This window comes from Actinopolymorpha alba DSM 45243, from assembly GCF_000373925.1.
Taxonomy (GTDB): Bacteria; Actinomycetota; Actinomycetes; order Propionibacteriales; family Actinopolymorphaceae; genus Actinopolymorpha; species Actinopolymorpha alba.
This window is the reverse complement of record NZ_KB892773.1, coordinates 1-57,671: the sequence shown is the minus strand read 5'-3', so window position 1 is coordinate 57,671 and position 57,671 is coordinate 1. Positions and strand designations below refer to the sequence as shown.

Annotated in this window: 45 protein-coding genes, 1 tRNA gene and 1 riboswitch (1 of these 47 running past the window's edge); of the genes, 20 read left to right on the top strand and 26 right to left on the bottom strand. The window is 67.9% G+C overall.

The window, feature by feature from the left end; translation table 11 throughout:
- The 4 genes from B141_RS42635 to hisC all read right to left on the bottom strand — a co-directional run.
- On the bottom strand, nucleotides 1-391 hold the beginning of the coding sequence (locus B141_RS42635; protein ID WP_020577975.1) for a quaternary amine ABC transporter ATP-binding protein. The gene continues 932 nt to the left of window position 1, outside the view; the window shows 391 of its 1,323 coding nt (coding positions 1-391); its start codon is at nucleotides 389-391; its stop codon lies off the left edge, out of view.
- A gap of 495 nt (nucleotides 392-886) precedes the next feature.
- On the bottom strand, nucleotides 887-2,782 hold the full coding sequence (locus B141_RS0125235) for an ABC transporter ATP-binding protein (RefSeq protein WP_020577974.1): 1,896 nt from the start codon (nucleotides 2,780-2,782) through the stop codon (nucleotides 887-889).
- Nucleotides 2,779-4,608, bottom strand: coding sequence for an ABC transporter ATP-binding protein (locus tag B141_RS42630; protein ID WP_169512971.1), 1,830 nt, complete (start codon nucleotides 4,606-4,608; stop codon nucleotides 2,779-2,781). Before B141_RS42630 ends, B141_RS0125235 begins: the two co-directional genes overlap by 4 nt.
- A gap of 257 nt (nucleotides 4,609-4,865) precedes the next feature.
- Nucleotides 4,866-5,963 (bottom strand): histidinol-phosphate transaminase, encoded by a 1,098-nt coding sequence (gene hisC / locus B141_RS0125225; protein WP_020577972.1) that lies wholly within the window; start codon nucleotides 5,961-5,963, stop codon nucleotides 4,866-4,868.
- A 198-nt stretch (nucleotides 5,964-6,161) separates the two neighbouring features.
- On the opposite strand from hisC, the gene B141_RS42625 reads away from it, so the two are divergent.
- From B141_RS42625 to B141_RS0125205, 4 genes are all read left to right on the top strand, one after another.
- Nucleotides 6,162-6,869: a DUF3159 domain-containing protein gene (locus B141_RS42625; RefSeq protein ID WP_020577971.1), complete on the top strand. Its 708-nt coding sequence runs from the start codon at nucleotides 6,162-6,164 to the stop codon at nucleotides 6,867-6,869.
- Between the two features lie 273 nt (nucleotides 6,870-7,142).
- A complete protein-coding gene (locus tag B141_RS0125215) occupies nucleotides 7,143-7,886 on the top strand; it encodes a PadR family transcriptional regulator (RefSeq protein WP_020577970.1) in 744 nt (247 codons plus the stop codon).
- Nucleotides 7,887-8,132: 246 nt separating this feature from the next.
- Complete coding sequence (locus B141_RS0125210) at nucleotides 8,133-8,876, top strand: SDR family NAD(P)-dependent oxidoreductase (protein WP_020577969.1); 744 nt, start codon at nucleotides 8,133-8,135, stop codon at nucleotides 8,874-8,876.
- Nucleotides 8,877-8,889: 13 nt separating this feature from the next.
- Nucleotides 8,890-9,789, top strand: a complete 900-nt coding sequence (locus tag B141_RS0125205; protein WP_020577968.1) for an NAD(+)/NADH kinase — start codon at nucleotides 8,890-8,892, stop codon at nucleotides 9,787-9,789.
- Between the two features lie 145 nt (nucleotides 9,790-9,934).
- On the opposite strand, the gene B141_RS0125200 is transcribed toward B141_RS0125205, so the two are convergent.
- Nucleotides 9,935-10,780, bottom strand: coding sequence for an NAD(P)H-binding protein (locus B141_RS0125200; RefSeq protein ID WP_020577967.1), 846 nt, complete (start codon nucleotides 10,778-10,780; stop codon nucleotides 9,935-9,937).
- A gap of 127 nt (nucleotides 10,781-10,907) precedes the next feature.
- Between B141_RS0125200 and B141_RS0125195 the strand changes: the two genes are divergently transcribed.
- The 4 genes from B141_RS0125195 (at nucleotide 10,908) to B141_RS0125180 (ending at nucleotide 14,022) form a co-directional block, all read left to right on the top strand.
- Nucleotides 10,908-11,507, top strand: a complete 600-nt coding sequence (locus B141_RS0125195; RefSeq protein ID WP_202805906.1) for a TetR/AcrR family transcriptional regulator — start codon at nucleotides 10,908-10,910, stop codon at nucleotides 11,505-11,507.
- A gap of 201 nt (nucleotides 11,508-11,708) precedes the next feature.
- Nucleotides 11,709-12,002 carry a luciferase domain-containing protein gene (locus B141_RS42620; protein WP_020577965.1) on the top strand — a complete coding sequence of 98 codons (294 nt, stop codon included), beginning with the start codon at nucleotides 11,709-11,711 and terminating at the stop codon, nucleotides 12,000-12,002.
- A 97-nt stretch (nucleotides 12,003-12,099) separates the two neighbouring features.
- Nucleotides 12,100-12,654 (top strand): low molecular weight protein-tyrosine-phosphatase, encoded by a 555-nt coding sequence (locus B141_RS0125185; RefSeq protein ID WP_020577964.1) that lies wholly within the window; start codon nucleotides 12,100-12,102, stop codon nucleotides 12,652-12,654.
- A gap of 462 nt (nucleotides 12,655-13,116) precedes the next feature.
- A complete protein-coding gene (locus B141_RS0125180; RefSeq protein ID WP_020577963.1) occupies nucleotides 13,117-14,022 on the top strand; it encodes a fructosamine kinase family protein in 906 nt (301 codons plus the stop codon).
- Nucleotides 14,023-14,081: 59 nt separating this feature from the next.
- On the opposite strand, the gene B141_RS0125175 is transcribed toward B141_RS0125180, so the two are convergent.
- The 4 genes from B141_RS0125175 to B141_RS42615 form a co-directional block, all read right to left on the bottom strand.
- Nucleotides 14,082-16,325 (bottom strand): alkaline phosphatase family protein, encoded by a 2,244-nt coding sequence (locus B141_RS0125175; protein ID WP_020577962.1) that lies wholly within the window; start codon nucleotides 16,323-16,325, stop codon nucleotides 14,082-14,084.
- A 5-nt stretch (nucleotides 16,326-16,330) separates the two neighbouring features.
- Nucleotides 16,331-17,596, bottom strand: coding sequence for a nickel pincer cofactor biosynthesis protein LarC (gene larC, locus B141_RS0125170; RefSeq protein WP_020577961.1), 1,266 nt, complete (start codon nucleotides 17,594-17,596; stop codon nucleotides 16,331-16,333).
- On the bottom strand, nucleotides 17,593-18,390 hold the full coding sequence (larB, locus tag B141_RS0125165; protein WP_020577960.1) for a nickel pincer cofactor biosynthesis protein LarB: 798 nt from the start codon (nucleotides 18,388-18,390) through the stop codon (nucleotides 17,593-17,595). Before larB ends, larC begins: the two co-directional genes overlap by 4 nt.
- 115 nt (nucleotides 18,391-18,505) lie before the next feature.
- Nucleotides 18,506-19,600, bottom strand: a complete 1,095-nt coding sequence (locus B141_RS42615; RefSeq protein WP_020577959.1) for a molybdopterin-guanine dinucleotide biosynthesis protein MobB — start codon at nucleotides 19,598-19,600, stop codon at nucleotides 18,506-18,508.
- A 357-nt stretch (nucleotides 19,601-19,957) separates the two neighbouring features.
- Between B141_RS42615 and B141_RS42610 the strand changes: the two genes are divergently transcribed.
- Nucleotides 19,958-20,941 carry a serine/threonine-protein kinase gene (locus tag B141_RS42610; RefSeq protein WP_020577958.1) on the top strand — a complete coding sequence of 328 codons (984 nt, stop codon included), beginning with the start codon at nucleotides 19,958-19,960 and terminating at the stop codon, nucleotides 20,939-20,941.
- A gap of 36 nt (nucleotides 20,942-20,977) precedes the next feature.
- Here B141_RS42610 and B141_RS0125150 read toward each other — a convergent pair whose 3' ends face one another.
- The 4 genes from B141_RS0125150 to B141_RS0125135 form a co-directional block, all read right to left on the bottom strand.
- Nucleotides 20,978-21,400, bottom strand: coding sequence for a YciI family protein (locus tag B141_RS0125150; RefSeq protein WP_020577957.1), 423 nt, complete (start codon nucleotides 21,398-21,400; stop codon nucleotides 20,978-20,980).
- 125 nt (nucleotides 21,401-21,525) lie between these two features.
- Nucleotides 21,526-22,362, bottom strand: coding sequence for a hypothetical protein (locus tag B141_RS46075; RefSeq protein WP_157181267.1), 837 nt, complete (start codon nucleotides 22,360-22,362; stop codon nucleotides 21,526-21,528).
- Nucleotides 22,363-22,419: 57 nt separating this feature from the next.
- Entirely contained in the window at nucleotides 22,420-23,265 is an 846-nt protein-coding gene (locus B141_RS0125140) for a hypothetical protein (RefSeq protein ID WP_020577955.1), read from the bottom strand.
- The gene (locus B141_RS0125135) at nucleotides 23,255-23,815 is read right to left on the bottom strand and encodes an RNA polymerase sigma factor (RefSeq protein WP_020577954.1); all 561 of its coding nucleotides are present in this window, start codon (nucleotides 23,813-23,815) and stop codon (nucleotides 23,255-23,257) included. Before B141_RS0125135 ends, B141_RS0125140 begins: the two co-directional genes overlap by 11 nt.
- A gap of 322 nt (nucleotides 23,816-24,137) precedes the next feature.
- Between B141_RS0125135 and B141_RS46070 the strand changes: the two genes are divergently transcribed.
- Nucleotides 24,138-25,526 carry a lactonase family protein gene (locus B141_RS46070; protein WP_020577953.1) on the top strand — a complete coding sequence of 463 codons (1,389 nt, stop codon included), beginning with the start codon at nucleotides 24,138-24,140 and terminating at the stop codon, nucleotides 25,524-25,526.
- A gap of 419 nt (nucleotides 25,527-25,945) precedes the next feature.
- Here B141_RS46070 and B141_RS49615 read toward each other — a convergent pair whose 3' ends face one another.
- The 3 genes from B141_RS49615 to B141_RS0125120 form a co-directional block, all read right to left on the bottom strand.
- Nucleotides 25,946-26,338: a hypothetical protein gene (locus tag B141_RS49615; protein WP_157181266.1), complete on the bottom strand. Its 393-nt coding sequence runs from the start codon at nucleotides 26,336-26,338 to the stop codon at nucleotides 25,946-25,948.
- Between the two features lie 279 nt (nucleotides 26,339-26,617).
- A complete protein-coding gene (locus B141_RS0125125; protein WP_020577952.1) occupies nucleotides 26,618-30,289 on the bottom strand; it encodes a DNRLRE domain-containing protein in 3,672 nt (1,223 codons plus the stop codon).
- A 95-nt stretch (nucleotides 30,290-30,384) separates the two neighbouring features.
- Entirely contained in the window at nucleotides 30,385-32,103 is a 1,719-nt protein-coding gene (locus B141_RS0125120) for an FAD-dependent oxidoreductase (protein WP_084678503.1), read from the bottom strand.
- A 483-nt stretch (nucleotides 32,104-32,586) separates the two neighbouring features.
- Between B141_RS0125120 and B141_RS0125110 the strand changes: the two genes are divergently transcribed.
- Entirely contained in the window at nucleotides 32,587-35,319 is a 2,733-nt protein-coding gene (locus B141_RS0125110) for a family 20 glycosylhydrolase (RefSeq protein ID WP_020577949.1), read from the top strand.
- Between the two features lie 54 nt (nucleotides 35,320-35,373).
- Complete coding sequence (locus tag B141_RS42590) at nucleotides 35,374-35,796, top strand: hypothetical protein (RefSeq protein ID WP_020577948.1); 423 nt, start codon at nucleotides 35,374-35,376, stop codon at nucleotides 35,794-35,796.
- A gap of 21 nt (nucleotides 35,797-35,817) precedes the next feature.
- Here B141_RS42590 and B141_RS0125100 read toward each other — a convergent pair whose 3' ends face one another.
- Complete coding sequence (locus B141_RS0125100) at nucleotides 35,818-37,008, bottom strand: hypothetical protein (protein ID WP_020577947.1); 1,191 nt, start codon at nucleotides 37,006-37,008, stop codon at nucleotides 35,818-35,820.
- A 163-nt stretch (nucleotides 37,009-37,171) separates the two neighbouring features.
- Between B141_RS0125100 and B141_RS0125095 the strand changes: the two genes are divergently transcribed.
- The 3 genes from B141_RS0125095 to B141_RS0125085 all read left to right on the top strand — a co-directional run bounded on the left by B141_RS0125095 (nucleotide 37,172) and on the right by B141_RS0125085 (nucleotide 38,836).
- Nucleotides 37,172-37,474: a hypothetical protein gene (locus B141_RS0125095; RefSeq protein ID WP_020577946.1), complete on the top strand. Its 303-nt coding sequence runs from the start codon at nucleotides 37,172-37,174 to the stop codon at nucleotides 37,472-37,474.
- Nucleotides 37,467-38,336: a hypothetical protein gene (locus tag B141_RS0125090; protein ID WP_020577945.1), complete on the top strand. Its 870-nt coding sequence runs from the start codon at nucleotides 37,467-37,469 to the stop codon at nucleotides 38,334-38,336. Before B141_RS0125095 ends, B141_RS0125090 begins: the two co-directional genes overlap by 8 nt.
- A gap of 95 nt (nucleotides 38,337-38,431) precedes the next feature.
- On the top strand, nucleotides 38,432-38,836 hold the full coding sequence (locus B141_RS0125085) for a YbaB/EbfC family nucleoid-associated protein (RefSeq protein ID WP_237742799.1): 405 nt from the start codon (nucleotides 38,432-38,434) through the stop codon (nucleotides 38,834-38,836).
- A gap of 46 nt (nucleotides 38,837-38,882) precedes the next feature.
- Here B141_RS0125085 and B141_RS0125080 read toward each other — a convergent pair whose 3' ends face one another.
- Together B141_RS0125080 and pip are read right to left on the bottom strand one after the other, a co-directional pair.
- A complete protein-coding gene (locus B141_RS0125080; protein WP_202805905.1) occupies nucleotides 38,883-42,050 on the bottom strand; it encodes a DEAD/DEAH box helicase in 3,168 nt (1,055 codons plus the stop codon).
- Nucleotides 42,051-42,375: 325 nt separating this feature from the next.
- Nucleotides 42,376-43,338 (bottom strand): prolyl aminopeptidase, encoded by a 963-nt coding sequence (pip, locus tag B141_RS0125075; protein WP_020577942.1) that lies wholly within the window; start codon nucleotides 43,336-43,338, stop codon nucleotides 42,376-42,378.
- Between the two features lie 83 nt (nucleotides 43,339-43,421).
- Here pip and B141_RS0125070 point away from each other — a divergent pair, with 83 nt between their 5' ends.
- Both B141_RS0125070 and B141_RS0125065 read left to right on the top strand, forming a co-directional pair.
- On the top strand, nucleotides 43,422-43,946 hold the full coding sequence (locus B141_RS0125070) for a MarR family winged helix-turn-helix transcriptional regulator (protein ID WP_020577941.1): 525 nt from the start codon (nucleotides 43,422-43,424) through the stop codon (nucleotides 43,944-43,946).
- A gap of 178 nt (nucleotides 43,947-44,124) precedes the next feature.
- Nucleotides 44,125-44,290: riboswitch (cyclic di-AMP (ydaO/yuaA leader) on the top strand.
- 12 nt (nucleotides 44,291-44,302) lie between these two features.
- Nucleotides 44,303-45,451, top strand: a complete 1,149-nt coding sequence (locus B141_RS0125065; protein WP_020577940.1) for a C40 family peptidase — start codon at nucleotides 44,303-44,305, stop codon at nucleotides 45,449-45,451.
- 90 nt (nucleotides 45,452-45,541) lie between these two features.
- On the opposite strand, the gene B141_RS0125060 is transcribed toward B141_RS0125065, so the two are convergent.
- Nucleotides 45,542-48,529, bottom strand: coding sequence for a glycoside hydrolase domain-containing protein (locus B141_RS0125060; RefSeq protein ID WP_169512970.1), 2,988 nt, complete (start codon nucleotides 48,527-48,529; stop codon nucleotides 45,542-45,544).
- 193 nt (nucleotides 48,530-48,722) lie between these two features.
- Here B141_RS0125060 and B141_RS0125055 point away from each other — a divergent pair, with 193 nt between their 5' ends.
- Nucleotides 48,723-49,964 carry an ROK family protein gene (locus B141_RS0125055; protein WP_020577938.1) on the top strand — a complete coding sequence of 414 codons (1,242 nt, stop codon included), beginning with the start codon at nucleotides 48,723-48,725 and terminating at the stop codon, nucleotides 49,962-49,964.
- Nucleotides 49,965-49,990: 26 nt separating this feature from the next.
- On the opposite strand, the gene B141_RS0125050 is transcribed toward B141_RS0125055, so the two are convergent.
- The 5 genes from B141_RS0125050 to B141_RS0125025 form a co-directional block, all read right to left on the bottom strand.
- Nucleotides 49,991-50,965 (bottom strand): aldo/keto reductase, encoded by a 975-nt coding sequence (locus tag B141_RS0125050; protein ID WP_026257559.1) that lies wholly within the window; start codon nucleotides 50,963-50,965, stop codon nucleotides 49,991-49,993.
- A gap of 57 nt (nucleotides 50,966-51,022) precedes the next feature.
- A complete protein-coding gene (locus B141_RS0125045; protein ID WP_020577936.1) occupies nucleotides 51,023-51,961 on the bottom strand; it encodes an aminoglycoside phosphotransferase family protein in 939 nt (312 codons plus the stop codon).
- A gap of 65 nt (nucleotides 51,962-52,026) precedes the next feature.
- Nucleotides 52,027-52,284, bottom strand: coding sequence for an acyl-CoA-binding protein (locus B141_RS0125040; RefSeq protein ID WP_020577935.1), 258 nt, complete (start codon nucleotides 52,282-52,284; stop codon nucleotides 52,027-52,029).
- A gap of 197 nt (nucleotides 52,285-52,481) precedes the next feature.
- Nucleotides 52,482-53,084 (bottom strand): TRM11 family SAM-dependent methyltransferase, encoded by a 603-nt coding sequence (locus B141_RS42585; protein WP_020577933.1) that lies wholly within the window; start codon nucleotides 53,082-53,084, stop codon nucleotides 52,482-52,484.
- A gap of 24 nt (nucleotides 53,085-53,108) precedes the next feature.
- Nucleotides 53,109-54,116, bottom strand: coding sequence for a Gfo/Idh/MocA family protein (locus B141_RS0125025; protein ID WP_157181264.1), 1,008 nt, complete (start codon nucleotides 54,114-54,116; stop codon nucleotides 53,109-53,111).
- 279 nt (nucleotides 54,117-54,395) lie between these two features.
- Here B141_RS0125025 and B141_RS0125020 point away from each other — a divergent pair.
- Both B141_RS0125020 and B141_RS42580 read left to right on the top strand, forming a co-directional pair.
- Nucleotides 54,396-54,467: transfer RNA gene (locus B141_RS0125020), tRNA-Arg, on the top strand.
- A gap of 138 nt (nucleotides 54,468-54,605) precedes the next feature.
- Nucleotides 54,606-56,834: a hypothetical protein gene (locus B141_RS42580; RefSeq protein ID WP_020577931.1), complete on the top strand. Its 2,229-nt coding sequence runs from the start codon at nucleotides 54,606-54,608 to the stop codon at nucleotides 56,832-56,834.
- Between the two features lie 33 nt (nucleotides 56,835-56,867).
- On the opposite strand, the gene B141_RS0125010 is transcribed toward B141_RS42580, so the two are convergent.
- A partial coding sequence (locus B141_RS0125010) for an HNH endonuclease signature motif containing protein (RefSeq protein WP_020577930.1) occupies nucleotides 56,868-57,671 on the bottom strand: 804 nt, incomplete at its 5' end.

Below are 57,671 nucleotides of genomic sequence, written 5' to 3'. Positions count from 1 at the left end.
CCTCGAGCCCGTAGGCGGCGTTCTCCAGGACCGTGCGATGCGGCAGCAACGCGAAGTGCTGGAAGACCATGCTGATCCGCTGCTGCCGGAGGGCCCGCAGCTTCTTGGCTGGTAGGCCGCTGAGTTCGGTGTCGCCGATGTACACCTGGCCGGATGTGGGTTCGAGCAGGCCGTTGAGCATCCGGATCAGCGTCGACTTCCCTGACCCCGAAAGGCCCATGACGACGAAGATCTCGCCTTCCTCGACGTCGAACGACGCGTCGATCACCGCCGGAGTGACACCGAGCCTCCGGACCTCCTTGGTGTCCTTTCCCTGCGCCAGCAGGTCGACGGCGTCATCGGAACGACGCCCGAACACCTTGTAGAGCTTCTCGGCACGTACGGCGGGCACGGCTCCCTCATCGTCGGTTGTCGCGCGCCACAGCACGGCGTTACAGCGCCGGCACGGCGGAGCACTCGGGGCTGTCAACCGTGGGTTGGCGCGTCAGCACCACGCCACACAGCAACGGCCGGACACGACAGGCCCCTTCCCGATCCGGCGACGGATCGACACGCGACAACCGCGCACATGCCTGGTCCAGCAAACCCCTCGATGGGCTTGGTCGATTCAAGACCGTACCTGGCCCTGTTAACAAAAAGCCAACCGGACATCCTAAAAGTGCAGATTCGCCGCGAATGCCGTCACAATGAGTCGCCGCCGCAGCGACTCAGAGCCATAGCCTTCTGGGGCGAGGTGTGAGCAATGCCACGCGGCGCCGGCCGTCCCAGACACAAAAGGAGCGGAGACTTTCCCGGGTTTCGGCCCGGAAAAGTCTCCACTCCTGCGGGGCTCAAACCGCCCGCCGCTGCGTGCGCTGGTTGCGCGCCAGCCCGTCAGCCGCCCACCTCAGGCGAGGCTGTCGAGCCAGGCCTGGTGCAGATGCGCGAACCTCCCCGTGCCCGCGATCAGCTCCGCCGGCGGACCGTCCTCGACAATCCTCCCGGCCTCCATCACCAGCACCCGGTCGGCGATCTCCACCGTCGACAGCCGGTGCGCGATGATCAACGCGGTCCGGTCCGCGAGGATCGTCCGCAGGGCGCGCTGCACGAGCCGCTCACTCGGAACGTCGAGGCTGGACGTCGCCTCGTCGAGGATGAGCACCGCCGGGTCGGCAAGGAACGCCCGCGCGAACGCCACCAGCTGGCGCTGACCGGCCGACAGGCGACCACCCCGCTTGGCGACCTGCGTGTCATAGGCATCCGGCAGGGACTCGATGAACTCGTCCGCCCCGATCGCCCGGGCCGCCGCGACGATCTCCTTCATCGACGCGTCGGGACGCCCGAACCGGATGTTGTCGGCCACCGTCCCGGTGAACAGGAAGTTCTCCTGCGTGACCATCACGACGGCCCGGCGCAGCGTGGCCTCGTCGAGGTCGCGCAGGTCGACCCCGTCGAGGGTCACCCTGCCCTTCACCGGGTCGTAGAACCGCGACAGCAACTTCGCCAGCGTGGTCTTGCCGGCACCGGTCGCACCCACCAGCGCCAGCGTCTGGCCCGCTGGCACCTTCAGGTCGAGGTGAGGCAGCACCGGCCGCTCATCCACGTACCCGAACTCCACGCCGTCGAAGTGCACCTTGCCGCGCGCCTGCCGCAGCTCGACGGGCTTCGCCGGCTCGGGCACGTCCGGCTGCTCCTCGAGGACACCGGACAGCTTCTCCAGAGCGGCACTCGCCGACTGGAAGGTGTTGTAGAACTGGCTGATCTCCTGCATCGGCTCGTAGAACTGCCGGAGGTACAGCAGGAACGCCGCCAGCACACCGACCGTGACCGCGTCGTGGAACGCCAGCCAACCGCCGTACAACAGCACCACGGCGATGGTGATGTTGCCGATCACCTTGATACCCGGCATGAAGACCGCGATGAGGCGCATGCCGTGCATGTTGGCGTCGCGGTAGGCGACGTTGACCTCTTCGAAGATCTCCTGGTTGCGCGGCTCGCGCCGGAACGCCTGCACCGCACGGATACCGGACATCGACTCGACGAAGTGCACGATGACCGCCGCCACCGTCTCGCGGGTCCGCCGGTACGCGATGCTCGACTGCTTGCGGAACCACTGCGTGAAGAGCAGCAGGATCGGGATCGGGATCAACGCCACCAGACCGAGGTGGCCGTCGAGCACGAGCAGCAGGATCGCCGTACCGACCAGCGTGAGGACCGCGCTGACCAGCCCGTCGAATCCGGACTGGAGCAACTCGTAGATCGCGTCGATGTCAGATGTCAGGCGAGAGATCACCCGACCCGAGGTGTACTTCTCGTGGAACGACAGCGACAGCTTCTGGAAGTGGTTGAAGATCCGCCGCCGCAACTCCAGCAGGATGTCCTGACCGATCCGGCCGGACAGCTTCAGGAATGCCTGCCGGGTCACCGCCTGACCGATCGCCGCCGTGAGGACGACCGCGACCACGGTGATCAGGGTCCGCGCGCCCTCGCCGGCGATCATGGGTGGGATACCCCGGTCGATCCCGATCTTCACGAGGTACGGAATCGCCAGCCGGGCGGCGTTCTCCAGGACGACGATCGCTATCAGCCAGGCGATCAGCTTCTTGTGTGGCCGAAGCAGGTCGCCGAGCAGGCGGCGGGAGCGATCCCGGAGGAACAACGACGCCTTGTCAGGGATTTCGTCCCGCTGCTCGGCGGAGACACCGCGCCAGTCCTTGACGTCCTGCTGGGGCTCCGTGTCGGCCGCCCCGTTGGAGTTCGCTTCGGCGTCCTGGTCGGAGGCCGTTGTCGTAGGTGCGGTCACGACAGGACCTCCTCAGCGTCCAGGTCGGCGTCCTGAGCCAGCAGCTCGCGGTACTCCGGCACCGTTGCCAGGAGTTCGGAGTGGGTGCCGACGTGGGTGACCGTGCCGTTCTGGATCAGCGCCACCTTGTCGGCGAGCAGCACCGTCGACGCGCGGTGTGCCACGACGATGCCGGTCGCTGAGGCGAGCACGTGCCGCAGTGCCTCCTCGACCAGCGCCTCCGTCTCTACGTCGAGCGCGGACAGCGTGTCGTCGAGTACGAGGATCTTGGGCCCGGTCAGGACGGCGCGGGCCAGGGCGAGCCGCTGGCGCTGACCGCCAGACAGCGACATGCCCTGCTCGCCGATCCTGGTGTCGAGGCCCCAGGGAAGGTCGTAGACGAAGGTCGCCTGGGCAACCTCCAGCGCCTCCCGGATGTCGTCCTCGGTCGCGTCCGACCGGCCGAGGGTGAGGTTCTCCCGCACGCTCATCGAGAACAACGTGGGTTCCTCGAACGCGGTCGCGACGACGGACCGCAGCGCCGGAAGCGTGAGGTCGCGAACGTCGTGGCCGTCGATGGTGACCCGGCCCGACGTCACGTCGTACAACCTCGGCACCAGCGCCGTCAACGTGGTCTTGCCCGACCCGGTGGCACCGACGACCGCCAGCGTCTCGCCTGGACGGATGTCGATCCACACGTCGTGCAGGACGTCGACCTCGCTGTCGGGGAACCGGAACCCGGCGCCTTCGAACCGGAGGTGGCCCCGCGGCTTCTCGATGGTCTCGCCGCCGCCGGTGATGGACGGCTTGGTGTCGAGTACCTCCATCACCCGGTCGGCCGCCGTCATGGCCTCCTGCGCCATCGCGAGGATCTGCCCCAACGACGCGATCGGCCACACCAGCTGGAGCATCAGTGTGGTGAACGCGACCATGGTGCCCAGCGTCAGCGAGCCCTGACCCACCGCCAGCGCGCCGAACAGCAGCACGCAGGCCAGCGTGACGTTGGGAACGAAGCCGAGGAACGTCCAGAAGCTGGACGAGAGCCGGACCTTGTCCATCGAGGTGGCGTACAGGTTGCGCGCCCCCTCGTCGAACATGTCGTAGACGTGGTGACGCCGGCCGAAGGCCTTGATCACCCGGATCCCGACCGCGCCCTCCTCGATCACGGTCGCGAGGTCACCCTGCTGGTCCTGCACCTGCCGGGAGATCCGGCGGTACTTCTTCTCGAACCGGTTGGACAAGATGAGGACCGGGATCGCCGACGCCGCGACGAGCAGCCCGAGCGGCCAGTACATCCGGAGTAGCAGCACCGCCACGATGACGAGCTGGACGATGTTGGTGACGAGGAACAGGATCCCGAACCCGAGGAACCTCCGGATCACCGAGAGGTCGGTGGTGACACGGGAGAGCAGCTGGCCACTCTGCCAGCCCCCGTGGAACGCCATCGGGAGTCGCTGCAGATGTGCGTACACGTCGTCACGGATCGCGGTCTCGAGCCCCAGCACCGCACGTGACTGGATCCAACGACGGACGAAGATCAGGAACGCCTCGACGATACCGAGGAAGATGGCGACCGACCCGAGAAGGATCAGTCCGCCGGTGTCCCGCCGGGCCACGGGACCATCGATGATTTCCTTGGTGACCAGGGGAATCGCCAGGCTCGCGCCCACGCCGGTGAGGGCCGCGAGGAACATCAGGATCAGTCGGCCGAGATAGGGCCGGAGGTACAACCGCAGTCGCCACAAGGAGTCGAGGCCGCGCAATCTGGCGCTACGGAACTGTTCTGGATTTGGATTCGTCTGATTGTCTGACTGTCGGGCGGCGAGCGCCGTGCTATCTGATGGCATCTTCGGGCAGGCCACTCCTCACCGAGTATCGACCGAAAGAGGCTGCCGGATCGCCTACCGGGACCCCTCCCGTCGATCCGGTCAGGTCAAAGATGACCAGTCCAGAGTAAGCCTTCGCGTCAACCAGAAAGTGCCGAAGCACCGAGCTTCAAGCGTGACAGACGTTTCACCCCGGTCGGGTGATGGCCGGAATTGGTCAGCTCCGGTGACCTTGCGGGCCACCGGAGCGCGCGCGACGTCGGGGATCCAGGATGGGTTCAGTGAGTCTGTGCGGCCCAGCGGGCGGCGACGTCGAGCACGATGTCGTTGGCCGCGGGTTCGCCGATGGTGATCCGGCAGCCTGCCCCCGGGAACGCCCGGATGATGACCCCCTCCGCCTCGCACGCGATCGCGAACGGATCCGCCTGTGCAGCAAGCGGCAGCCACACGAAGTTGGCCTCCGTGGAGGGTACGTCGAATCCCTGGGCCCGTAGGCCCTCGACGACCCGGAAGCGTTCCTTCACCAGCTCCTCGACCTGCGCGAACAGCACGTCCTCGCAGGCGAGGGCCGCCAGCGCCGCATCCTCGGCGACGGACGAGACGGCGAACGGCGGGGTGCAGGCGCGCAGCGCGTCGGCGACCGGGTCATGCGCGATGGCGAAGCCGATCCGGAAGTTGGCCAGGCAGTACGCCTTGGAGAACGTCCGCAGCACGCAGACGTTGGGATGCTCGCGGTAGAGAGCCAGCGCGTCGGCCGCCTCGGGGTCGCGGACGAACTGGATGTAGGCCTCGTCGACCACGATGAGCACGTCGTCCGGCACCCGGGCACAGAACGCCGCCAGCTCGTCGTGGTGGACCACCGGCCCGGTCGGGTTGTTCGGCGTACACACGATCACGGCCCGGGTCCGGTCGGTGATCGCGTCGGCCATCGCGTCGAGGTCGTGCCGGGCGTCGGACGTGAGGGGGACCCGGATCTGCGTCGCACCCGCGACCTGGGCGGCGATGGGGTACGCCTCGAACGACTGCCAGGCGTAGACAACCTCGTCGCCGGCCTGGCAGCTGGCCTGCAGGAGGTGGTAGAGCAACGCGACCGAGCCGGTGCCGGCCGCGAAATGGTGGGCCGGAACGTCGAACCGCTCAGACAGCTCGGCGATCAGACGGCTGGCGGCGAGGTCGGGGTAGCGGCCCATCTTCTGAGCCGCGGCCTGGGCGGCCTCGAGGACCTCGGCCGGCGGGGGGAAGGGATTCTCGTTGCTCGACAGCTTGTACGTCGGCCGATCCTTCGCGGGCGCGGCCGGCCGGCCCGGCTTGTATGACGGAATCCCCTGCAGTGCGGTACGAAGGCGGGGGCGAGGTCCGGGCGGCTGTGCGGTCATGAGGTCACGATAGAACCCCCCGGCGGGAGCGGTCGCGCCGCGGACCACGTTCAGTAGGCCTGGCCGGAATGATCACGTATGCGTGATCATTTGGGTCCCCTGGGGTGCGGCTTACCCGTCCCCGCCGCGACAACGGGCGGGAGCGAGCCCGGGCGGGGTGCGGGCCTAAGGCAGTCTTGGGGTGTGCAGGTAAGCGACGTGGACGAACCAGCCCGGCAGCGACCGCGCGACGAGCACGGGGCTCGCCGCGCGCCGACAACGCCCGGCGCGGAGTCCACGGACGCGGCGCGGCAGGAGTCCCTGAGCCAGCTGCTCGGCGGCTGGCGAGGCTCTGTCGACGCCACGTTGCCGCCGGTCGCCTTCGTCGCGGGCTGGCTCCTCGCCGAGCGCTCGGTGATCTGGGGTGCGGGCGCAGCCGTCGCGGTGAGCATCGTCCTCGCTGGTTACCGGCTCGCCCGGGGCAGCCGGCCACGCGGCGTACTCCTCGGCCTCCTCGGCGTGGCCGTCGCGGCGACCATCGCGGTGCGGACCGGGCGGGCCGCCGACTTCTTCCTCGTCCAACTCGCCACCAACGCCGCGAGCGCGCTCGCGTGGATGGTGAGCATCGCCGTTCGCTGGCCGCTGCTCGGCGTGGTCGTCGGGACCGCGCTTCGCCAACGCGGCGCCTGGCGGCGTGATCCGGCGCTGTTGTGGGCGTACGGCGTCGCGTCGTGGGTCTGGGTCGGGCAGTACGTCGTACGCGTGAGCGTCTTCGGCGTCCTTTATGCCGCGAATGAGGTGATCGCGCTCACCGTGGCCCGGGTCGCGCTCACCTGGCCTCTGGTCGCGGCCTGCGTGGCGGTGAGCGCGTGGGTGCTGCGGCGTTCCCTCCCCCGCGAGCACCCCGGCTTCCGCCACCCGCAGTAGCTCCGTACGGCGCCGACCGCACGCTTACCTCGACCTCGCCTGGGTCGGGGGCACCCCTGGCCAATAGAGCCGTACGAGGGCGCCCCCGACCCAAGACCTCGCCGCCGTGTCCGCAGGGTACCCGCTCAGCGGGGCGTTTCGTTCCTTCGGAGCAATCCCACTCGTCGCGCCTGACCCCACTACACGCGTATCCGCACCCTTGCCTGCGCTGTATCGGCGATATATCGTGAAGCATCGTCAAGATAGATTCTGATCTCATGGGGAGGAACTCAGATGGACCCCCGTTTCACACCATTCGCCCGCAGCCTTCCGTTTGCCGCGATGGCTGCCGCGCACGTCAAAGCCATGAAGCACGCCGCCTTCGGTGGACCACATGGCGGGCCTCACCACGGTGGGCCGGGCCACCACAGTGACCTCGGCCATCGCGGCGGACCGTTCCCGGGCGGCGGACCCTGGGGACGCCGCGGCGGCTTCGGTCCTGGCGGTTGGGGCCGTGGCGGCGGCTGGGGACCGCCGTTCGGATTCCCCGGTCGCGGTCCGCGTGCCCGCCGTGGCGACATCCGCGCCGGGATCCTGCACCTGCTGGCCGACGTCGACCGGCCGATGCATGGGTACGAAATGATCCGCGAGCTCCAGGAGCGCAGCGGCGGCGCCTGGCGACCGAGCGCCGGCTCGATCTACCCCACCCTCCAACTCCTCGAGGACGAGGGCCTGGTCGCGTCCACGGCGGAGAACGGCAAACGGCTCTACTCCCTCACCGACGCCGGCCGCGAAGAGATCGCGAGCCGCGGCGGTCAGGCACCGTGGGAGGAGTTCGCCGAACCCGCCGACTCGCCGTGGGGTGAGCTGCGGGCCGCCGGGATGGGGCTGATGGCCGCCGCCATGCAGGGCGCCCACGCCGCGAACGAGGACCAGATCCGTCGTATCGCCGAGACCCTGAAGGAGGCGCGGGCCCGGATCTACCGGATCCTCGGCGAGGACGAGCCCAGGGACAGCCACTCGGAGCCAAACTCCTGACCGATGCCCACACTCCTGGCGAAGCGGTCAACGCCCGGATATTCACCTAGGTCCGGCCGTACCACCGGCCAGGGTCGCGCGGCCACCTCACCGGCTCCGCGCCCTGGCCGGCTTTTGACGTTCGACTGGCTAGGCTCCGAAGGAGGAGGACCAGGCCTCTCGCCAAGGAAATGATCACGTTTGCGTGGTCATTCCCCACGAGCTGATCGAACGGCCCACTCGGAAGCACAAAGTGGGTGAAGAACGATGTCAGAACTCCAAGACACATCGACCCTGGTGACCGGCGGTACCAGCGGTATCGGACGAGCCGCCGCGATCGCGCTCGCCGATCTCGGCGCACACGTCCTCATCTCCGGCCGCGACGAGGTACGCGGAAACCAGGTGGTCCAGGACATCCGCTCAGCCGGTGGTCAGGCGGACTTCCTGCCCGCCGACCTGCGCGACGCGGCATCCGCCCGCTCGCTGGTCGCGCGAGCGCGGGAGCTGGTCGACCAGGTGGACGTACTCGTCAACAATGCCGGTATTTACCCGCTCGGGCCCACTGAGCGGACGACGGAGCGGGAGTTCGACGCGGTGTTCGCGTTGAACGTCAAGGTGCCATATTTCCTGGTTGCCGAACTCGCACCGGAGATGGCGAAACGCGGTCATGGCGTGATCGTCAATGTGACCACCATGGTCGCTGAGTTCGGCGCCACGGGGACGGGGTTGTACGGCGCGAGCAAGGCCGCGCTGGCACTGCTCACCAAATCCTGGGCGGCGGAGTTCGGGCCCCATGGGGTCCGGGTGAACGCCGTGAGTCCCGGTCCCACCCGCACCGATGGCACCGCTGAACTCGGCGACGACCTCGACCAACTGGCGGCCGCCGCGCCAGCCGGACGTACCGCCACGGCGGAGGAGATCGCCGACGCCATCATCTTCCTGGCCACCGACCGGTCGAGTTTCGTGCACGGCGCGATCCTGCCCGTCGATGGTGGACGCATCGCGGTCTGAGAGCGGCAGAATCATGGGTTTTCTTACCACCGTTGGGGTTGTCCTGCATCCGCGCCGCGACTGCGCGGTCGTGGACCACACGCTCACCACCTGGACACAGCGCCACGACGTCAAACTGCTGGCTCTGGCCGGGGAGGAGGCCCGCCTGATGGGCGCCGCAGCTCCGGCTGAGCCCGAGGAGGTGGCAGCCGCGGATCTCGTCGTCAGCCTGGGCGGTGACGGGACCATGCTGCGGGCGATGCGCCTGGTCAGGGGCCGGGGTACGCCGGTACTCGGCGTGAACCTCGGGCGGCTCGGATTCCTGGCCGAGGTCGACATCGACGATCTCGACCAGGCGCTGACGGCGGTCGACGCGGGAGGCTTCGCCACTGAGGCGAGGTCCGCGGTGCGGGTGAGCCGGGCTGACCGGGAGGGGTGGGCGTTCAACGACATCGCCATCACCCGAATACCCGGGCACGGCATGACAATGGTCGAGTTGTGGGTCGAGGGACACCCCTTCGTACGCTACGCGGCGGACTCGGTCGTGGTCGCGACGCCAACCGGATCGACGGCCTACAGCTTCTCCGCGGGCGGACCGATCGTGTCCCCCAAAGCCGTGGGATTGTTGGTGACGCCGGTGGCACCGCATTCGGCGTTCAATCGGTCGTTGTTCCTGACTCACGACGAACACCTGGCGCTGAAGGTGCTGCCGGCGAGCGGAAGGTTCGCCGTGGAAGCCGACGGCATCGTGGTCGCGGACGGCGGCCCGGGCGACTGGCTGGACCTGGAGCATGTGGCGAACGCCGCTCAGGTGGTTCGGCTCGGAAAGACGACGTTCTTCCAGCGGGCACAGCGTCGGCTCCGACTGACCGGCTCAGTCGAAGCCGACGACGACTCCGATACAGCACCGAATCCCAGACGGCTCGAGGAATGACCACCGGAAAGGTGCCCGATGGGGTCGCGGAGTTGATCAACGGTCCCGAAGTCGGACACCTGCGACTCCGGGTGTCCGACTTCCCCGCCGTTGATCAAACTCGGGTCCCCTGCGCTCCTCTGGTCAGACGAACAACTCGGGTATGTCATCTGAAGGCGGCGACGTTGCGGCCGGCCCATTCGGCGTACGTACGAGGCGCGCGGCCGATGATTCGCTCGACATCGGGACTGATCCGCTGCTCGGCGGGCGTCGGGTCGCCAAGGATCGCGAGAGTGGTGTCGGCCACGGTCTCGGGCATGAATTCCAGCATCCTGGCGCGGGCCTCCTCGCGGGTCTGCTCGACGAACCGGATCGGCTCGCCGAGCGCGTCGCTGATTGCCTGGGCCTGCTGCCGCGGCGTGATGAGAGCGGGACCGGTCAGCTCGTAGGTCTGCCCGGCGTGACCGCTCCCGCGTAGCGCAGCCGCTGCGACCTCGGCAATGTCGGCCGGGTCGATGGTTGGCAGGCCGACGTCGCCGAACGGCGCCGCCACCAGGCGCTGCGTACGAATCGCCTGGATCCACGCGAAGCTGTTGGAGTTGAAGCCGCCGGGCCGCAGGATCGTCCAGTCCATGCCGGCCTGCCGGACGGCGTCCTCGATGGCTCGTCCTCGTACGCCATGAGACAGGGACTGCGGTCGGGNGGCGACTCCCTGGGAGGAGAGCAACACGATCCGCCGGATTCCACCCGCCTTCGCGACGTCGAGGACGTGCTGCGGGCTCGGCTGAGGCACGCTGGCAGCGTCGAACAGGAACAGCGCGTCGGCCCCATCGAGGACGGGCCGAAGACTCTCGGGCGCGGCGAGGTCTGCCCGTACCTGCCGAACGCCTTCCGGCACGGCGGTCTCTGCCGAGACACCTCGCGACACTGCCGTCACCTGCTCACCGGCTGCCGCTAGTGCCTCCACGAGGGGCCGGCCTACGTTGCCAGTGGCTCCGGTCACGACGATCATGAACGTCTCCTATCGATTGCGATCACTCATGCTGAGGGCGCCCTTGAGCGGCCACTGCTTAGTTAGTTAGCTGACTTACTGCCTGGACGATAGCCGGTGGCTGCGCAGACTGTCTATAGTCAGTTAGGTGACTAACTCGAATCTTGGGACTCGTGCCCCCATCGACACGAAGAAGCAGGGCAAACGGGAGCGCCTGACGGCCGCCGCTGTGAAGATGCTGCACGAGCAGGGCGTCGAGAAGACGACGCTCGCTGACATCGCGCAGGCCGCCAATGTCCCTGTGGGCAACGTCTACTACTACTTCAAGTCCAAGGACGCCCTGGTCGACGCGGCCATCGACGCGCATGCGCAGAGGCTCCGGGCGATGATCGCCGCACTCGACGAGCTCGCCACGCCCCCGGAACGGCTCAAGGCACTCATCGGCGGCTGGGTGGAGCAACGCGACCTGGCCGCGCGGTTCGGCTGCCCCTTCGGCACGCTGTGCTCCGAACTCGACAAGCGCGCCGACGGCCTCGACCGCAACGCGGCCAAGGTCGTCCAACTCCTGATCGACTGGTGCCAACAGCAGTTCCGTGCCATGGGTCGCCGGGACTCCCGCGACCTCGCCGTCGCCCTGATCGCGGCGTACCAAGGGATTTCCCTGCTCACCAACACCCTCCGCGACCCCCAACTCATGACCCGCGAAGGCAGGCGGCTGGAACGCTGGATCGACTCACTCGCCGACTAACGCTGGAACCGTTCATACTCGTGCGCCATGGAACTTCCCAGACGAAGAGGACCGCGGCCGAGAACCTCCAGCGAAGGACCGCACCGGCAGCTAGACCGGCAAGCATCTCCAGCGCTGTGGGGCCGCCTGATCTACGAAGCAACCAACCTCCCCCATGTCCAGGAAGGCCGCAGTCAGGTCTCACCGGCGCCGTCCAGGGCGTTGCTGTTTCCTGACCTCAGTGACATCCGCGATCGGTCGACCTCGCTCGCGCCGAATCCGCCGCTCGAGCCAGTGCACATCCACGGCGTCACCGACACCAGCGTTCATCTCTGCCTGCCGTCCGAGAGAGCGGCCGCCGTATGTGAACTCGGCTGGGGTGAGCCACACGGGTACGCCGATCACGACACCGAGATCATGGTGTACGGCCCGCGCGATGACGACGAACTCGCGCTCGTCCTCGGCATTGTCCAGGAGAGCCTCGAATTCGCCTGGACGTCGAACCAATCGGGCTGACTCGAGGGCTGGTCGTCGATGCGTGTACGCCGTTCCGCCTGCGCGACCGATCTGACGGTGCCGGACCGACGAGCGGGGCAGGGCATGCTTGTCTCTCGTGACACTGCCGCTTCCGCGCGCCGCCTCGCCGGCGCCGTACCACATCAGCATGATCTGCCTGGGCAATATCTGCCGCTCCCCCATTGCCGAGGTCGTGTTCCGCCAGCGCCTCGTGGACGCCGACCTCGCCACCGCCGTCGTCGTGGACAGCGCCGGACTCGGCGGTTGGCACGTGGGCCAGCCGATGGATCCGCGCTCGCAGGCGGTCCTTCGGGAGGCGGGGTACGCCGAGGGCGAGGTACGCCGGCACCGTGCCCAGCAGATCGAGCGGGACTGGTTCGCCAGCCGGGACCTCGTCCTGGCGATGGACGGATCCAACCTGGACGGACTCCGGAGTCTCGCGCCCGCCGGGGACGCCGCACGGATCGCGCTGTTCGGTACGTACGGCGGGAACATCGGCGAGATTCCGGATCCGTATTACGGCGGCCCGGAGGGGTTCGCGCACGTCCTTCGGTTGGTCGAGCGGGCCGCGGCGGGGCTGGCCTCCGACCTCGCGGAACTGCTGGGCTCGAGCAGGCCAAGCGCCACGCCGAGCACGCGACCGGCACCCTGAGGGTTCCGCGAAGTCGCGGCCGGAACCGCTAGCAGTCCGGTCCGTGAGACAACCCGCCGCCTCTCAGCATCCGGGCTCATTGGGTGTACGCGATGTGAGACAGCGAGGACCTCACGCGGCAAGTCGTCACCAGGCAAGGCAAATTGAGCATGCTTCGTGGGGCCATGCCGCGTGAGGTCGCGCCCGTCTCAAATGGCGTACACCCAATCGTTTCGGATGCTGAGAAACCGGGCGCCAACCCGGGGTTGTCATAGGAATGTCAGCTAAGAGACCGAGAAACCTATGACAGCTTGGCAAGCACACGGGCCCCAGCGCCGTCGCCCGCCCGGTCCGCGCCGTCGCCCGCCCGGTCCGCGCCGTCGCCCGCCCGGTCCGCGCCCTTCCCCAGCCCTCACGTCATTCTGTTACGGAATCGGCACTAAACCGGCACGCAGCGTGTCCAAAACACCCTAATATCGGGCAATGGCACGGCAGGCAAGCATCGCGTACCACGTCGAGGAACTCCTCGGCACGACAGTCATCGCAACGAACCCCGTGGCCGGCGGCGACATCTGTATCGCCACCCGCGCCCGACTCGGCGACGGACGCAGCGTCTTCGTCAAGGCCCGCCCGGGCGCGCCGGCCGGGTTCTTCGCCACCGAGGCCAGCCACCTCGCCTGGCTCGCCGCGGCCGGCGCGGACGCCGCTCCCACCCCGGCGGTCCTCGGGTATGACCAGGAGTGCCTGATCCTCGAATGGGTGGAGGCCGGTCGTTCCTCCGTGGAGGCCGCCGAACGCCTGGGACGCGCGCTGGCCGCCACGCACCGCGCGGGCGCACCGGTGTTCGGCGCCGAGGCTGACGGCTTCATCGGGCCGCTGCCGCAGCCCAACACACCCAGCGAGCGCTGGACGGAGTTCTACGGCAGGTACCGCGTCGAGCCGTACCTCCGGATGGCGTTCAACCGCGGGCGGCTCGGCGCGGACGACGCCAACGCGATCTGCGAGGTCCTCGACCGGATCGAGGACCTCGCCGGGCCGCCGGAACCCCCGGCGCGGGTCCACGGCGACCTGTGGTCAGGCAACATCATCTGGGCCGTCGACGGCCAGCCCCGCCTGGTCGACCCGGCCGCCCACGGTGGTCACCGGGAGAGCGACCTCGCGATGCTGGCGTTGTTCGGGGCGCCGCACCTCGACCGCCTGCTCGCGTCGTACACCGAGGTCCACCCGCTCGCCGACGGCTGGCGCGAGCGGATCCCCCTGCACCAGATCCACCCGATCCTCACGCACGCGGCGTTGTTCGGTGGGGGGTACGGCGCGCGGGCCGGGCAGGTCGCCCGCGATCTCCTCAGTGCCCGAGCCCGCCAGGCGTCGGGAGCGAATCCGGCGTAGAGGCACGAGCAGCGGAACCCCTGCCGGCTGCCCCCGGCCGGCTGCCGTGGCGCCGTCGACTACCCGGACGCTGCCGGTTGCCCAACCCCTGCCGACTGCGCGGGCGCTGCTGTCAACGCGGCGGCCTTTCGTACCGGAGACGAACCTGGCCGCGCCGGGGACGAGCCGGGTGCGGAGCGGATCACCGCGACCACCACCAGAGGGGCCGCGGTCATGAGGATCGCCGCGGGTACGGCAAGGCCGGAGTCGTTGGCCGCGAACCCGACCACTCCGGTCACGAGGATGGCCCGCAGCGTGGGCGCGAGCGTCGGCCAGCGGTGGTAGGCCTCGGCCAGCGCGTCGGCCCGGAACCGCCGTGGGCGGAGTACGACGAGGATCGCCGCGACGTAGACCACGATGCAGCTCCAGCCGAGCGGTCCGCCGTACGTCACGGTCGACAGCGCGGCCTCCGCCTTCCGCACGATCACCGGGACGGCCTCGCCGTCGATCACCCGCTGCACGAATGTGCCGAGGTGGGAACGCTGCTCCGCCGGGCGCAGCCAGTCCGCGACCGCCACCGCGCTCACCGCGACCACCGCCGCCACACCGACCAGCAGGATCCGCCGCACCGTGAGCCGGATGCCGGTCACGCCCGCCACGAGCACCGCGACGCCCGGCACCAACGCCAGGACGCCGCCGAAGTCCGCGCCCCAGGTCGGCCAGCCGTCGATCAGGACCGCCGCGGCGCCGATGCCGAGAACGATGAGCCCGGTGGTACGCCGGTGCCAGCGCTCGGCCGACCGCGCCGCGAGCCCGCCCGCCGCGAGCAGGGCACTGGCAGCGAAGATCGAGAAAGCGACGTTGCCGAACCCGAAGTACCTCCCGCCGACGATCGGCAGGTCCCCCGGCGTGACGAGGTTGCCGCCCTGCAGGTGCGAGCCGGTCACCACGTCGACCGCGAGGACGGCGGAGGTGGCGAGGGCGATCGTGGTCGGTGCCGCCCACGGCGGGTCGTACGGCATCCGGGCGGCGAGGAACGCGATCAGCACCGTCAGCCCGCCGAGAGCGAACCCGAGCGACCACACCGGCGCCGGTGAGAGCGCCCATGGGACCAGGCTGGTGAGGAACGCCGCGCACGGAAGCGCCCCGGCGAGCAGGGCGACGCCCGACGCGACGCGGCCCGCGACCCGGCGGATCGCCGCCCGCCGGGTGAGGGCGAGCGTCAGCAATCCGACCGCATAGCCCAACACCTGAACGCCGACCAGCCCGGCGAACACCCACACGCTGGAAGCGCGTACGACGTCGTTGACGGTGGTCGACGACGTGAGCCGGGCGAGCGTACCGGCGAGATCGTCGGCGCGGCCGGCGGTGGAGGTCCAGGGAACGCCGGCGATCCCCCGGGCGTCGGGGACTCCCAGCAGCGCGGTCACGGTGGGCGTGAGGTCGGTGAGCTGGACGAGTCCGTCCCGCCGGGTCGACGTGGCGGTGAGCTGCCCGCGCTCGACGATGCCCGGCCCGGCCATCATCGCCACCCGTAGTGCGGTCTCGGTGGTGTCGGGCTCGTCGGAGAGGCCGGCGACGACGACGGTCGTCTCGGGCCCGGCCGCGGCACGGAGGTCGCCGACCAGCTGGTCGGCCCGGGTCAGGGCGTCGGCCCGGCCAGCGCCGGCCGGCAGCGCACCCGCGTCGACGACGGTCAACGGGCAGGCCGTCAGCAGGCCCGGGTCGAACGCCGTGCCCGCCCCCTCCGCCTCACCAGGGAGGTAGCGGTCGACCCGGCCACGCGCGTCGGCGAGGGCGACCGCCGCTCCCGGACCGACCGCGGTCGCGCAGACCTTCGCCTTGGCCAGTGCCTCAGCCAGGAGACCGAGCTCGGCGCCGTACACCGTCGAATCCTGGGCGGATGCGAGCCGCGCCCATCCCTGGACCATGGAGGGGGACGTGCCATCGGGTCCGGGTCCGTTGGTAGTCGACGTGGGCACGATCCGCGGCGGCGCGGCACACCGCTCCGGCCCAGCCGTCCGCTCCGGGCCGGCCGCCCGCTCCCCCGCCGAGACGCTGAGCCAGGCATCGAGCGGGCAGGTGCGTTCGTTGACGGACCGGATCACCAGAACCCCGGACGCGCCCTCGCTGACCATCCGGGCAAGGGCCGGCGTACGGGTCGAGGACAGGTCGTCGGCGCGGAGTCCGCTGAGGCCGACGAGGACCACCCGGCGTTCCGGAGCGGCGAACGCCGGTCCTCCGCTCGCGGCCACCGTCAACGCGGTCACGACAGCGAGCAGGAGAACGGCGGGAGCGAGTAGGGCGGCGCGGCGTCCGGTCATCGCGCTCAGGTTATGCCCAACTGCTGTGCGTGTACGGCGGCGACAGCCTCCGCCAAGACCACCTTCACAGGACGGCCGGTCCGCTCGGCGAGTGCGGCCACGTCGTCGTACTCGGGCTGCGCGTTGACCACCGCACCGGCGTACGACGCGACCTTGACGCGGACCTCGCCCCCAGGCAGCGCGATCGTGCGGGTCTCGCGGTCCAGCGGCAGCTTGCTCACCGGGGTGCTGCGTACCCCGATCGCCGAGGTCTCGGTGAAGATGACCCGGCACACGTCGTCCAGCCGGCCCGGCTCGACCAGGACCGACAGCGTGTGCGCCGGGCGGCCCTTCTTCATCAGGATCGGCGTGAGCCACGCGTCGGCGGCCCCGACCGCGAGCAGGCGGCTCAGGACGGCCGGCCAGATCCGCGGGTCGAGGTCGTCGACGTTCGTCTCCACGACGAGTTCGGTCGAGGTGGCGGGCGTGCCCGGTCGTGACGGCGTGCTGGACGGCACCTCGTCGACGGCGTCCCCCACGAGGAGGCGTACGACGTTCGCCCGGCCCGGCGTGTCGCGACCGCCCGCCCCGAAGCCCTGCGCGCGTACCCGCATCGGCGGCTGCGAACCCCACGCCGACACGTGGGTGGCGAGCAGGGCCGCACCCGTCGGCGTGCACAGCTCACCCACCGGAGTCCCGTCGATCTCGCCGGCGTACGACGGTGCGCCCGCGGCGGCCAGCAACTCCACCACCGCCGGCACCGGCACCGGCAGCCGGCCGTGTGCCGCGCGTACGAACCCCGACCCGACCGCGACCGGTGACGCGAGGACGCGGTCGAGCCCGAGGTGGGCGAAGCCCGCGCACACGCCCACCACGTCGGCGATCGCGTCGAGCGCGCCGACCTCGTGGAAGTGGATCGCGTCGGGGGTGGTCGCGTGCACCTTCGCCTCGGCCTCGGCGAGGCGGCGGAACGTCTCGTGGGCGGCCTGGCGGACGGGTTCGTCGAGGTCGGCGGCGTCCAGCAGCGCGCGGACGTCGGCCCAGGTGCGGTGGTGGGTGGAGTCGGTCCCGTCGACCGTGACCAGCGTCGCGGCCAGGCCGTTGCGGGTTACCAGCGAGGCGCTCAGCTCGACTGCCTCGGGCGCCACCGCGTCGACGGCCCGGGTGAGCACCTCGAGCGGTACGCCCGCCGCGACGAGCGCGCCGAGGAGCATGTCGCCGGACGCACCCGAACCACAGTCGAGCCAGCCGATCCGGCAGCTCCGCGCCACCTTCCCTGATCCCATGCTCATCGGGCGACCTCACTCCGAGCGGCGCTGGCGGCGCGGCGGGCCACCCGACCCGCGAACACCCCCGCGCCGAATCCGTTGTCGATGTTGGTGACGACCACGCCGGGCGCGCAGGAGTTGAGCATCGCGAGCAGCGCCGCGAGCCCTCCGAACGACGCGCCGTAGCCGACGCTGGTCGGCACCGCCACGAGAGGAACGCCGGTCAACCCGCCGACCACCGACGGCAGGGCGCCTTCCATGCCGGCGACCACGATCAGGCAGTCCGCCTCGTCGAGCTGGTCCTTCACGGCCATCAGGCGATGCATGCCGGCGACTCCGACGTCGTTGATCCGGCGTACCCCCGCACCGAACGCCTCGGCAGTGAGCGCCGCCTCACGGGCCACCCGCGCATCTGACGTACCCGCCGCGACCACACACACGAGGCCGGCCGGCTCGGGCAGGGGACCCACGGTGGCGGCGCCGGCCACGTCATCGATCCGGGCGTCGGGGAAGGCCGCACGCACCTGGTCGATCGCGGTCGCGTCGAGCCGGGTCGCGAGCGCGGCCCGATCCGGGTGGGCTGCGCGGAGCGCGTGGAGGAGGTCGACCACCTGGTCAGGCGTCTTGCCGGCGCCGTAGACGACCTCGGGGTCGCCGGTGCGGGCCAGCCGGTCGGTGTCGAGCCGGGCGTAGCCGAGGTCGACGTACCCCGACGTGCCGTCCGCGGGCAACGCGGTGCCGGCGGGCGGCAGGTGGTCGCCGGGCACCTGACCATTGGTGGCGGGACCGGAGCCGGAAGTGGTGTCGCGGGAGGTCATGGCCTCGACCTTAGGAGGTCGTGCGGACAAGGTCTCTGCCGATATGCGGCTGACGTCGCGTTGCGGGCTCCGCGGCCCTGTCCGCGCGACCTTCCGAACCCGGTACGCGTTCGTTCTAGACCGCCGCCGCCCGCGACACCGAGGACACCAGGCCGAGCAGTTCGGCCGCCACCCGCGGTGACTGCAGGTCGAGCTGCGTCAGGGGCCCGAGCCCGCACGCCTCGGCCTCACGGAGGGCGAGCGGCGACGCGGTGAACCGTCCCGTGACCGCGCGGACGTCGTACCCCCACGACCGCAGCCGATCCGCTCCCGCCTGCGCGCCCAGGGCGTCGCCGGCGGCGAAGAGCACACCGTCGAGCAGCAGCCGGATCACGGGCGACGCGAGCAGGGCCGCGGTCTCGGCCTGGAAGATGCCGTCCGCGATCTCGACCACCGCGACGTCGGCGCCACGGCGGGCGATCTGGTCGACCAGCCCCGCGGCCGCGCGTTCCAGGTCGTTCACGGGCACCTTGTAGGTCGTGGGGTAGCCCGCGTCGGTGAAGTCGTAGATCCACTCGGCGCCGGCGTCTTCGTACTTCCACAGGTCACCGCCAGAGCCGGTACCCGTCACCTTCACCGCGCCCACCCGCAGCCCGGCCCGGGACAGTCCCCTGACGAGGGCGGCGAGGGCCGTCGTCTTGCCGGCGTTCATCGACGTCCCGACGACACCCACCGTGTGCAGCGGCCGGGTCGTGGGTTCGGGACTGTCGACGGCACACCGCGCGAACTGTCGCAGATTGAGCGGCTGGCCGTTGACCGCGAGGAGGCCGGAGGGTTCGAGCCGGGTCGGTGCGGCCACCTTGGGCGAGCGGGAGAGGCACTGACCGGCGATGCCGCCCCCGGCCAGCAGGTCGCAGGGCCCGAGGTCGTCGGAGACCAGCCCCTCGAAGGCGTCGGGGGCGTAGCGGGCGCCGTACGCCACCACGACCTCATCGTCGACGTACATCGTCGCCCGCCGCCCGTCCGGGCGTTCCAACCAGGCATGCTGCCCGATGCCGGTCACCCTGGCCAGCACCAGGTCACCAGGCTGCGGGCGGACCCCGTCGACGAGCGACCAGGGCCAGTCGTGGGGGGTGTCGAGGAGGTGGACGTTGCGCGTCGTGAAGCCGCGCTTCGCCCGGGCCAGCCGAACGGGATCCAGGGCCATGACCTGGTGGGCAGAGGTCGGCACAGTGGGCTCCTGTGGAGAGAGATTGGGCCAAGGTCCCGCCGAAGAGACTCGCCCCTGTTGGGAGAGTTCGACGAGACCCATCGAGCAGGGTCGTCAGGGGGGAAGGGGTGGTACGAAGGTACTGCCGTGAGGGGGTGGTGAAGCCGACGCGGCGTTGACGGTCCCCGGCAGATCCCGTCCGTGTCAATACCGCGGTTCGGCCGATAGTAAGACGCGCCGCTGCGGCGTGGTGGCCCGACTGCCTGTTTCGTGTCAAAGAGGTCCTACGGGCCGGGTCCGGGCGATCATCGGGCCCGGCGAGCTACGCGCTGTTTTCCCTTGCGGCGTTGATGATTCTTTCGATGTTCGTACGCGGTTGTGGCACGGCCACTCCTGGGAGGCGGGTGGCGAACCGCGCGGGTCGGGCCGCCCCCGCTCGCCGTCCCGACCGGCGTCGATCCAGCGCTCGACGGACACGCCAATCCGAGCGCACGGCGAGTTGACAAGCTCGAACGCATGTTCGACCATCGAGGGGTGGTGAGTTCTTCACGGGCGGGCGACCTCGACCCCGACGTCGACCCCAGTGTCGACGTTGGCGTCGGTCTTGGCGTCGCGCGGATGCCGCGGCGCTCCGACGCCGATCGGGCCGCCGTGCTCGCCGACCTGCGCGCTGAGCTCGCCGCCAAGCCGACCGCGGCGGCGGCCGGGCGGGCCGTCCCGACCCTGCCCACCTTGCCGGCGTTCGCCGATCTGCTGCCCGGGCAGGGGCTACGCCGGGGAGCCAGTTACGCCATCGAGAAGTCGACCATGCTCACGCTCGCCCTCGCCGCCGGCCCTTCGCGGGCGGGCTCCTGGTGCGGAGTGGTCGGGATGCCGGGTTTGGGCGCGGAGGCCGCCGCCGGGTTGGGTATCGACCTCACGCGGTTCGTGCTGGTCCCGTCGCCTGGACGCCAGTGGTTGAGCGCCGTCGCCGCGCTGATCGACGTCCTCGACGTGGTGGTGGTGCGGCCACCGACCCGGGCCTACGACGCTGAGATCCGCAGGCTCGCGGCGCGGGTACGCGAGCGCGGGGCGGTCCTCCTGGTCCAGGACGGTGACTGGGCGGGGTCCGAACTGCGGTTGGCGATCAGGTCGAGCACCTGGCACGGCCTCGGTGCGGGACACGGCCACCTGGCCGCCCGCGAGGTCACGGTCGAGGCCACCGGACGCGGCGCGGGCGGCCGCCGGCGTACGTCCCGGTTGTGGCTGCCCGACCGGGACGGCGGCGTGCGCCCCGCCGCCGTCGCGAGCCCGACCCTCGCCAGTCCCGCGAGCGGCTCCGGCGACGACGACGTTCGCCGCCGGTTGGAGCGAGTGAGCTGACCTCAAGCCACCCGCTCCCACGGGCTTCGTTCCATTTCAGGCGCCCTCGACCTGGGCCCGCAGACGCTCCTCGCGCTCGCGCAGCTCAGGCGTGAGCACCTCAGCGAAGTCGTCGGCCTCGAACACCTGGCGAATCTCGATCTCGCTGTCCTCATTCATGGGGTTGGGGCACCGCTTGACCCACTCGATCGCTTCTTCCTTCGACCTGACCTGGAACAGCCAGAATCCCGCGATCAGCTCCTTCGTCTCCGCGAACGGCCCGTCGATCACCTGCCGCTCCTCGCCGGAGAACCGCACCCGGGCGCCCTTCGAGCTCGGGTGCAGCCCCTCACCGGCCAACAGGACGCCGGCCTTCACCAGCTCCTCGTTGTACTTACCCATCGCCTCCAGGAGCTCCTGGCTCGGCATAACGCCCGTCTCAGACTCCGCTGTCGCCTTCACCAGCACCATGAACCGCATCGTTGTCTCCCTTGTCTGTCGCGTGCCCACCTTGCCTCTACCAACGCGTCGAGCACCACGACACCGGATCGACACCCCTGCATCAAGATTTTCTGGAGGGGACACCCGCGGCTCTGGCGTACGCCTCAGACGTCGATCAACTCCTGGCGCGCGCCGGGTTCCCGCCCGCGCATTCTGAGGCGAAGACGTACGGCGGCTGGGCGACCCACCGCACCCCCGACCACGCCCACCAGGAGCGCGGGCAGCGCCCACCACCAACCAGACGAGGATCCGCTCGACGGGGACACGGGGGTACGAGCGGCCGTCGCCGCCGGGGGCGCCGTCGCCGGGTCGGCGGCCCTGCTCGGCTTCCCCGCCTGATCGGTGATCGCGGCCTGACGGTCGGCGTCCGCCGCGGCCGAAGCCTCGGCGGTAGCTGTCGGCGCGGGGGCTCTTGGCGGCTGCGCACCGAGGTCGAGCACCCCCAGGCGCTTGAACAACGCGAGGAGTTCGCCGGGAGCGCGGGAGCGGTGCCAGGTCCCGTCCTCCTCTACGGCCAGCCCGGCGTCGAGCAATCGAGTGCTGATCCACAGTTGCCCGCTGGCGGGGTGGACGAGGACGCGGTCTGTACGCCAGGCCGTGATGTCGTGGATCAGCCAGGTCACATTGACCGACGTCCAGGTCTCGTCGGAGAACACACGGGGCGCCTTTTCGCCCGAGGTTGGCGCCTCGGCGAGCGCCTCCTCAAGCCGTTTGTACGCCGGGTCCGAGTAATAGATCCCCGTGACCCGTGCCTGCTCCGGCGCGACGATCAGCACGCTCGTGGGTCCGCCCGCCGCGGCTGGTCGCTGACCTAGCACCAGCGTGCCGGCCAGGGTGGCGACGAGGGCAAGGAGAGCCGTGATGATGTGCCTCATCCGGCGGGTGGCGAGGCGTACGGATCGACTGGGACGGTCTGGCGAGAGGATTGTGGAGCTTCGCATGGGTGCTCCTCGAGAGCCGGGAAGGTCATTCCGACACCTCAGGTACACCGCCGAGCGCTAGCGGGTTCCACCGTTGGTTCCGGGCTCGGGCACGGACTCCGCGATCTCGACCGCCCGCTTCCTGTCCGGCACCCCCTCGAGCCGCAGTGTGACGCCGCCGGACTCCCACACCAGCGTGGGACCAGCCGGGCGCGCCGACTCGCGGCGTTCCCCGCCGTCCTTGTCGATGAGCACGACCTCGTGCGGCGTGGGAAACCAGAGCGCCGACTGCTCGCCGACGTAGACGTACTCCGCACCCCTGCCACCGACGGTCTTGAAGAACAGCGGCGCCAGCCGTCCCTCGAACTCGTCCAGCCGCAGCGTGCCGGCGTTCTCACGCCAGCTCAGCGACAGCAACCGGCGGTCCGCGGACACCTCGACGCCGTCCGGAGCACCGAGCATGCGGGGAACGACGGGGCTGAAGCCGACCCGACGCGCTGCCTCATCCAGGGTCCCCGTCGCCGAGGGCACCGTCGCCGAGGGCCCCGCCGTCGAGGGCGCTGGGCCCGAGGGTGCCGCGACCGCGGGCGGCACCGAGACGGAGGCGGAAGGCAGCGAGGGGCCGAAGCGTACGAGAACGCCGGCGAATCCGAACCAGTCAGCGACCGTCGCGCGTACCGGCGGCGTCAGCACGAGGGCGAGCAGCAGCCCACTGACGACGGCGAGGACCGCCCGCCGGCGCCGCTGCCGCACGGTTGTGGCCACCCAGGACACGGCGCGGCGCCACCGCTTCGGCGTAACCGGGGCAGGGCTGCCCGCGAGCCGACGCAGCACCTCGGCGGCGACCGCTTCGTGGTCGACCGGGGGCGTCGCGATCGTCCGCCCGAGCGCGCGGAGTTCGTCCGGCAGGCGGTCAGCGGTCATGGCCGGCGCCCTCCTTCGGCATCGGGTGCGTCGAGCCCTCCAGCTGGGTACGCAGTCGCCGCAGCGCGCGATGGAGCCGCGACTTCACGGTCCCGCGCGGCCACCCCAGCACGGTCGCCGTCTCCTCCTCGTCCAGCTCCAGGAAGTACCGGCAGGTGACCGCGAGCCGCTGTGCCTCCGGCAGGTCACGCACCGCGTCCAGCAACTGCGCCCGACGCTCGCTCGACAGCGCTTCCGTCAGGGGGTCGGGGACCAGGAGGTCGTCGTCCCCGAGCCAGCTGACGCGTGCGGTCGCGGCCCGCCGCCGGTTGCTCGCGCGTACGGCGTTCCGCGTTTCGTTCGCGACGATCCGCAGCAGCCAGGGCCGGAACGCCGAGTTGTCGCGGAAGCCGCCGAGCGCGTGGTACGCCTTGACGAAGGCGACCTGTACGACGTCCTCGGCGTCCATGCCCCCGCCAAGGAGCACCGCGGTGCGGTAGGCGACGGCCGTGTGACGGCGCACCAGGACCGCGTACGCCTCCTGATCGCCGGAGCGTACGCGGGTGATCACCGCCTCGTCGGCGTCTTCCGCGGAATCGCTGATGCGGGCCCCCTGGCGTCTCCTTCTGCGCAGCTTCGTTCTGTGGATGCTCTCTCTACACCGCTGCGGCCGGGCCGGTTCCGGTTGTCCGGATTCTCAGAACGATCATTTTCCGCCGATGAGGTCCTGCGGAATAGGGCAAAGCTGTGGGATTGGGCTCATAACAGAAACTTTTGGGAGGAGAGGATAAGGGGCAATTCGCCCGAGCCGGGACCTCATGGATGCAAAGGATTCCGATGTGCTGTAGACATTCCGGGTCCCATTTCCGACATGACGTTCTAGGGGTTTGTGTATGAAAGCATCCGATCCGTCGGAGTCTGTCGATTCCGGTCCGGCTCGCCCGATACAGCGGCCGTGGTGGCGCCGGGGTACGCGGCGTGGGCCTGGCCGCCGATCCGTCTCCGGTCGTCTCCTCACCGCCAGCACCGGCGTACTGGCTGGCGCGCTGGCACTGACGGTGACCGGATCGGCCCCCGCGCAGGCCGCCTGGACGACCGCGTGGAAGGTGTCCGCCAACGGCTGGACGGCAACGGACTGGCCGCAGGTGGCGGTTGACCGCCAGGGCGACGCGCTCCTGGTGTGGGAGGCGTGCGACAGCGCAGCGACGTACTGCTACCACCAGGTCCAGGCTCGGATCAGGACCGCCGCCGGCTCCATGGGCGCGATCATGAACCTCTCGGCCCTGGGTAAGAACGTCGCGTGGCCTATGGTCGACTCCGACGACGACGGCGACTCGGCGGTGGTCTGGGAGCAGGACGGGCACGTGGTCGGCCGCCGGGTTTCGAAGACCGGCGCGCTCACCACACTGCGGACGCTCTCGACCTCCGCGCCCGCGATGAACCCCGTCGTAGCCGTCTCACCAACAGGTACCGCGATCGCGGCCTGGTCGGAGGTACGCAACGGCGCGATCTACACGGTGGCCCGGCACATCAACCTGGACGGCACGGTCGGGCCGACGCTCGTCCTTGGGTCGGGCGCCGCAGACCCACCGGCGATCGCCATTGATCGCACCGGCCTGGCGGTGGTCGCCTGGACCGAGGGCAACATGCGGGTTGTCGCGAAGCGGGTCAAGCCTGGTTACGTTTCCGGCCTCCGCGCACTGACGACCACGATCGCCTCGTCGGGCGGCTTCGGCATGGTGAAGGCAGCCGTCGACCGGGACGGCGACGCGGTCATCACCTACCGTTCGGCCGGTGGGCAGCGCCCACGGGTCTGGGCCTCTCGCTGGGGCCGCACCAACACGCTGAGCACCCCGATCGCGGTGTCGCCGTCCACCGACAACGTCGGCTTCCACCACGCGCTCGCGAGTGACCTCGAGGGCGACTCGGTGCTGGTGTGGACCCGGCGGAACAGCAGCAATCAGATCGAGCTGTTCGGCCGGAGCCTCACGCGTACCGGCACACTCGGCGCGATCACCCGCCTTGGACTGTACGACCGGCCTGACATCGCACTGGACGACGACGGTGACGGCATGGTCGTCGCGCATGTACCGGACGCGCCGTACAAGACGCAGCAGGTGTTCAGCCGCCTCATCAGCCGGACGGGTTCGTTTGGTACGGCGAAGACGCTGACCACCGACGGCCGGGTCCCCCAGGTCGACGTCAACCCGACCGGCCGCGCCACCACCACCTGGCAGCAGGAGACGTACCCCTACCAGATCCACGGGATCACTGGCCCCTGACGGCCGGCTTTACGAACGACAGAAGGGTGCGCGCGGCGGTCCACCGAATTTGGTGGACCGCCGCGTGCGTACCTTCTCTCTCCGACCCAACGTCGGCCACCCGCCCGCTCGACGTAGGCGAAGAGATGTCGGCCGAGCAGTCCGGCGGCTCTCCCCCGCACGGCAGCTGACTGGGCGTTCTCCAGTAACGACCGTGCGATCCTCGGACTGGTCCGGCACCCCGAGCGCAATCTCGACAAGCAGGTCAACCGCTCGTAATCGCGCGTAGTCACTGAGGCCGTAGGAGCCAATGGCCGCCAAGATGGGAGCAACCACGAACCTCGCGGACTCGAACAACTGGCCCTGCACCACGACACGGTTGTCGAGCTCCCAATAGGCAGCCGTCGCGGCCTCCTCGGTCGTCGACTCAAGCAGCCGACTCAGGTTCTCAAATCGCCCTCAACGCTCCTTACAACAAGATGGACTTCGTCAGCGCCACGCGATCCGGCATATATCTCGACATGTTCTACCACGCCTTCTGCTGACAATTCGATCGAATTATCACCGAGGGCGTCTGAAACTTTTAACACCCCACTCGGGAGTTCAATCACACCGCTGAATACAGGTCTACCCAGAACCTCGCTCGAGTCATCCCAAACTCGTACAAGAACCTCACCTTCGTCCTGGTGTTTGACCCGAGCAACAAGGGCAGTCGAGGCGGCCGCAACCATCTCCCCTGGTGCAGTCCAGGTCGGTATCTCTTCGCGCGATGCTGCGTCCGTAACTAACAGCAGTCCCCACGGAAATTCAGCCTGGAACTCACCTAGCAGCATTATCCAGCGCCTGCCAGGTCCGAGGCGCGTGCGTACCTACCCTCAGCATCATCCATGGTCGGGTCTTCAAGAAGCCGCTCCACAGCTCGAAGGGTCAGGTCGGCATCTAGGCGGCCATGAATGCGAGCCAGAGGCCCGAGGCGCCTCACGACCGACTTCAGGCGGTTCGCTGTAACGCATCATGACGTACACCTCGTCAAGATGTGGGCGCTGCGCGCACTGCGGCGAGGAGGTGAACATCACTGCCACCTCCTCGCCACCCCGACCTCTGGCGACGTACTAGCTAACGCCCACCACTTGGTCCAGCGAAGGAATCTGCTCCGTCTCCGACAGCCACTTTCCAGTCGCCTTGTTGAAGAGTTCCCACTTCAACCAGTAACCGACCTGGAGGTTACCCGGTTCTAGGATCGGCGCCTTTACCTGCGCACGCATAGTCATCGTTTCGCCAGACCCGAGATCTCTCGAGATCGCTGTCTGCAGCTGGTTCTCGCTGTTCGTCGCATCGGTGTCGTCTGGCCATGCCCATCGGTACGACATGACCCAATCCGATGCCAGCCAGGTCGAGGTCGTGGGATTCGACAGCGTCACATCGACCGAGTACGTTCCGCCCTCCCTCATCGAATTCGGCGTATCCGGGATGTAGTACGTCGACTGCGCGGTCCTCTCCAGATAGGTGACGGCCAGCTTCGGTCGTAGTTCGGCAGAGGGGGCGGCGGCCTCGGTCGACATGAAGCGGGTGGACTCGGCCGGGCCGGTTTCGTCCGCCAGCTTCAGCAGAAGGCCGTGGTTGGTCGACGGCGCCGCATACCAGTCCTTGACCGCATCGGTTACCCGCCAGGTCCGCCAGGTCGGCACCTGCCCCGCGACCCCGGTCAGGCTGCCCGCCGCCTCCGCGACGAAGTCGCCACCCGGACTCGTCCATGCTGTCGACGTATCGGCGTTGTTCCACGTCGCCGTGGCCTGGTTGAAGCCGCGCGTCAGCTTGTGTGCCTGATAAACAGCCCCAGCGGGTTCGGAAGCGCCGATCGTCCACAGACTCAGCTCGGAATCCGTCACCACCACATCAGCAGGAATCTGTGAGATGTCGAACCTCACCGCCGCGCGTGAGTTTCCATACGTAGGCGAGTCATTGCCCGTCATCAGCTGCGCCTTACCGTCCAGCACATCATGAGCGGCTGATGGTTGCCCACTCGTCAGCGTGGTGTCTGTGGCGACCTCTGGACCTTGTAGGACCCGGGTGATCCTTCCAGCCTTCGGCAGCCGCACCGCCAGGTGCTTGGAGTGGGTGAGTCGGCGGTCCTTCGTCTTCACCGCCACCACGTAGTAGTAGGTGGTACCAAAAGGATCCGGATCATCAGCCGGTGTCGGTCTGGCGGTCTCGTCCGTGAAGGTCGTGACGTCCTTCTTTATCGGTGCTACCAAGGTGGCCGCGGACGGCGTGAAGTTCTGGTTGACGCTCCGGTGCAGCTGGTATTCATCGAGGTCGTCGAAGTCGTCCGGACTCTCGTCGTGGTACGCCGTCCATTTGAGTTCCGCACCTGTGGAATAAATCAGGCTCGGCGTTGCCAGGACCACCGGCGTGAGCTTGCTGGCCTGAAAGTATCCCAGGACATCTACGGTTATCCCGGCCGCGGCAGTGGTCTGGATATCGAGAAATCCGGCTCCTCCGAGCCTCACGATCGCCGTCGCGGTCACATCCGCACCCACGACGTTATAACTGGCCAAGGTCACGTCAGGCCTGGACTCAAGGAATCGCCAAGCCCTCAGACTTCCCTTACCCGCCGGATGGGTGGCCGTTATCGACACTACTACCGTGGTCACCTCAGTCGCGGGAATCACCACGTTTCCCTCAGAGTCTTTCGCGCCGGCGATCCTGATCGATCGGGACTCATGCGCGATGAAATCCGTGGCCGAGGTATAGATGCGGCGCGGGCTCAGCGGCACATAGAGTTCCCGGCTGATCTGAGTCTTGTCGAGGTAGTAGCCCTCCACATCGATCATCAGCCGCATCTGCCCACTACCCGTGGCGGACACCGCGATCTTCCCGTCCGCGCCCACCTTCACCTGCGCCAACGTCGAGGTATCCGCGCCCGCCGTTGCGTTCAACGTTGTCACCGCTGGCTTCGCGCTTCCCGAGGCAAAAGCGGTCAACTCCGCATCCGTCGACGGGCTCGCCACTGACAGGTTCACCGCGACCGCAACAACGCCGGATGCCGGTACCCCACCGACACCGGAGACCTGCACCTCACGGGTCTCCCCGCCGGTCAGCGGTGTGGTACTCCCGCCAGTACCGCTTCCGGTGTCATAGATCCGGGGCAAGTCCACCGGAACGAACGTGCCGCCGCCCTTGGCCGCCGTGCTATCGGTGTAGTAACCCTGCACGTCCACAAGAACGTTGACCGCACCCGACCGGTTGAACACATCGACCTGGCCACCGGCTCCGACCTTGGCGATCACGGTGTTCGACACCGCAGATCCCGTGCCGACCGAAACCTGCGAAACATTCGGCCGAGGCTCACCGGTGGGCCACACCGTGATCCAGGAGTTTGCCGACGGATCTGTCGCCGTCACCATCAGTGCCACCGCGGATACCCCGCTACTCGGCACACCTCCGACACCAGTGACCTTGAATGAGCGCGTTTTGTTCGGACCGATCGTGCCGGTGTATCCGCCCGTTCCATTCTTGGTGTCCACAATCCGTGCGTGCTGCAGCGGCCGATACTCGCCGCCATCGCTGGCCGGCACGGTTACCGGGCCAGAGAACCAACCCTGGATATCGACAACCACGTGGAGATCGCCGGTGCCACGGTTACCAATCGCGAGCTTGCCGTCCGCCGAGACCTTCGCCGCGATCATGGTGGATTGATTGACGCCTGACTGGAAGACCACATTGTTGATACCCGGCTCGGGCTCATCGGGATTCCACACATGGATACCACCGAGAGACGACGGCGAGATAACCGTCACATTGGCGAACACCGCACTGATGCCATCGGCCGGAAGCCCACCGACCCCAGCTACCTGAATCGTCCGTACCCCGCCGCCCGGCACCGGACTCCCACCAGTGTTGCGCGAATCGTAAACCTGGGTAGCCACCGGGTTGAACGGATTGCCATTGGCAGGTGAACCGGTGAAGTAGCCCTGGACATCCACGATCACGTCCATGGGTCCCGTGGAGGAGAAGTTCTTCACGGTGGCATACCCATTGACGTCGGGGGCGACGTTAATTGTCTGGGCAACGGATCGACCCGAAAAGAACACCGGCCCGGCTCCGGTCGGAGCGACACCCTTCTTGTAGATCCCCACCGCGCCCGAGCCGCCGGGCTTCTCCACAATCAGGTTCACAAATACCGAGCTGGCATCCCTCGGAACGCCGGACACACCTGCGATCCTGACATCCAGCGTCCCGCCAGCCGGGATCCTGGCGGTCTTCCGCGTGTCCAGCAACCGAGTCGACTTCGTAGCAACGAAACCACCAGGGGTCGACGGTCCGTCATCAACGAAGTATCCCTGCACTGCCAGGGCCACCGTGAGAGTGCCGGACTCGTTGAACACCTGGACCGATCCAGCATCTGAAACCTCAACGGCCGCGGAGTTCTGGACGGTCGTAGCCGCTGGCGCGGTCAGGTTCGCTGACACTGGACGGGTCCCACCCGTCCACACCGTCACCTGCGTGGCCGCTGAGCCTTTCGACACCGTAAGGTCCAGCAGCACGGCCTTGGCGTTGCTCGGCACCGTGGCCCGGCCGGTCACCTGCACCTCGGCGGTCTGCCCCGAGGTCATCGCAAGTGTCTGCAGCGACGTCATCCGATCGAGCGGGACAAACTTGAGCGGCGTCTTACTGGCCGCCTGCGCAGTTCCGGACACCACCACGGAGCCCACGCCGCCCAGGACCGAAGCAACCAGTAACACGGTGAGAGTGACACACACCAGCCGGACGGCGGACGTCACTCCGCCCAACCGCCAGCCAGCACTCCGATACGAAGACACGACTATGTTTCTCCCACCCCTGAAGAAGATGAATGTGACGAAGATCGTGAAGACCGCTAGCTGCGGAAGCCTTGCGGGAGAAGCCATTTGGTCCGCGTCGCCGTCGGCCAGGAGAGCTGGACGCCCTGCGAGCTGAGCAGGTTCTTGATTTCGGCCATCCGGCTTGACCGCGCCGTACGCGGATCGGTCTTCTCCTTGATACAGAAGGCCGCGACCACCCCAGCGGCCTCGCCGATGTTCCACTCCGTGGGGTGGAGCCGGAAAGCGCCGTTCGTCACGTGTGTGGTGCCCAAGCACTTACCGCCGGCCAGCAGATTGCTGATGTTGTTGGGGATCAGGGCCATCAACGGAATCTGGTATGGATAGCAGCGCCGCCACAAACCGTTGGGATTCTTGGGTCCGCCGTGGATGTCCAGCCAGTAGTGCCCGGTGCCCACAGCGTCGCCGAACTGCACAGCCGATCCCTTCGTGTCAGGCACGCCTGTGAGAGCGACACGGTTGTCAACTCCGACCTGCCACTCGAAGATCCGGCCGATGCTGTGGATCCGGCGCCCTTCACGGATGTACGGCGACTTACCGATCCCGTCCAGCGTCCCCGAAACGTCCGGGCGCAGCCGCAGCGCCGGATAGCCGGTCCCCCCACTCGGCTTCGGAACCTCGTTCTGCAGGTAATAGAGCATCGACAGCGAGAGTTCCTTGGCGGCCGCGAGATTCGCGGTTCGGGTCGCGTCGTCGACCGCGAGGATGGCGCCGGACTTGAAGTCGTTGCAGGCGAAGTTGAGCAGCGAGACCTCTTCGAGATGCGAGCCGGAGTAGAAGCTGCCGAGCGCCGCAACCCGGCGATACTGCCAGAAGTTCGGCCCCTCAGCCCAGGAGTAGTCCTTGCTCGGATCGAAGAGGTTCGACGCGAAGAACGTCTTGAAGGTGGGCTGGTGTTTCTCGTAGTTGGCCGGCTTGCTGATGCGATTGTCGCCGGTGGAACGCCGATAACCGACCGCCATCACCATGGTGAACGCCTGCTGGTCCATCGGATCAGCCGTGGGGTTGGAGTTGTTCAGCTCGCCGGTCCCGCCGGATGACTGGGCGCCGCCCTTCTCCCGCCCCACCGTGTGATTGGCGCCGGTCAGGGGCAGCAGATCACCCAGGTCGGTCGAGTCAATGAAGTAGGAACCGTACGCGTAGCGCGTCGTACCATCGGGCCCCTTCAACGCGACCGACTGGATCTTCCCGTTGAGCATCGCCGCCGACACCGGCCGATGACCGAACAGCACGTGCAACTTGCCGCCCGCCATGTACGGCATCAGAAGGTTCCAGAGGCAGGTCCGCCACACCGCCGGGTCGGCGGCCAGGCGCGACACCCACGCGTCACCAGGATTTGGTTCCGCGTTCGACTTGAACGCAGTGGTGACGGGGTAGTTCGCCTTGTAGAACGCGCGAACCGCAGCGCGAAGATTCTTGTACGACTGGGTCTGTCCCTGAGCGCCGACACTCGGCTCGATCCACTGGTGCTCGTCGGGCGGAACAAGCTGGGTGGTGAACTGCCCGCCGATCCAGTCGGTCTCTTCGGTGAGCAGGACCGTGACGCCGGTACGCAGAGCTCCCAACGCGGCGGCGATCCCGCCGACTCCGCCACCGACAACCACGACTTGCGCGCGGTAACTGTCGATGGTGGGCGCGTCACCAGCCGCCGCGGCGGCCTCTGAACGGTTGAGTACGACGGCACCCGTCGCGGCAGCCGCCACCCCGCCCAGCAGCCCCCTACGAGAAACAGACATGTCCCACCCCACCCCAACGCGACTCGGTCCCGGGCGCGTTCACAAAGGGGGGATCATGCCAGAAACCTCGGTCGGCGTCACCAGATTGATCGACGCTCAACCGGCCGCGTCCTCTCTTGGGTCGTGATCAAGTCCGACAAACTGTTCACCGCGGACGGTTCCGGTGAACAGTTTGTCGGACTTGATCATGGTGGGCCTCATCGTCGGCGGCTGTGTCCAGTTGGCGGGCCGTCTCCGCGGGTTCGGTCCGAAAACGTGGACCGAAGAGCCGCGAGGTCTACGTTTTTCGGACCCAACTTGGGGCTAGCCTCCATACGGCTCCGCCGGCAGCTGCTCCGGCCGCGTCGTACCCGTGGTCCAGGTTCCGCGGCCAGCTCGAGGGAGGCGTCAGACGGGGCCGGGCAGAGGTCCGCGCACCCGGTTCGCTGTCCAGTGCCGGGCAGAGCGGTTGATCATCAGGCGTTCCTTGGTCAGCTTGATCGAATGATCAGGCGAATCACCCTGGGTGTGCTGGTTGCCCTCCTCACGACCGTGCTGGTGCCACGAGGCGCGACCGCCGAGCCCGCCGCCGCGCCCCGAAGCGAGCAGCCGTGGACCGTCCCCGCGTTGAAGGAATGGTCACCGGGCGGCAACGGATTCGTCGTCAGCCCGGCCCTGTCCGTCGTACTCGACGAAAAGCAGGCGAAGGAGCTGGCCGCCGACGCCCGGGTGTTCGCACAGGACCTGTCCGCGCTCACCGGCCGGACGGTGGACGTGGCGACCGGCGCGGCCCGTCCGGGTCAGATCGAGCTGCGGCTGGACCCCGACCTGAAGGACCTGGGCAGCGCCGAGGCGTACCAACTCACCGTCGCCCCAGTCTTACGGATCTCGGCGGCCACCCCCGCCGGCATCTGGGCCGGCACCCGCTCGACCCTCCAGCTGCTCACGCAGAAGGACCCGCGAACCGGCAAGCTACCGGGCGGCACCGCCCGCGACTGGCCCGACCACGCCTACCGCGGGGTGTCGTTCTGCAACTGCGTGACGTACTGGTCGACCGACTATCTCAAGCGCCTGATCAAGCAGCTGAGCTACCTCAAGCTCAACACCCTGCACGTCGAGATGATGGTGGAGCTCCCCGGGTTCAGGGAGTTCGACACCTGGCAGCGCCCGCGCTACACGCCCGCACAGGTGCGCGACCTGGCGGCGTTCGCCCAGCGGCACCACGTCCGCCTCGTCCCGCAGGTCAACTTCCCCGGCCACGCGTCCTACCACCTGCAGGGCCATCCCGACCTGGTGCTCTCCAACCAGAACGGCCCGCGTGCCGACAACGTAGACATGGGAAACCCGGTCGCGTACGCCCACATGCGCGCGGTCGTCGAGGCGACGATGGACGTCTTCGGGGGTACGGACTTCCACGCGGGTGGGGACGAGTACCTCTCGTCCGCGGCGGCGTTCCAGCAGTTCCCGTCGCTGGTCGACCGCGCCCGCGCCGAGGTGGGGCCGGACGCCGCTGCGGCCGAGGTGATGCCGCTGCAGTTCAACTGGATGCGGCGGGAGGTGCTGGCGCCGGCCGGGCGCACGATGTACGTCTGGAACGACCAGCTCTTCAGCGGCCTCAAGACCAGGCTCGACCCCGACATCGTCGTGGAGCACTGGATCGCCCAGGAGGGCCGGCTGACACCGAAGCAGCTCGCCGCCAACGGCAACCGGCTGATCAATGCCCACCTCAACCTCTACATGCTGGGGTCCCGCCTGAACGCCGGGAACGACTGGGTGTACGAGAACTTCCGGGTCAACGAGTTCCACGGCGGCGACGTCCTGCCGGCCGACGACCCGCGCCTCCTCGGGGCGGAGCTCGCGGTGTGGCCGCCGCAGGAGACGACCAGTGAGTACGACCTGGAGCCGGCCCTCAACGCGCGCATGTACCCGTTCGCGGCGAACGTCTGGGGTGGGCCACGGCTCGCCGCGACGTACGAGGAGTTCCAACCGATCACCGCGGCGGTCGGGCAGGCGCCGGGTTATCGGACGCCGACGCCGGTCACCACCGAGGCGTACACGGTGCGGAACGCCGCGACCGGCAAGCTCCTGAGCTTCGAGACGGCGAAGGCCGGACGCTCACCCGCGCTCGTGCAGGCGGCGGCCGACGGCAGCGCCCACCAGCGCTGGCTGATCGACAGCGACCCCGCCGGCCGGTACACGCTGCGGAACGTCGCGACCGGCGCCTGCGCGTGGGTCACCAGCTGGGTCAAGCCCGAGACCGGTGTCGGGTTGGGCGACTGCGCCACGCCCGGTGCCGGCTTCTACCTCGAGCGCGGCGGGGACGGCTACCGGCTGCGGTCGATGCCGAGCGGCCAGCTGCTGACGCCGGTCAGTTCCGCCGCGGGCGGCGCCGTCCGGCAGGAGCCGTTCGACGGTGACCGGCCGCAGGTCTGGACGGTCGAACCCGCGGTCACCGGCGTCGCCGTCGTCCCCTCGCAGGTAATTGTGGAGACGGTGCCTGGCGACGAGCAGACGCTGGAGTACGCGGTGACGAACGCCGGCCGCTCGGTGGCGACGGAGGTTCGCGCCCGCCTGCGGGTGCCCGACGGGGTGACGGCCGAGCCGCTGACTCCGACATCGTACGCCGCCGTGCGGCCGGGCGAGACCAAGCGGCTGGCCTGGCGGGTCACCGTGCCCGAGGACGCGGTACCGGACGACGTACCCATGGAGGTGTCGCTGGGGTACGTCGAGGGTCGGCGGGCATTCGACGCGGGCGGGCGGGTGTGGTTCGATCCAGCGAACCTCGCCCTGCGCCAGCCGGCCGAGCAGTCCACCACCGACTGGGGCGGCACCGCGGATCGTGCCGTGGACGGTGATGTCGACGGCGCGTTCGCCAACGGGTCGGTCACCCACACCGCCGACGGGTGGGAGGACCAGCCGTGGTGGCAGGTCGACCTTGGGCGGGAGTACCCGATCGGTGAGATCCGGCTCTGGAACCGCACCGACTGCTGTGGCAGCCGGCTGAGCGACTATTACGTCATCGTGGCGGACCAGCCGATCACCGGTGCGACGGTCGAGGAGTCCCTGCGCACGCCGGGTGCGTGGCACGCGCACGAGACCGCCATCGCCGGGCGCCCGACCGTGGTGCGGGCCGAGGCGGGCGTGACCGGCCGCTATCTGCGCATCCACCTGAACGCCACCCGCGCCCTCAGCCTCGCCGAGGTGCAGGTCTATCCACCGACCCGGAGCGGCCGCTGACCACGCGGCGTCGCTGGGCGGTCGGGGCGTTCCGGCCGGATACGGTGTCCGGCCATGACTTCCGCGCGACCTCGCCGGCCGTTCCCGCTGCAGCACCTTCTCCCGCCGGTGCTGAAGGACGTCACCCTCGACTTCCACTGGGATATGGAACGTCTGTGGGCGCTCGACCTGGTGGTCACCGAGGTCGCCGTTGCCGAACTCGACTGGCAGCTCCAGCTACCGATGTGGGCGTACGACGGACAGTTCTTCGCCGTGAGCCCGGCCGAGGTGGCCGCCGATCCCGAGCGGTACCACGAGCAGTACGCCCGCACCCTCGGGGCCGACCTGCGCTACCCGCTCCATGTGCTCGACCGACCTGAACGACTCACGCTTCTGGACGGCGTACACCGGTTGTTGAAGGCGCGTCTCCTCGGCCTCGAAACGGTTCAGGTCAAGAAGGTCCCGATGGATCGGCTCGACGACATCGCCGTGCGCTGACCGCCGCGAGCCCGACCCCGCTCACGGCGTACGGGAGCCGGCCGGCGGGAGCAGTCGCTTCAGCAGAACCCAGCTGACAAGCAGCACAGCGAGCGCACCAGCGGCCGGAAGCGCCCACCCGAAATGCCGCTCGCTCACCACGAAGACCAGCCCGAACCCCGCCACAACAGCCAGCAGGACGAGGACCTTTCGTACCCTCCGGATGGTGCGCCGGTGCCGGAACGTCGATGCCAGCGCCGACGGGTCGGCGTGCCGCAGCGACAGCGACGTACCCGCCCTCGCCTCGACCCGGACGGCGCCCTCCTGGCTGGCGGCCCAGGCCGCGAGCTCCTCGACGGGCGCGCCGGCCGGCACCTCGCTCACACCGAGGAGGCGGAGCAGATCCGTGGCTTGGTACGTCGGATCCCTTCCAGGAGACAGCGCCTTGCTGGCATCGGACTCGACGTCGGGCCGCCCAACCACCGAGGCGAGGCCGGCGGCCGCCGACGCGAGGTTCTTCGGGTCCTGCGTGGTCAGCTCCACGCGAGTAGCGGACCCGTCGCCCGACAGCCAGAGCGTCGGGTCCTGCCCCCAGCTGAGTCCGATCGAGGGCAGCGCTCGGGCGTTCTGTGCGGTGAACGCCTCGGAGAAGGTCCCCGGATGGGGCGCCCAGCCTGACCCGTCGGCCACCACGAGGCAGGCGTTCGGGCCGTGCGGGACGACCCACGCGCCGTGCCCCTCGACCGGCAGCAGGTTGCGTACCGTCGTGGCCGGCGCCCACGCCACGAGCACCCCCGCCCGGCCGCGAAGAGCGGTGTCAGGGAACGGGAGCCCGAGCAAACCGGCGGCGTCTCGATGCCGCTCGGCGGGTGGTTTGGGAGAGGCGAGGACGCCGGCGAGTTCCGCGCCGTTCTTCTTGCCCAGCGCGGTCGCGAGCTCGGCAACCTGCTCCGTACTACGGCCGTCGACCGGACCGATCGGTGCTGCGTCTGGTCGGGTGAGTGAGAGCCGGCAGTGGTCGGCGTCGACGGTGACAGTGACGATGCGTACGCCCACCAGTGGGGCCAGCAGCGGCGCCAAGGTCCGGGCCGCGGCCTCGGTCATCGGCACGGTGACCCAGAAATCGGTGTGGTCGATGGCCGACCCACCCACCCAGTCAGGCGCCAGCAGCTTGATGGCGTCCTCGAGGTCGCCAGGGGTGGTGTTGTACGCCTGGAGCAGGGTGTATTCCACGCCGTCACCTTAGAGCCTGATCCTGCTGAGCCCACCTGGGTCACGTCGAGCCGCGCGCGGCAGGCACTCGCTCAGCGGCACGATACGATGCGCCTCCGTAGTTATCCACAGCGCGGAAAGAACGGATCGTTGGCTCATTCAGCGGCGCACCTAGACTGCCGCCGTGGGAGACAGCAGGGTCATCGACCAAGAGTTCATCGAGGGGCTCGGCAGGAAGATCGACAACGCGGCGACGGATTCCTTGCCGTCGGCCAGAAATCTCGCGCGCGAGGCGCAGGACCTCATGACAGAGGCCGGTCAGGCCGGTGGTCTCCTCGTGGTTCTGGCGTACTTCTTCGCTTCGGAATACGTCGAGCAGGCATGGGAGACCAAGCGCGAGACCGCGACGGAGTTGAGCGACGCCGCCCAGGTCATCGCTCGAAACTGGCGCGACATCGAGGAGAGGAACACGATGACGCATGAGTAACGCGTACGACTCCATGGCGGGCGCCTTCTCCTCAGGCAAGGTGCTCGGCTGGACCGCGTTCGGCTCCTCCCTCGTCGCGTGCTCCGTGTGGCCCGAGCTTCTCCTCCCCATCCCCGCTGACAAGAGCGGCTTTCTCCTCAATCAGCTCGGCAAGGTCGGCGCGAAGTGGAACCTCAACCGGTCGATGTCACTGGGCGGGCAGACCATCACGGTCACTGGTGGTGTGCTCACCAGCGTTCCGCTGCGGCTCAAGCTGATCATCACCGACACCGGCAAAATGCTCGAGGCCTGCTCGCGGATCCACGAGTCCGGATCGGCTGGCAAGACCTACCTCGAGGCCCTGAACGACCAGTACTACAGCATCACTCCTGACGTCTGGCAGGCGAATGACCAGGAGGCTTACTCCGAGCGACTCCGTAAATACCGCGACAGCGTTCAGAACACCTACTGCCTCGCCTGGGAAACCGCCGCCCTCACCGCCGTTGTCGGCAGTTTGAGGTTCATCCAGATGGCGATCGCCTGCGCCCTCGCCGGCGTGCTCGCGATTCTCGCGGCGGCCTTCTGGATCGCGGTGGCCATTCCGTTCGGCCAGGGCGTGGCGGTCTCGATCCGCAACGCCGGACAGGTCATCGCGCGGATGCTTCCCCGGGTGATCCGGATCATGGACGAGATCATGGTCAAGGTGGGTCAGGCCCACGCCGCTCTCGTCGCGGTCCGGACGTTCCAGGCTGGGATCAGCGACTCCATCCGGCTCGGTGACGCCGAGGGTTACAAGGACATGGGCGACGCGGCGCTGGAAACCCTGGGTGACATGCTGAAGAAGCTCAGTAAGGGCCAGGTCAACGTGCTGACAGGGTTCTGAGCCGGCGCACCGCGATCTGACCTGACGAACCGGAGGAAGAAACAGTGTCGGAGTTCTTCGATCTGTCTGAGATTTTCACAAACCCAGATGAGCTGATGCGGGCTCATCAGGAGCGGGCGGCCAAGGCCGAAGAACTCCAGCGGCGAATCCAGGAAACGGTGGGAGCGGCGACGACCGACGACGACCGGTTGACCGTGTCGTACTCCGAGGCGAACGGCATCGAGGAGCTGACCATCGATCCGCGCATGCTGCGGATGGGATCCGAGGAGCTGGCGGCCGAAATCAAGCGCGTCACCAACCTCGCGCGCGACGACGTCCAAGAGCAGATCAACACGATCGTGACCGAAGCATTCGCCGATGGCGCACCCGATCCGCGGCAGGTTCTTGAGCAATTGCCGGATTTCGAGAAGACGATGGACGAAATCCTGCGGGACACCCAGACCATGGGCACCGAGGTCGTCGACATCGTCGAGCGGATGCGCCGGCAGGCGGAATCCTGAGCCGAGCGACGGGGCTCCCCGCCCCGAGGCTGGTGGCCTGTGAGCTCTAAGCGAGCAGGCCACGAATGTCGTCCGCGTCAAGGCTGGCGCCAAAAACGTTGCCGTCGTCCATGACGCTGGAGAACAGCTCGGCCTTTCTTGCCTTCAGCGCCATTACCTTTTCTTCGATCGTGTCCTTGGCGATCAGGCGGTAGACCATGACATTGCGGGTCTGCCCGATCCGGTGGACGCGGTCAACCGCCTGCGCTTCCGTCGCGGGGTTCCACCACGGGTCGAGGAGGAAGCAGTAGTCCGCCTCGGTGAGATTCAGCCCGAACCCACCCGCCTTGAGGCTGATCAGGAAGATCGGCGCCGAGCCACTCTTGAAGTGCTTCAACACCGTGGACCGGTTACGAGTCTTGCCATCGAGATAGCAGTATGGCACGCCAGCCTCGTCCAGCCGGTCACGCAGCTTTCCGAGAAATCCGGTGAACTGACTGAAGACCAATGCCCTGTGCTCGCCAGCGATCACATCGTTGAGCTGGTCAAACAACGTCTCGATCTTGGCACAGGGCAGATTCTCATACGTGTCGTCGACGAGTCCGGCGTGCAGGCTCAGCTGTCGGAGCAACGTCAACGAGCGCAGGATTGTGAAGCGGTTCTTGTTCATGTCGTCGATCAGACCGAGGACCTTCTGCCGCTCGCGCTGCAGGTGCGTCTGGTAGATCTTCCGGTGGCGCGAATGGAGCTCGACCGTGAGAACGTGCTCCTGCTTGGCGGGAAGGTCAGCGGCGACCTGTTCCTTGGTACGCCGCATGACCAGGGGCCGGACCCGCCGCTGCAACTGCGCCAGGAGTTCAGTGGCACTCTTCTTCTCGATCGGGCGGGCGTAGTAGTGGAGAAAACGAGTCGGATTCGGAAACAACCCAGGCGCACTGATCGACAGCAACGACCAGAGCTCCATCAGGTTGTTCTCCATCGGTGTGCCGGTGATGGCGAGCTTGAATGACGTCGGTAGCCGGCGCGCGCATTGGTACGCCTTTGACTGGTGATTCTTGACCACCTGCGCTTCGTCAAGGATCAGCCCTGACCAGGACGCGTCGGCGTAATCATCGAAGTCGAGCCGGAACAAGGTGTACGAGGTGACCACCACGTCGGCGTCCGCGATGATCTCGTCGAGGGACTGGCCACGACGCCGCAGCGTGTCAGAGATCGAGACGACCTTCAGGCCCGGCGCGAACCGCGCGGACTCCGCCTGCCAGTTGGACACGACGCTGGTCGGAGCAATGATGAGGAACGGCGCGATGGTGGGTTCAGCCTGCTTGGCGTGGCAGATCAACGCCAAAGTCTGCAGAGTCTTTCCGAGCCCCATGTCGTCGGCGAGGATGCCACCGAGTTGGTACCGCCACAGGAACGCCAGCCACCGGAACCCGTCCTGTTGGTAGGGCCGCAGCTCCGCGGTGAAGGCGGCCGGCGGCTCAGTCGCCTCGATCGAATCGAGCGACAGCAACCCGGTCACCTGCTGCTTCCACGCCTTCGCCTGGTGGTTGACCACCCCGAGCTGGGTCAGCTCATCCCACAGCCCGGCCTGGAATCTGCTGATCCGGAGCGGCCCCTTGGACGAGTCCTGCAGCGTCCGCGCCTCTTCGATCAGTCCACGCAGGGTCTGGAGTTCGGGCTTCTCGAGCGAGAAGTAGGCGCCATCAGGGAGCAACAGGTGGGACTGGCCGCTGGTGAGGGCCATGAACACGTCAGAGAACGGAACCTGCCGCCCTTCGACGGTGATGTCGATCCCGAGGTCGAACCAATCCGTCTCATCCGCCACGTCATGGGTCGACACACCGATCCGCAAGGTGTCGCTGACCTCGCGGTAGTCGGCAGGATGACCGCTCACCTCAACGGTGACGCCGGGCTGGTCGGCGAGCAGCGGCAGCAATTCCGTGCTGAAGCGTACGGTGTCGATGCTATCGAACTCTGCCCGCGGAGCCAGCGCTCGCAGCGGATCGTCATATCCAGGATCGACAGCATCGGAGTCCGCGCGAAGGGGTCCCAGCTGATCGAGTGGGATGTCGAGGTTGGCAAGGATGGCGCGCTCCTGCTCCAGGTCCCGGATGCCGGCGTCCGGGGTGTCTGAGGCATCCGGCCGCAGCGGTTCGCGCAGCCGCGTATCGCCCACGTCGTACGCCCATTCCCAGACGAGGTCGAGTGCGTGGTTGTCGCCGTAGGACGCGCGCAGCACCAACGTCGGGTCGGAGATCGCCGGCGGGGTGAAGGATCCGTCGGAGGAGATCAGCGGCGCCAGGTGCCGCAACCGTGGGTAGTAGTCGCGGCTGAACCGGTCCAGCTCAGCCGCGGGAATCTCCAGGCGCTGGTTGCCCTGAACCATGCGCTGTAGCTGCGGTGGGACCGGCAGGTCGAGTCTTGCCAGCCGCAGCCGCCAGTTGTTGTGATCGGCGTCCGCCTCGATGTCCGCGTCGGCATAGATGAGGCCGTGGCCATCGGCACCGATGAAGGCGATCGGCGACAGGTCCATGACTGTCTCGTCGGCCCGAATCACCGGGCTGATCTGGAGTGACCCGCTGGCGTCATCGCGAATGGCATCCAGACAGAGCTCAGCCGAGGTGTAGGGGTCGAGGGCCCCCAATCGCTTGCGTCCGTGAACGAGCCGCAGACCAATCGCATCAGCTTCGTCCAGAATGGACCAGAGCCGATGACTGTTGAACGACGAGAGGAAGATCGACTTCTCGTCGCCGTACGAATAATAACCGGAGTATCTTGAGTCCCCTGCCCGGTAGAGAGCGTAGAACTCCCCGAGTAGCCGCACCTGCGCGGCGGGAAACTCGCCGTAATAGTGCAGGGAATCAAGTTTGTTCCAGCTCAACCCGCCGTTGACCCAGCCGTTTTTGTTCTTGCCGGGCCGAACCAGCCGCGCGAGCACCTTCAATGCCGAGGCATTGTCCGTCGAGCGGAGAGGCGAGGCTGGTCGTGCGCTCGCGGACACCGTGACCTCGATCGCAAGCGGAAGCTCAGCTGATCGGCTTGCGGCAGGCGCCGGGCGTTCCGGGCCACGCTCCAGCAGGGCCCCCAACGACCGCTCCCACGCCAGCGCCTGTCGACTTTCACTTCGCGCGGGTCGCGCTGATCCGCTCCCCATCACCGTTAATACCAACGCCACCACGTGCTCGCAGGTGAGCCCGCCCGCACAGGTGCATTGGCCATACTCGAACGTGAACATCCCTTCACGGGAAGGCGAGAAATACGCCGCGGCTGCAAGAAGGCCGTTCTCGCCTCGAACTATCCCATGAAGCTCCCGAGACGGGAGCTTCCAGGTCGTTTGCATGACCGCGTGGCGCTTCGCGGACCGGCTACCCCTGGCGTAGGGGATCGACCCAGCAGCATGAAGGAGCGCGTCAGAGGTGGAGGGGTGCAGGACCACTTGAGCCATGCCCGCCAGGCTAGCGGTGATCGCCGACGCATCGCCCGGTCGACATGCGGGTGCCACACCACACCCTCTGGGGGTTGCCCGCGGAGTCCCATGCGCCGCAGCCGTGGGCGAAGCTTCAGCGCTGGATGGCGAAGCGGTCGATGGCGGCGAGCAGCGTCTCACCCATTCCCGGATAGCCGGAGCCGTGTCCGGCTTCGTCGATCAGCACGAGTTCGCTGTCGGGCCAGGCCTGGGCGAGCTTCCACGCGATGTCCGGCGGCCCGCTCACGTCGAGGCGGCCGTGCACCAGCACACCCGGGATGCTGGTGAGCTTGGGCGCGTCGCGTAGCAGCGATCCATCCTCGAGCCAGGCCGCGTGCCGCCAGTAGTGGGTGACCAGCCGGGCGAACGCCATCCGGAAGCGCGGGTCGTCATATCTCGGGTCGGGCCGGTGGTCGGGACTGATGGCGACATGGCTGTCCTCCCACGTACACCAGTCCCGGGCCGCCTGCTCGCGTACGACGGGGTCGGGGTCGGCGAGCAGCCGGGCGTACGCGTCGACCAGGCTGCCGTCGCGGTCCTCAACCGGGACGCCGTCCCGGAAGCGCGCCCACTGAGCGGGAAACACCCGGCCCATCGCGCGGGTCACCCAGTCGACCTCCTCGCGCGTGGTGTTGGTGAGGCTGAACAGCACCAGCTCCGAGACCCGCTCGGGATGGCGTTCGGCGTACGCCAGGCCCAGCGTCGTACCCCACGATCCGCCGAAGACGAGCCAGCGGTCGATGTCGAGGTGGCACCGCAGCTGCTCGATGTCGGCCAGCAGGTGATGCGTGGTGTTGGTGGACAGGTCAGCGGACGGATCGCTGGCGTGCGGCGTGCTCCGGCCGCAGCCTCGCTGGTCGAACAGGACGACGCGGTACGCCGATGGGTCGAAGTACTTCCGCCAGCCTGGCGCGCACCCCGATCCCGGCCCTCCGTGGAGGACGACGGCGGGCTTGCCGTCCGGACGACCGCAGACCTCCCAGTAGATCTGGTGGCCGTCACCGACGTCGAGCATCCCGTGGTCGTAGGGTTCGGTGATCGGATGGAACGCCGTCATGGATGCGCCTCCACTGATGGTGCGGCCGGGGTGGCAACACTGGCCTGAGACCGCCGATGCAACAGTGCTGTTAGGTTTCTATCATGACCGCCCTTCCGGAGCCCAACGCCTTCGGCACGCTCATGCGGCACCTGCTCGAACTCCTCGACGGCGACGTTGCCAGGGTCGAGCGCGACCTCGGCATGACGGACTACCGCCCGAGGTTCTCGCCGATCGTGCGGGCGCTGATCGCCGACGGTCCGCTGTCGATCCGCGATCTCGCCCGTGCCGTCGGCGTGACCCATTCGGCCGCGAGCCAGACGGTGGCGCAGATGGCGCGGGTGGACCTGGTGGAGCTCCAACCCGGATCGGACGCCCGGCAGCGGGTCGTGCATCTCACCCCGAAGACGGAAGCGATGCTGCCGGCGATCCAGGCGGAGTGGTCGGCCGCGGTCGCCGCGATGAAGGACCTGGACGCCGAGCTTCCGGTGCCGCTGGCCGAGGTGCTGACACAGGCGGTGCTCGCCCTTCAGCGCCGTTCGTTCCGGCAACGGATCGTCGAGACCGGACTCCTGACGGCAGTGGACGGAACGAAAGCCGGCCAGCCTATGCCAGGGGTGGACGGGTGAAGCATTACGGACAAAACCTCTTGGTCTATCGGCAACCAGGACAAGGGGAATGCGCAGTTCCGGCCCTCTTTCGGATTTTCCGTACGGTCGGTTGAAGCATCACGAAATGGTTACTAACGTGGCCGCCCAAGCAGCTGTCCCGCTATGAGCCGGCCACCCCGGTCGGCGCGGCTGCTTCGCTTAATCCCCGCTGAATCGATCTTCGGCGGGGAGCCGGGGACCCACATGTTTCCGGGGTGAATCGGATCGGCCGTGGACGGTACGCCGTCCGCCCGGCCGGACCGTAGGGCGACTTCCCGGCCCGAACCCGTCAGCTCACCCGGTAGGCGTCCGAGGAAGAAAGGGGCGTACGACCCGTGTCGTACCGCCGCAAGCGCCGGCCGGAGCACGCCCTGCTCGCGTTCGGCACCGTGACGTTCACACTGATCGCCGCCGCACCGGCGCCGAGTTTCGCCGAGCCCACCGGCAGCATCGAGCAGGTCCGCCAGCAGGTGAGCCAGCTGTACGAACGCGCCGAGCAGGTCACCGAGCGGGCCAACACGCTGGGCGAGCAGATCAAGACCCTCGACCGCCGGCTCGCGGTGCTCGACGCTGACGTCGGACGCCGGCAGGACAAAGCCGCGGCACTCCGCACCGAGATCGGCCGGATCGCCGCCGCGGAGTACCGCTCGGGCGGCCTCGACACCAGCGTGCGCGTCCTGGTGGCCGACGACCCCGACGACTTCCTGGCGCAGATGAGCACCGCCAAGGCGTTCGCCGGCCAGCAGGCAGATCTGCTGCGGAGGTTCGAGACCGAGCGCAAGCGGCTCGCTGAGCAGGAGGCGGCTCGCAGCGCGGACGTCACCCAACTCCGCGAGACCAAGCGAGCCATCGACACGCGCCGCGCGCTCGCACTCCGCAACGCCGATAAGGCCAAGGCGATCCTCGACCAGCTCACCGCCGAGGAACGCCGGCGTCTCCAGGAAGCCGAGGAACGTCGGCGTCTCCAGGAAGCCGAACAACGGCGTAAGGAGCAGTCCCGCCCGTCACCCACCCCGACGCCGACGACCCGCACGCCGACGCCGACTCCGACGCGGACCTCGACGCCCACCCCCAAGCCCGCGCCGACCCCAACGCCCACGCCCACTCCAAAGCCCACGCCGACCCCGACGCCGTCCGGCCGGGGCGAGACGGCGCTCGCCTTCGCCCGCGCCCAACTCGGCGAGCCCTACGTCTTCGGCGCGGCCGGGCCCGACAGCTGGGACTGCTCCGGCCTCACCATGAAGGCGTGGGAAAAGGCCGGCGTCTCGCTGCCGCATTCCGCCCACCTGCAGTACGAAGCATCACCGAAGGTGTCCCGCTCGCAGTTGCGGCTGGGTGACCTCGTCTTCTTCTACAGCGACCTGCACCATGTCGGCATCTACGCGGGCAACGGCCAGGTGCTCCACGCGCCACAACCCGGCCAGAACGTGGAGTACATCAACATCAACTACATGCCCTGGGCCGGAGCCACCCGCCCCGGCTAACAATCCGCCGGAGTGCTTGCCGGGTTGGTTGTCATAGGTTTCTCGGTCTCTTAGCCGAGAAACCTATGACAACCCGGGGTAAGCGGGCCGCTAACTCAGCTTGATCTCGCCATGGTCGGTGAGGTTGTACATCTCGAGCTCGTAGACGGCATACATGTTCCAGCGTTCGTAGTTGGCGTCGTTGATCTGGATCCTGAGTTTCCGCACGTTCGCCAACTCGGGAAGGTCACCCACGGAGTACTCCATCACGCCATCGTCGTCATCGCGCTTCCACCGGAACGGAATCCGCCGGGCCACGGTCTCCCAGGTGCTGCCGTCAACCGAGGCTTGCACGTCGACATCGGTGAGCCCTTGCGCCAAACCGCCACGAGTGGCCAGAACGATCGTGTTCAGGTTCTGTGGTTGGTCCCAGGAGACGACGATCTCGTGCGGGAACGGGTGCGTGTCGTTGTATCCCTGCGGGCTGGCGAACATCGTGCCGTAGTCACCGTCGACCATCTTCAACGGCCCATAGGTGATTCCGCCGTCACCGGTACGCGTGGCTGACGCGGTAATCCCCGACGAACGCCGCGCGACGTTGAGGTCGGGTGCGTTCACGGCACCCTTGACGAGATTCAGGTGGTACGCCTTGGTGGTCCGGCCAACGCGTGCGGTGGTGCGGATGTTGAGCTGGCTCTTTCCGGTCGGGACCTTCGCGGTGACAGTCGTGCCACTCTCGACCTTCGACCCGTTGATCTCGATCGAGCCACCTTCGTCGGTCAACGTCGGTGTCACGGAAATCGCATCGCGCTCGGTGGGCACGATGACTCGATAGGTGGTGATCCGGCCATCGAAGTCGAGCGACGGCACTCCGGTCACGTCGAGGCTCTTCAGCGTGGCGTCGTAGGCCTCCTGACCGTCATACCTATGAACGCGAAGGCCGTCGAAGCGCAGCTCCTTGCCGTCGAGGTTCACGATCTCGATGGTGTGGCGCTGGTTGGGGGCGAGATCACGGGCACGGTAGGCGGTGAAGTAGTCGTACCGCACCGCCTCGTACAGATCGACGACCCGTCGCGGACCGTTGTCGACTGAGATCGCGACCTTTCCAGCCGCGTTGTTCTTCTCGACAATGACGTCGATCCCCGAGCCGTAGAACTCATAGCTCAGTCGGTCGTCAGCGCGGGTGGAGCTCTGGACGGCGCCGAGGTAGGCGTACTGCCGCTGGCGTGGAGACCACTCACCGGTGTAGGTGATCGCGCCTTCCGCGTCATCGACCAGGAAGGTCCTCGGCACGTCCTGGTCGGCGTACGGGCTGGTCGGCGCTGGCACCTCTCCCACGTCCTCACCGGCGACCGCACGCACGAGGTAGTCGTGGATGGTCGTGAGGTACGCCGGATCCAGGGTGTACTTCCGCGGGTCCTGCGCGCTCACCGCACTGTCGACGAGCCTGCGAGCCAACTCGGGGTTGGACTTCTCGAGCTGGTGCATGAGTTCGTAGTCTTCGAGACCGTCGCGCTGCGCTTCGTACCGCAAGCTGCTCTTGACGGAGAGATTCTTCCGGTCGGGATAGACGATGTACGAATCGCCGTTCCAGGGCCCGACATACCACGCGTTCCACGCCCAGTGGAGATGTCCTCGGACGCCTTGGCGCTGGAGGTTCCAGAAGAGCAGGCGCCCGGTCAGGGTGGGTTGGGTCCAGAAACGGTTCAGCCACGGCGGGGTGTTGACCTCACACGTGTAGACCCACAGGTCCTTACCCGCTGCCTGCTCCGCCTTGTATTCCGGCTTCTTCGCCTCGAACGCCGGCGTGAGCGGGACGTAGGTGTCGACGTACTCCCTACTCCTGCTGTCGAGCAGGATGCCATTGGGATCAGCGTCCATCGTCTGAGAATCCGAGCCGATCCTGGCGTTGATCTCCTTGATCTTTCTGGCGACGTAGGTCCACCAGTTCCGCTGCCGGTCCGTGATCGGCTCGTCAAGAATGTGTTGGTACCACGTGAGACCCGCCTCCTGCGTCCAACCCTTCTCCACCAGGTGACGATGCAGGGCGGTCAGGTAGTTTTCCAAGAACGCGTCGGTGACGGGGAGCCGGTCAGGCAGCTTGGTGTTCCACGAGTCGTCCGGTTTCTCGTTCTCCGGCATCTTGTTGAGCGCGTGGATCAGATGCTGGTTGGCGAAGCCGGTGAAGCCACGCCGCCGAAACGTCTCGACGTAGCGGTCGAACAACGACCAGTCCAGGTCGTCGGGAATGCCTCGGGTGAACTCCGACAGGTCCGTGCCGGTCTCCTGCAGGAAGAGGTCGGTGCGTACCCACGTCATCGTGGTGCGGTATTCCGTCAGCGTCCTGGCGAACTCGTCCATGAGCTTGAACCAGTCGTCGCTGTAAGTCTCGACGCCGTAGTAGTACTTCCCGACGTCGAAGCCTTGGCTGCCCTCGCCGTTCCAGGTCATCCCGTCCCAGGTGAAGCCGTTCGTCATCGTCCAGTGGTAGTTGACGAAACTCGCCTTCGCGGCGGTCGGGATCGTGGCGTCGAAGACGTTGACCTGGATTGGCACCCTGCGGCTCCCGCGGGTGGTCTCGACGGTCACCGTGCCGTCGTAGGTGCCCGGTCTGGTGCCGACCGGGACGTGGCTCGTCACGAAGATCGGCTGGGTGGAGTTGGCGTCCACCTGGACAGACTTCTCGTTGGACAGTGGATCGGGCATCGCCGACCTGGGATAGAGCTGCCTGCCAACGCGATCGGGAAAGAACGCGTTGGGTTGCACCGTGGCGGTGTCTTCGTACGCCACGAAGTGGGAGCGGAGGTTCTTCCGAGCGATCACCTTGCCGGCACGCGACACCAGGTCGGAAAACCTCACCTTGTTGATGGTCAGATCCGCCTGACTGCGTACCACTATCTGGGCGCTTTCGTACTCGTTGCGCGCCGAGGTCAGCCGGATGGCGGTGACGGGGCTCTCGGGAATCGTGCTGGTCCGGTAAACGGTCCTCAACGCGTTCTCCACCCACACGTCGAGCCGGGCGTTCCCCGCCTGAGCAGCAGGTGCCACAGCCAGAGTAAGGAGTCCGGTGAGGAGCAAGGATCCGACTCTTCTTCGCATCGTCGCCCTCCAGGCAGCCATGATCGTCGGCACGACAAGGGTGGGACCGCCCGGATAATAAGTCAAGGACTCTAGGAAAAATTCAGCTGGGAACAGCGTGGGCCGGGAGCGGTCGAATGCCTACCGGGCTACGCTCACAGGGCCTCGAGTGCATGGGTACGCATGAACGGCCAACCGAGAGAGGGGACGGCGGATGCCACGACCGGTTTCGGCAACGCCGCCGTTGCTGCGGCGTATCAACGCCGCGCGCACTCTCGACCTGCTCCGTTTCGGAGGGCCATCGAATGTCGCCGACCTCGCTCAGAGGGCCGGACTCTCGCGCGCCACGCTCGACGCCGTTGTCGACGACCTCACCAGGATCGGCCTGGTCGCGCCGGACGTCGCCGCCGAGGCTGAGGGCGCGCGCGGGCGTGGACGCCCACCGCGACGGCTCCGTTTCCGAGCCGAGTCCGGCCATGTCCTCGGTATCGACATCGGCGCGCACCGCCTGGAAGTGGTCGTCGCCGACCTGCTCGGGACGATCGTCGCCGGCCGGGAACGCCGACTGACTCCAGAGCTGGGCCGGGCGCAGCGCCTCCGCGCCGCCCGGCAGGCGGCAGCTGGAGTCCTGAAGGACGCCGGCCTTGTCAAGGACAGCTTGCGCGCTGTCGGCGTCTCGACGCCAGGGATCGTCGACAGCGACATGGGTACCGTCACCTACTGCAGTTCCATCGCCGACTGGTCGGGGCTCGCCCTGGCCGCGGAGTTCGAGCGGACCTTCGGCTGTGCCGTCGCGGTGGGGAACGACGCGAACCTCGCGGCGCTTGGCGAATGTTGGCGAGGCGCTGGACCGGGCCACGACGACGTCGTCTTCCTTCTCGCCGGTGAACGAGTCGGCGCCGGGATCGTCATCGGTGGCGAGCTGGTGCGCGGCAAGCGCGGCGGCACCGGCGAGATCACTTTCCTCGGACTACTCAGGAACCCCGACCCCAGCGAGGCGATCGACCAGCTCGTGACCTCCGTCGTACACCGAACCATCCAGGATCTGATCGACCGGCGGGCGGTGGGGTCGGAGCCGGTGCGCGCGCTTCTCGCGGACCTCGCGCCGCTGCACGGTGTCTACGTACCAGACGTCGACAAGGTGCTGGCCGCCGCGCAGTCCGGCCGGGTGGGGGCACGGCGGGATCTGGAGACCGCGCTGGCCCGGGTATGCCGGGTGATCGTCGTCATCACGACGCTGATCAGCCCGGAGCTCTTCGTCATCGGCGGCAACGCTCCGGCCGCTGAGACGGTGATCCTCCCGCCCATCCGGGCCGTGCTCGACGGTTTGGCGGGCACCGGCGTCGGGCCGCCAGCGGTCTCGGCGTCCACGCTCGGAGAGAGAGTCGTCACCCTCGGGGCCGTTCGTGCGGCACTTGATCGCGCCGAGCCCACGCTGCTCGCCGAGCTCGGGTAACTCCGAACCAGCGTGGCGCTGGCCGGTCAGCGCAGGTTGAGCCCTGCGAGGATCGTGTCGATCTCCGCCATCGCCGCGTCGTCCAGGGGACCGTGAGTGAGCGCGCCGGCGTTCTCCCGCGCCTGCTCCACCGTGCGGATCCCCGGGATCGGAACGAACGCCGGGCTCCGCGCGAGCAACCAGCCGAGCGAACCCTGGGCGAGGGTACGCCCGCCGGACGTGAGGATCTCGCGGATCTGCTCCAGCGCCTCGAGGGTGCGACCCTCCTTGCCCGCGAAGTCGAATCTCCGGCGTACGTCATCATCGGCGAACGTCGTCCGCGGCGTGAACTTCCCGGTCAGCGCACCCATCGCGAGCGGCCCGCGGTTGATGCCCGCGAGGTTCTCCGACTCGATCAGCGCCACCATCGCGGGGTTGTCGTCGATGACGTTGGCGTGGAGCTGGACGGCCGAGCAGTGCGGGCTGCGGGCGAACAGCTTCGCGCGCTCGGGGTCGTCGGTGCTCCAGCCGAACGACCGGATCTTGCCGGCCGCGACCAACTCCTCCAGGGTGGCGACCACCTCCTCCGCCTGGACAGGGTCGTAGTCACCGATGTGGAACTGATAGAGGTCGATCACGTCGGTGCCGAGTCGGGTGAGGCTGCCCTCGCACTGCTCCCGGATCGAGGCGGGGGACGCGTCGCGACCGACCGCGTGCTTGGTGTCCTCGTCGATGAGGTTGCCGAACTTCGTGGCGATGACCACCTGGTCCCGCCGGTCGGCAAGGGCCCGGGCGAGGACGCGTTCGCTGTGGCCGGCGCCGTACACGTTCGCGGTGTCGAAGAAGGTCACGCCCGCGTCGAGGGCCGCGTGGATCGCCGCGACCGACTCGTCGTCGTCGACCTTGCCCCATCCGATGGGGTTACCGTCGCGGAACGCCGGCCCGCCGATCGCCCAGCAACCGAACCCGATCGAGCTGACCTTCAGGCCACTGCCTCCGAGCGGGCGGGTGGGACTTGTCATCGTCGTCTCCAAAGGGTCGGGGATCGCGTTCATCCTCGCCCATTCCCATGAGGGGCGTCAGGTGAGAAGGGGCGCGGTTTCCAGGAATGGCCGCGCGATCTCGTCGGCCCCGAACCGCAGGCAGTAGAGCCCGGTGGACACGCGTTCCAGGAAGCCCCACTCCCAGATGGCGGTCTCGTCCACCCCGGTGGCGGCCGCCAGCAGTCCGCAGTAGCGGCGGGCGAGCCGCGGCGCGTCGCCGGCCGTCAGTTGGGTGCACCAGTCCCGGAGTACGACACCCAGGTCGTACGCGGGATCGGCGAGGAACCCATCCGGATCCACGAAGACGAACCCCGACTCCGCCCCGGGTCTGGGCTCTGGCACCCTGAGCGCGTTGGCCGGGTGCGGATCGCCGTGTACGACGACACAGCGGTCGAGGTCGAAGGCGGCTGCCCGGCGGTCGGCGTACCGCAGGGCCTGCCGCACCACCCGCTCCGGAAGCGGCTGGCCGAGCCGTTCCCACAGCCGGGCGACGAGGTCGCCGAGCGCCCGCGCCTTCTCCTCTTCCGGACGGACCGTCAGGCCGGCGGGGCGCGGCACCTGCCATGCCTGGCGAAGCGTCTCGCACAGTACCTCGATCGCGCGCTCCGGCGGCCAGGCCAGGTCGGAGACGGACGGGCCGAGCGCCTCCTGCAGCATCGCCCGGCGTTCCACGTCGTGGGCGAGCAACCGGACGTATCCGCGCCCGCGCGCCGCGGCGATCGTCCTGACCTGGCTGGCGAAGCCTGGCTCGGGGATCGCGAGCTTGAGCACCGCGGCGCGACCGTCGGCGGTCTGGGCGTGGGTGACGTAGGAGCAGGTCCCACCGTCCAGTGGTGTGCCGACCCTGATCTCCCACTGGCGTTCCAGGTCAGCAATGAGGCCGGGCAGCTCCGCCAGCCATTCCTCACCCTCGTCGCCGAGGTGGGCGAGTCTCCGCCGCACCACGGCGCGCACCGCGATCGCGCGTCCAGTCACGGCCCCGATGCTGGCACACCGGGCCGGCTCGGCATCAGCTGGAGAGCCTTCGCGCGACCGACCTCTTATCCGGCGAGTTCTGCGACCAGGCGTACGTACGCCTCCTTCGCCACGTTCGCCGACATCCCGCTGACCTTCGCCCACGAGTCGTACTTCGCGCGGCCCACCGGGTTGGTGAACCCCGGGCGCTTGCCCTCGACATCACCGACCGTGGCCTGTTTGTACAACGCGTAGAGCCGCAGCTTGACCTCGTTGCCCGGATCGGCTGACATCGCTCCCACAGTTGCTACCGCCGACGTGAAGTCGGTGTCGACATCGCTCATTCCACACCTCCAGCGAACCCACCTCGGAACTCCCGGTGAATCCCCCTCCGATTCGCCACCCTCCGGTCTAGTCAGCCGGCGCCGCGAACGCAACAACCTCGGGGCGGGTCGCTCGGAACGTCAGGAGCAGCGGAAGATCGCGATCGGGCGACTCGGCGAACCGCTCGATCCGCATCCCGGCCGCATACGAGCGTGTGTCAGGGAGTGAAGACCAGGCAATAGTCGTTGGTGAACCACTCTTTTGGTTCGTCCCAGTCGATGACGATGTCGCGTTCGTACGTGAGAACCTTCGAGACAGCCTGGCCGATGTCCCAGGCCAGCCGGGTTTTGTGCAGGTGAAGGTTGGCGGCGTTGATCACCACCTTCGCGTCGGGCGCGAGCTGGCCGCGCAGGTGCCGGTAGATCTCGGCGAGGTCCGCGAGGTACGCCTCGTAATCGCCGTCGAGCGTCTGATAGCCACTCAACGGGTTCTGCGGATGATCGTCGCGGGTCATGTAGGGCGGCGAGGTGATACTGAAATCGATCCGGGGAAGGTCGAGACGATCGAGAGTGCGGGCATCGGCGCACTGGATCGCGGCGGGATCGTTGAGTCGAGACCGTACGAACTCCACGCGATCCGGCAGGATTTCCAGGCCAAGGGGACGGCGGCCCATCCGTTCGGCAACGATGAGGGTCGTACCAAAGCCAGCGAACGGATCAAAGACGACGTCGCCTGGCCGGGTGTATTCGGCCAGGAACGCCTCGACAAGCTCAGGTGTGAAGGTGTCGCCGCCGGCTCGAAGGTGCAGAACGCCTCTCACCGGCGGCCGTCCACGGGTCGCGGCTCAGCGGCCGTTGAGGGTGACGGTGGCACGCTGCTGCGCGGACTGGTAGATCGCCTCGCTGAGTTCGGCTACGCGGACCGCACCGCCGACGGGCGATGGGTTCGGCGCCTCGCCGCGGATCGCCGCCAACCAGGAATTGTGAACACCTGGGCCGTCGGGCAGGTCGAGCGGCGAGACGATCCCGCCGTCGCGGTAGTGGGTCACCCGGCCGGTACGCCAGGGATGCTGCGGCTCGGTTTCGTACCGCAGGAGACCGGTCGTCCCGGAGATGACGACGTTTTCCATCCACGTCGTCGCGAGGTCGCCGACAACCGTGAACTGCCCCTGGACACCGCCCGCGAAGCTGACGGTCGCAACGGAGTTGATGTCGACGGGCGAACCCGCGTTGTCGACGAGCGCGGACACCGACTCCACCGGCTTGTCGACCAGCCACAGGAACATGTCGGCCAGGTGGGACCCGCTGTCCATGAGCATCCCGCCGCCGGACAGGGCAGGGTTCTGTCGCCACGTACCCTCGGTGTTGCGCAACCAGCGCTGGCCGCAGGTGATCGCGATCGTCCGCAGCTCTCCCAGCTCACCCGCCACAATGGCGTTCCGCATGTACGTGTAGGCAGGATCGAACCGGCGCTGGTAGCTGACCATCACCGTGACCCCGGCCGCATCGGCAGCCGCTTCGATCTCGCGGGCGTGCGCCGACGTACACGTGAGCGGCTTCTCGCACAGCACGTGCAGGTTTCGCTTGATCGCGCTCATCACGATGGGGTGGTGCAGCGTGTGCGGGGTGACGATCGCGAGGGCGTCGACCTCCACCGCGTCGTACATCTGCTCCACGTCAGCGAACGTCGGAACGCCGGCCACCATCGGGACCCTGGAGACGAACAGCTCCAGACTCTCGGCGCTCGGCTCCACCAGGGCCACGACCTCGAAGTCGGACGCACTCGCCAGTGCGGACGCATGCCATGTCGCGGCGCCACCGCAACCCACCACAGCTACCCGAACCTTGCTCACCGAAGCGAATTCCTTCCAACGCGACTGCTACCTGCTGCCTGCTACGAACCACCCCGACGACGGTGAGCCCACGCGGCCACCTGATCGTCGACGTAGTCCCGGTAGACCCTCCCACAGGCGAGCCGACGAACGACAGCCGTTAAGGCGAGCGTGCCTGTCCACAATCGGCGCGGCAACGCTCTGGCTCCGCCCGCTCGGACGACGCGCTCACAGAAGGAATCAGCCGTAATGACAGTGCCGGAAGGCTGGCCGACGGTGTAGCGTCCGGTGCCCAGTCATCCTGGAGAAGCTCAGTGGCGGAGCAACCGGCTTCGGACCGGTCGGGCGCGGGTTCGAATCCCGCCTCCAGGTCTCGAGCCGACGGATGGGCGGTGACAGCGCCATGCGAGTAACCCCGGATACGCGATCGGCCAGTTGATACGCGCCCTCAGCAGCGTCGGCGAAACCGCGGCCAGCCGCGCCGAACAATGGCGGCGGGTTCTTGCTGGGATGTTCGACGGGACGCTGGACCATGGATCGCGTACGCCGGTCGCCGGAACCCCCTCCTGGGTCACGCTGGAAGTCGCGCACGGAGGGTTCGCCACTGGTCGCCTCATGGCCGCGGGACCTCTGGAGGCGCACGAGCTCGAAAAGCTTCACCACATCCAGCGGCCGCCGTCGACGAAGACGCGTGCCGCCCTGAACCATCACTTTCTCGGCGACGCCGGCCGCGAGGAACTCCTCGCGCTGCTCTCCTCTGGCTGTTACCGGGTAACGGTTCCGGAGGAGGCGGCTCTCCTCGTGACCGCATGGCTGATCCAGAGCGGCGACACCGCACGTGCCGAGGCCGTTCTTGCCGAGATCTCGCCGTATCTTGATCGGCTGCGGTTCTATCCCGTTCCATCGGATCGACCGGCACGGTCAGGTGATGGCGTCTTCGTACGGCCGGCCTCAGAGGTCATCACGTCGTTGCGCGGGGTACGCCCGAAGCCGGCGATCCAGACCATGAACGAAGCGATCCAGGTCTGGACCCCGCTCTACGACCGGGCGGTCGAACTCCTCTTGGATACCGTGGAAGGCGAAACGCCCCACCTACGTACGTCTGAGTCAGGCGAGCTCATCCGCCGTGCCGACGGAAGTCCGATCGTCGAAGGCGGCTGGCCCTGCCGTCGTTATCCCGATGACTGGGCCGATCGTGCCTGGGCACTGCTGGAGGAGTACAAGCGGGAGCGAATGAGGTATCGCCTGTGCGGAAAGCCTGAACGGGCCAAGGAAAACTTCGCTCGCCTTCGTGGCTACCTTCGCCGATGCGCCAGAGATCCTCGGGGGCTCACCGGCCGCGACGTCGGGATGATCCGCAAGATCCTCGCGTCGTTCGTGACCAGCCACGGCGCACCGGGCAGCGAACGTCTGGCCAGGACTCGTGCTGCGCAAGCCCGAAACGCGAGCCTGCCGTCCCGCCACGAGCTCGCACAGACGTTGGCTGATCGGATCGCCAAGCATGGCAATGAGGACGGCATTCCCGACCTCGACGCCTGCCTTGGTCCGCTGACGGCGGGTGAGGCGGCCGAGATTGGCGCCGATCCGGGTGCACCCATTCCCGCATCCCTTGCGGAGAAGGCCGCCCACTGTTTCGAGGCGCCAATCGAGACGCTGGTCGCTCGCCGCATAGTCCGGTCGAGCGAAACAATCGCCCGTCTCCTGCCCGCTCTGAGCGCAGCCGTCCGCGCGAACGCGATCGAACCTTCGGAACTACGTGGGGTGTACGAAGCGAGCTACCGCGCGTTCCGCCAACGCCGGTCCTTGCTGCTTCTCAACCTTGAAAGCCAGGTGCGGTTTGAGGAGCTTCCCTGGATCGCGGCTCTTGTGCAGGTAGCTGGAACTCAGGACGATTCCAGGCGCGATGCGCGGACCGCTCTGGTTCGCGCCGTACGGCTTGTCCTGGAGTCGTTCCCGCAGACAATCCTGCCCAACAAGCTGGTTCGGGAGTTGCGGAGTCTCGCCACCGCGGCGGGCGAACGCATTCCTCTGGTCGACGAACTCGCTACTGACATCTTCATGGGCGACTTCTCAGCGTCGTACCTTCGTGCCGCCCAGGCGGCAGCCCCAGTCGTCGCCGGCACGCTCTATGAGCGGTACTACGGCCTGCCGCTGGATCGACTCCTCACCTTGAACGACGTCGAGAAGAGGTGGTACGACACTCCGACGTCGCCGGGCTTTGCCGCGCTCTGTCGCGAGCTTGCCGGAGCGGCGAATCGTCGCCGTTCAGGGTCGGTCGCCTGGAACGGGACCATCATCGAGCAGGCACAGATTCTGACGACGCATAATGTGGCTCCGTTGCTCGATCGCCTGGACCTCGCCGACGAACTCCGACCGGAATTCCCGGATCTCGCACGCCGGTGCTTCGAGTGGATCTGCCGGCGGCAGCAGTTCGCGATCGGCGACTGGCAAGCCCAGATGCAATCGGTCAAGAACTCCGCATACGCGTGGCGACACATGATCCTCTATCTTGCCCTGGCCGACGCGCAGGAACCGCAACGCTTCCTGGAATGGGCCGAGTTGCATCTGAGTCGCCAGCGGGAGGATTTCCAGGTCCGCTTCACGCCCGTGATGGCTGGTCTACGTGCGATCGTGGCGGGTGGCAGCTTCGACCACAACGGCTGTGATCCCGTTACCGGCGGACGGCGCTTCCTGGGGTGGACCATCGGTCGCCACTGGTTGTTGCCCGAGCGCCCATAGTCATGGTTCGGTGAATATCTACCGCCTTAGCCGTCAGGTTTGGAGTCGGTTGTTGCGGATGGGGTTGCGTTGGTGGTCGACCCAGTCAGGCGGGATGAACTCTGGGACCCCGTCCTGCGCCATGCGGACTTGCCAGGCTCCTTGGTGGATGAGGCGGTGGTGGTGGCCGCAAAGCAGTGTCCCGTTGGCGAGTGTCGTCGGGCCGCCGTTGAGCCAGGAGGTGAGGTGGTGGCCGTGGCACCAGGCGGGTGGGCGGTCGCAGCCGGGGAACGCGCAGCCCTGATCTCGTAGCTCCAGCAGTTTGCGGAGGCGTCCGGTGAAGAACCGGGTGCCGTTGGAGAGGGCGACTTCGCCGTCGCGGATGCCGAACCAGCTGATCTTTGCGTCGCACGCCCACTCCTGGACGGTGCGGGCGGACACGTAGGTGCCGGTGCGGAGGAGGCGGCCGAGTCCGGTGCCGTTGACGAGGTTTTCGTCGGTGATGGTGACGACGATGTGCGGTTTCTCCCCACCTTGCGATGGGGATTCCCCGGAGTCGAGGTAGCGGCGGATCAGTTCGTCGAGCGCGTCGCCTCTGCGTTGCGCCGGACTGCGGGGGTCCAGCCCGTCGGCGGTGGTGGGTAGCGGTTTGGACAGGGGCTCGATCGCGGTGCGGAGCCGGTCCGCCGCAATCGGGTCAAGCTTCCCGCGGATATGGGTGCCGGATCCGTCTGGGTCGTCGTACAGCGACAACTCGCACCGTCGGGCAGCCTTGGCTTCTTCCTCGGCGAGCTTCTTCGCCAACACCTTGTCCGCCAGATCGGGGTCGACCGCGTTCAACACCGCTTTGCCCAGGCC

Coding starts and splice junctions, on each gene's coding strand:
- B141_RS42630 (WP_169512971.1), bottom strand. CDS start 4,608: ATGCCATCAGATAGCACGGCGCTCGCCGCCCGACAGTCAGACAATCAG.
- hisC (WP_020577972.1), bottom strand. CDS start 5,963: ATGACCGCACAGCCGCCCGGACCTCGCCCCCGCCTTCGTACCGCACTG.
- B141_RS0125215 (WP_020577970.1), top strand. CDS start 7,143: ATGGACCCCCGTTTCACACCATTCGCCCGCAGCCTTCCGTTTGCCGCG.
- B141_RS0125210 (WP_020577969.1), top strand. CDS start 8,133: ATGTCAGAACTCCAAGACACATCGACCCTGGTGACCGGCGGTACCAGC.
- B141_RS0125205 (WP_020577968.1), top strand. CDS start 8,890: ATGGGTTTTCTTACCACCGTTGGGGTTGTCCTGCATCCGCGCCGCGAC.
- B141_RS0125180 (WP_020577963.1), top strand. CDS start 13,117: ATGGCACGGCAGGCAAGCATCGCGTACCACGTCGAGGAACTCCTCGGC.
- B141_RS0125175 (WP_020577962.1), bottom strand. CDS start 16,325: ATGACCGGACGCCGCGCCGCCCTACTCGCTCCCGCCGTTCTCCTGCTC.
- larC (WP_020577961.1), bottom strand. CDS start 17,596: ATGAGCATGGGATCAGGGAAGGTGGCGCGGAGCTGCCGGATCGGCTGG.
- larB (WP_020577960.1), bottom strand. CDS start 18,390: ATGACCTCCCGCGACACCACTTCCGGCTCCGGTCCCGCCACCAATGGT.
- B141_RS0125150 (WP_020577957.1), bottom strand. CDS start 21,400: ATGCGGTTCATGGTGCTGGTGAAGGCGACAGCGGAGTCTGAGACGGGC.
- B141_RS46075 (WP_157181267.1), bottom strand. CDS start 22,362: ATGCGAAGCTCCACAATCCTCTCGCCAGACCGTCCCAGTCGATCCGTA.
- B141_RS0125140 (WP_020577955.1), bottom strand. CDS start 23,265: ATGACCGCTGACCGCCTGCCGGACGAACTCCGCGCGCTCGGGCGGACG.
- B141_RS46070 (WP_020577953.1), top strand. CDS start 24,138: ATGAAAGCATCCGATCCGTCGGAGTCTGTCGATTCCGGTCCGGCTCGC.
- B141_RS49615 (WP_157181266.1), bottom strand. CDS start 26,338: ATGCTGCTAGGTGAGTTCCAGGCTGAATTTCCGTGGGGACTGCTGTTA.
- B141_RS0125120 (WP_084678503.1), bottom strand. CDS start 32,103: ATGTCTGTTTCTCGTAGGGGGCTGCTGGGCGGGGTGGCGGCTGCCGCG.
- B141_RS0125110 (WP_020577949.1), top strand. CDS start 32,587: ATGATCAGGCGAATCACCCTGGGTGTGCTGGTTGCCCTCCTCACGACC.
- B141_RS42590 (WP_020577948.1), top strand. CDS start 35,374: ATGACTTCCGCGCGACCTCGCCGGCCGTTCCCGCTGCAGCACCTTCTC.
- B141_RS0125090 (WP_020577945.1), top strand. CDS start 37,467: ATGAGTAACGCGTACGACTCCATGGCGGGCGCCTTCTCCTCAGGCAAG.
- B141_RS0125085 (WP_237742799.1), top strand. CDS start 38,432: ATGCGGGCTCATCAGGAGCGGGCGGCCAAGGCCGAAGAACTCCAGCGG.
- B141_RS0125080 (WP_202805905.1), bottom strand. CDS start 42,050: ATGTTCACGTTCGAGTATGGCCAATGCACCTGTGCGGGCGGGCTCACC.
- pip (WP_020577942.1), bottom strand. CDS start 43,338: ATGACGGCGTTCCATCCGATCACCGAACCCTACGACCACGGGATGCTC.
- B141_RS0125070 (WP_020577941.1), top strand. CDS start 43,422: ATGACCGCCCTTCCGGAGCCCAACGCCTTCGGCACGCTCATGCGGCAC.
- B141_RS0125060 (WP_169512970.1), bottom strand. CDS start 48,529: ATGCGAAGAAGAGTCGGATCCTTGCTCCTCACCGGACTCCTTACTCTG.
- B141_RS0125055 (WP_020577938.1), top strand. CDS start 48,723: ATGCCACGACCGGTTTCGGCAACGCCGCCGTTGCTGCGGCGTATCAAC.
- B141_RS0125050 (WP_026257559.1), bottom strand. CDS start 50,965: ATGACAAGTCCCACCCGCCCGCTCGGAGGCAGTGGCCTGAAGGTCAGC.
- B141_RS0125040 (WP_020577935.1), bottom strand. CDS start 52,284: ATGAGCGATGTCGACACCGACTTCACGTCGGCGGTAGCAACTGTGGGA.
- B141_RS42580 (WP_020577931.1), top strand. CDS start 54,606: ATGTTCGACGGGACGCTGGACCATGGATCGCGTACGCCGGTCGCCGGA.